The following is a 57671-nucleotide window of genomic DNA, read 5'->3' on the forward strand; positions in this document are numbered from 1 at the left end:
GTACGTCAACTTACCTCCCATGTTTTCGTAGGCTATTTTATTTGAAAATTTTTGGAAAGATTCCTCAAATAACTTTAGTAATGAGTGGTAATTATCCGGGTTGATCTCTTTTGGAGTAAAATCGGCATAGTGTTTATGCCAAGGGAAATTCTGTTCCATTTGCACTATCGGTTGTTATTAAAAAGGTAAATACCTCTTTATGTGTATAGTATTAGATAATTAAATCTAAGTAGTCAAATCCTTCAACAAGATTAAAGGCGATGACTGCTCAAAAATATAAAAAAAATGTTTGAGTGTGTACTTTTGAAGAGAGCTAATTAACACATCTTCAGTAATTGTCAAATATACACCTAATGACGAATTTCCCAAAAAAATAAATGAAAAATCATTCACAAATAACTTTTTATGCATTAAAGTATCTTTTTTAGTAACTTTTCGTCTTATATAATAAGACGTTTATTTAAATTTATTAAGCCAGTAAGATTTATACAATGTTAGTCGACAGATTTAAGAATATATTAAGAGCAACAATCAACGATCAGATTGAAAACAATCCCGTTCTTCAAAACCTTTTTGATGATGATGACAAAAAGGAATGGGAAAAATATTATGAGGAGATCAAAAATGATACTTACAAATATCAGAACACTCAACAACAATATCAAAGTCAATCTGAGCAACAATATTCCTCTCAGCAAAACCAACAGATGTCGCAAGAAGATGAATATTATAAAGCTTTAGAAGTAAAAAGAGGGGATGATTTTGCTACAATAAAGAAATCTTACAGAAAATTAGTTAAATTATATCATCCAGATTTGTATACAGACGATCCTGCTAAACAAGAGATGGCTCAGAAAGTTACTTTACAGATCAATGAGGCTTACAATTACTTTGAAAAGAAATTAAAAAATTAATAATAAAATTATAGAATCGAAATGTTTGGATGGTTAAAAAGACTTTTTGGAATAGCAGAAGCAGAAGCAAATTCAGTTTTAGATAAATTAGAAAACCCTATTAAACAAACTGAACAAGGAATTAGAGATTTAAAGACTGACCTTTCGAAGTCCATGCAAGGACTTGCAGAAGTGAAAGCTCTTTCAATCCGTGAAAAAAAAGAATTTGAGTCAAATAATAGAAACGCAAAAGAGTTTGAATCAAAAGCGGTATTATTATTACAAAGAGCTCAAAGTGGACATATCAGTGCTGATGAGGCAGATCGTTTGGCAAGTCAGGCTTTAGAAAGAAAACAACAGTATGAGCAAAGAGCTGGTGCTAATCAAAAAAATATTGATAATTATTCAGGTATGCTTTCTAAAATGGAAAGTAATGTTCAAAGTCTAAAATCTCAGATATCGAACTGGGAAAATGAATTAAAGACATTGAAAGCAAGAGCTACTGTAAGTGATGCTTCTGCCAAATTAAATAAACAATTATCAAGCGTTGATTCTTCTACAACAATTGCTCGTTTGGAGAAAATGAAACAGAAAGTAGAAGAAAAAGAAGCATTAGCAGAGTCATATGGAGAAATTGCAGACCTTAGCAATAAAACAGTTGACACTGAAATTGATCAAGCATTAGGTTTATCAGGGGGTGCTTCTGCAGCTTCTTTAGGAACTTCAGATGAGCTGAAAAAATTAAAAGCTAGTTTGAATCAAAATACTGAAAATAATACAAATACTGGCTCAACTTCTTCTTCAAGCGGAGGTTCTTCTGAATTGGATAGATTGAAAGAGCAATTAAAAAATAAGCAATAATATAATATTACTTTAAAGGACAATTCACCCATACGAATTGTCCTATTTTTTTGAGCATTTTTTAATTTTAAAAGATAAGCATTGCACTTTTCGAATATTTGATGTGATTACTGTTAATACCCTGCACTTATTATGGCTGGAATATGTTGACTAATCGAAACAACCAAGCCTTTTTTATGCAACGACTCTTATCACTACTGTTTTTACTTAACATTTTCAATTTTATCAATGCTCAACATCACATCATCGTTTCAGACATACATGAAGCCTACGACTATTATCAATCCTCGCACGAAGGAGCTAACACCGCTTTACACTTTATCAGCGAATGTTTTGATTGTCATACTATTGAATGCATTAAAGAAAATGTAAACATTGCACAGCAAGAAGCAGAAGAAGCAATGAAAAATGCTCACTTTGCAAAAGGTGAGTCTCACAGTGCTCAGGCACAAGCGGAAGAAATTTGTATACATGCAAAAGACAAAGCCGGTGATGCACATGGCTCTTTTCATGATGCGAAAGTAGTCTTCGATATTGCCTCCACTACACTTACAAATGTGCATTATGCTGAAGATATGAATGAAATGCATTCACATCTTACGACCGCAGTGGATCATATTCATGATGCGATTGCACACCTCAATAATGGTGTTGACGGTCTTAATAATGCCCTTGGCCACATTGAGTACTGTAAGAATAGGTAGGTCCTATCTTTTAAAATAGAAATTCCTTTATTTATTTCTCTTTTATAAAACAAATGCCTCAGCTTTAACAACTGAGGCATTACTTATTTCAAGGCAATTATTTTTATACTTTTTTCTTTCTAACACTTACCGTGCTCTGATTATATACCGTTGAGTTAGGTTCTACACTTTCGGTCAGCCAAACATTACCTCCGATGATAGAGTTTTCACCAATAACGGTCTCTCCTCCAAGAATTGTCGTACCCGAATAGATAATGACATTATCCTCAATGGTAGGGTGCCTTTTCATGGTTGCCAGGTTTTTACTCACGCTCAAGGCACCTAAAGTTACTCCTTGATAGATTTTCACATAATTACCAATATTGGTTGTTTCACCGACCACTATTCCAGTACCATGATCTATGCAAAAGTACTCTCCTATTTTAGCTCCTGGATGGATATCTATACCTGTTTTGCTATGTGCATATTCAGAAAACAATCGAGGTACAATAGGCACTTCGCATTGATAAAGCTGATGTGACAATCGGTAAACAAACACAGCAAAAAAGCCAGGATAAGCCAATATCACTTCTTCTATATGATTAGCGGCAGGATCTCCTTCATAAATAGCCTGAGCATCTTTCAACAGCTTGGCATGTACTTCAGGTAAACACTCGAAGAAACGCTCCGCGGCACTACTACATCCTACTTCAAATTGATCACGAATAGGAAGGAAAAGCTCTTGTAATTTTCCTTTAAGCCTGATCAATGCCAACTCTGCTGCATAGTATCCCTGTTCTACTCCTGAAACTACAGGAAACAAGAATTCAAACATATCATCAATAAATTCCTCTGCCTTCTGTTTTGAAGGCATCTGAAACATACATTTATTTGAATTTATTTGTGCGATTATATCTTTTTCCACGTTTTTTACTTTACTATCCATAACCTAGTAGTAGTTTTTTATACTTTAAAAGTAATGAGTGTATTTCTGGAATAATAATTTACAAACGAAAAAAAATCATTTTTAGTTGTTACAACTATAATTCGTTAAACATCCTGAATTGCATTTTCTCTGGCTTAACCTCATCTTTTTCAATCCATTGTCTACTATTCAGGCACAAAAAAAGTAGAAACTTTCATTTCTACTTTGTTATATCTTATTTATTCTGACTAGTCAAATCTTTTGTCATAAGTAAACAATTCAGGAAATTTTGGTCCTGGATTATGCTTCTTGTAAACTGAAATGATGTATTTCATATCCTCTTCATAATTTCCTGTGGGATGAAAAACTTCATAAACCCCTGCCGTTTTCTTATCATAATCTAAATATGCCAATGCTATAGGCACTTTAGCAGTAGTTGCTACATAATAAAAACCTGACTTCCATTCTTCTCTAAGAGATCTTGATCCTTCTGGCGGAATAACCAATGAAAGTTCTTGTCTTTGCTGAAATAAATTTGCCATGGCTTCCACCATGCTCAACTTGGTTTTTCTTTCTCCTTGTGGTCTTCTGTCAATGCCAATTGCACCCATAGGTTTAAGAGCAATACTAAGTGGAAATCTGATCCATTCTCTTTTGATGGCAAACCTCAATTTCACACCAATTTTCAACATGGCCGCCACCATATAAACAGCGTCCCAATTAGAAGTATGCGGAGTAGCTAGAAAAACACTTTTTTTTAAATCATTTTGATCGATATGATCGATGCTCAATGACCATTTATTTAAATTAAATAATAAACGAAAAATTAATCGTATCATGCTTTGTTCCTTCCCTTAAAAGGGTATATAGGTTTGATTTTAAATGAAAGACATTAAAAATTTCTTATTTCATAAGACTGAATCAACTGATGATTTGTGACAAAAAAAGAGGCTTTTTTTCTAAATCAATGTTAAGAGTAGATGAAAAGTACTTTTTGAAGTCACATCCTTGTTTGCAAAAAGCACTTAACATAAAAATGCTCAGTCTCTAAACTTCTTTTCATCATATTTAAAAACTGAGCAATTTGTAGCTTCTAATCGCTTATTATTTTAATAAATCTCTAATGGCAACAGAAGCGACCGTCAAGCCAAATACTGCAGGCATATAAGAAATTGTTCCAATCGTTGATGCTTTATGTTTTACACCTTCCACTGTCACTACTTTATTTTTATCAATCAATTCAGGAGAATAAACACATTTGATTTTTCTTCTGTATGATTTCTGAGGAATGCGCTTTCTCACTTGTTTTGCTAGAAGGCAGTTGTACGTATCTTTCAATCTACCCACTTTTGTTTGAGTTGGGTCCATTCTTCCGCCAGCACCCATTGAGCTAATTACCTTGATTTTTTTCTCCATACAAGCTGACAATAAAGTAACCTTTGGAGTAAGTGTATCAATGCATTCTACTACATAGTCGTAATCGTATTCTTCCAATAATTGACGAATAGCCATTTCATCTTCAAGATAAGTTTCTTTGATATCCAACACCACGTCCGGGTTGATATCCTTGATTCTATCACCGATTACAGACGCCTTTGGTTTTGCAGTTGTGCTTATTAAAGCTGCAATCTGACGGTTTCTATTGCTTTCATCTACAACATCTCCATCTACAATAGTAATTTTTCCAACGCCTGCTCTTGCAATCGCTTCTGCTGCAAATCCACCTACTCCACCTACTCCAACTATCAATACGTGTTTACTTCCTAATGTTTGAATGCCATCTTGACCAATTAGCAACTCCGTTCTTTCTTGCCAGTGTCCCATCTTCTTTGAATGTAAATTTTAAAAATCGACTGCAAATCTAAAGAAGATCATTTAGTTTGGGAAATAAGTTTTTGGCTATTTGTAATTTTTCTTCAATTACGTCCTTCAAATCACATTGATAAAGCAAAGCTCCTTTTTGATATACTTCCTCAATTTTCAAATCTGGATCATCATCTGTCTCAAATAAGTGGCAACGTGAATCCGTTTCTTGTATCACTTTATGAAGTTTAGGTCTTTGCTGTAGAATTGCTTTTCCAAAAGATAAAAAGCATCCTTTAGTAATAAGCTGATTTGCAATTTGAACATTTCCCATAAAACCATGAAAAACCCAAGGCATTTTACACTTCATCTCTTTTCTGACTTGGAGCACATCAGAATAAGCCCTCACACAATGAATAATCATAGGTTTTTGATGCCTTTCTGCAATTTCTATATGATGTTTGAAAACTTCTTTTTGCTTTTCGAATGGAAACTGAATCACTCTATCCAACCCCGTTTCTCCGATGGCAGTGAGGCTTTTGACTTTCTGCTCAAGTTTAGAAAGACTTTCTTCGATAACAACATTTTCTAAATGCCAAGGATGAATCCCTGCACTTATAAGCTTCTTGCCTGATGGTATAAATTCATCTTGAACAAAAGCATTGATGATCTCCAATGCATTATCAGAAAGGTGATGTGTGTGTGAATTGAAATATTGATACATAAAAAAACTTCTCTACTTAATTCAAAAATAAGCAGAGAAGTTTAGTTTCAACAAATGTATGCTTTCAAATTAGAAAGACATATCAAATGAAGTTAATTTATGGAATTCCTGAACACGCTCTTCTAGGTCTTTTTCCGTGATCTCTAATAAACGCTCAGTACCGAATTTCTCAACACAGAAAGAAGCCATTGCTGATCCGTAGATTACTGCTTTTTTCATGTTTTCGAATGAAATATCATCTGTTTTTGCTAAATAACCGATGAAGCCACCTGCAAAAGTATCACCTGCTCCTGTTGGATCAAATACTTCTTCCAATGGTAAAGCTGGTGCAGAGAAAATTTGATCTTCGTGGAATAATAAAGCACCGTGCTCACCTTTTTTGATGATCAAGTACTTTGGCCCCATTGCCATGATTTTCTTCGCAGCTTTTCTTAGAGAATACTCTCCTGACAACTGACGAGCTTCCTCATCATTCACAGAAAGAACATCTACCATAGAAATAGTTTTAGCAAGATCTTCCATTGCAATGTCCATCCAGAAGTTCATAGTATCCATCACTACCAACTTTGGACGATCATTCATACGCTCAATAACTGTACTTTGAACTTGTGGTGAAAGGTTGCCCAACATCACGTATTCTGTCCCTTGGTAACTGTCTGGCACGATTGGATCAAAATGCTCTAAAACATTCAATTCTGTCACTAAAGTGTCTCTAGAGTTCATATCATTGTGATATTTACCCGCCCAGAAGAATGTTTTCTCTCCTTCTTTGATTTGAAGACCTTCTGTGTCTACACCTTGATCTTGTAAAGTCTTGATGTATTCTTGTGGGAAATCGTCTCCAACTACTGCTACAACTCTAACAGGTTTTACGAAGAATGAAGATGAGATAGAGATATATGTTCCAGCTCCTCCAATAATTTTATCAGTTTTGCCAAAAGGTGTTTCAATTGCATCAAAAGCAACTGAACCTACAGTTAATAAACTCATAAGTTTTATATTATTACTTTGTAATTTCTAGATAAGTGGGTACATGAATAAGCATTCAAATACTCATTTGGATCACAAATGTAAAAAAATAAGAATGGAAAAACCTCATCCTGTATATTATCATTAAGATAATTGCAAAATTAAGTGGGGGTATTAGGTTTAATTCGCACAAAAAGCAGTCGTATCGAGATCGTTAAGCAGTACAATAAGATTAATCAAAAAAAGGAGCCTCTTCAATTTCACATAAATAACTGAAGCCTTCCATTAATTCCTTCACATCTTCAAGATGTTGTTCTGCATCTCTGTCGGTTTCAATTGTATCATCTGTCAAAACATAATAGATGATAAGACAATTGTAGTTCTCATCAATAAAATCTGTGATTTCTGCTGTAACAGATAAAATTGTTTCACAGTCTGCATTGTCTATTGCCCTCAAAAACAATTCATCATATTGCTCTACCATATTTGCCACATTTTCATTGTCACAGGCGGTCACTGTGGACTCTTCCTCCTGACTACATGCAACAAATAAAAAGCAAAGGCAAAGTGATGCTAGTAAATTGATAATATACCTAGTCATAATACTTTGATTCATTCTGTATAACGACAATTAAAAAAATAGATTGAACAAAAAAATGTCCTCAAATATTTTCCAATTATGGGTCGATCGTTATTTCTTTTAACTATTTTTAATCTTAAATAACTAACTGGTTTACAGTTTATTTAAAAAGTAATGTTTCAATTTAAAGCTTGAAAAAAAACTTAATCGTTTTTGAACCGTTAAGTTCCATTCAACATAACTACTTAAATAATATGACAAAAATACTAAAATTCGCCTTATTTATTATAAGCATCGGTTCATTATTAAGTTGTGCTGCAACAAAACAACCTAGTTTATCAACAAAAACCTTAATCATTGGCAGTAAACAAGTGGACTGCACTGGAGTAGGACCACAAAAATGCTATTTAGTAAAAGAAGATGGAGCTCAAGAATGGAGTAATTTCTATGGAGCTATTGAAGGATTTGATTACAAAGAAGGATATGAATACCAAATTGAAGTAGCTGTGACAGAAGTTGATAATCCGCCAGCAGATGCTTCTTCTCTTAACTATAAACTTGTAAAGATTTTGAAAGAAACACAAGATCCATATATGGCACTTTCAGCGACTTGGGTAATTGAAAGTCTAGATGGAAAAGCTACTGATCCATTAAAAACATATATTTTATTTGACCCTACTAATGACCGAATTTCAGGCTATGCAGGCTGTAACGGTTTAGGTGGATCCATGAAATATGATGCTGAAGCTGATACATTAAGTGCTGGTCCTTTTATGTCTACAATGATGTACTGTGAGGAGGTAGCTGAGCATGAAAGAGCTTTAGGAAAAGTCTTGGAACAGTTCAACAAGTTTAAAGTAGAAGGCGATGTTCTTACTTTATATAAAGATGGAAAAGCTTTAGTTTCTGCAAAAAAGGGAGAAAATCACAGAGAGTTATTTAGAAATTGGGAAGTAACTAAAATTGAAGGTGTTGCGGATATGGGAGAGAATATTCCAAACTTCTTCTTATCAAAAGATCTTGAGGCAAATGGAACTGGAAGCTGTAATAACTTCAAAGGGAAATTTGAATTAGATGCTTACTCAAAGGCAATTAAAATTGGTCCTTTAGCAGCTACAAGAATGATGTGTGCCGATAATGATGTTGAAGGTGCATTCTTTATGCAAATTGATAAAGTGAACCGTTATGAAGTAGACGGCAAAGAGCTTTATTTATACCAAGATGACCAATTGCTGATCAAAGCAAAAAGAAAATAATGCAATAGATAATACTTGGCCCTTAGGTACAAGTATTCGGACTAACAATCCAAACCAATACTATTTTATCATTGGAACTAAAAACCCTGATGTTTTGCATCAGGGTTTATTTTTTTCTTATCAGATAGATTTACCAGAAAACTACATTCACTGGCAATGGCACCATTACCTCGTCTTTAAATTCCAACATCCCTGTTTTCTTATTTCTTTTAAACAAAACAACGTTGCTGGACTGTTGATTAGAAACTACCACAAAATCCTGTTTTGGACTAATGCTGAAGTCTCTAGGAGCATCACCATGAACGTCTGCATAACCAAGGTTTTCTAGTTTTCCTGTTTTCTGATCAATTTTATAAATCACAATACTATTATGGCCTCTATTGGAAGCATAAAGGTACTTTCCATCTTTTGAAATCTTAATTGCAGCACATGTATTCAATTTACTTTTATCAAAATCAGCAGGCAATGTTGAAACTTCTTCTATCAACGAGAAACCTCCTTCAGACATAGTATAAGCTGAAACAACACTAGACAATTCATTCAGTACATATAGATATTTTCCACCTTTTGACCAAATCAAATGACGAGGTCCACCTCCAGCTGTTACGCCAATAGAGTTTGTTTCTTCTAATTTACCGCCCACTACTTTATATTCATGAACTTGATCACTACCTAAATCAACGGTATATACTCTTTCTTTTCCCAGTACATAGTTTGAAAAATGAGCGTGTGCCGCTTCTTGTCTGTTTTTTTTGGGTCCGTTTCCTTCGTATTGAATCAAATCCTCTTTTTCTGTCAATTGACCATCTTGAATATTGAATACACCCACATTTCCACCAGAATAATTGGCTACAAAAACATTGTTGCTCGGGTCTAATGACACATGGCAAGGGTGTGCCCCACCACTGTTAACTTGGTTTACAAAAGTAAGATCACCTGTTGTTTTATCTACTTTAAACAAACTTACTTTTCCATCTTTCCCTGGCAGTTTTGTATCAGAAATTTCATTGACAGCCACCACATATTGATGGTCTTTTGAAAATGCCAAGTAAGAAGGTTGCTCTGACTTTGCCGCTACACCATCCAAAATTAGTTTTCCATTTTTTGCATCAATATGCATCTTATAGATTCCTTCTGACGTGGTGCTAGTGTAAGTTCCTACATAAAAATGCTGCTGTGCAAAAACTGAGTTAAAAAGAAAGTATGCTAATAAAGTAATTAATAAATTTTTCATCTCTTTATTTATTTTATTTAATGCACCAAAGTACAAAAAATGTAATATTTATTTAATTTTATTTCTATTTAAGTGCTAAGTCAAAAATAGATGATAATTATTTTTTTGAGAGTACAACACTGAAAAACGAATGAATAGTAATTCTATTAGTCGTTTTTTAAAGTAGTAAACGTAAAATAAGAATTTATGATCTATAATTTTGTCTTAGAACTTAAGTGCTAAACTATAGGTAGAAAAGTAAATAGTATGGAAAAAATAAAAATCACAATAGAATATTGTACACTTTGTCAGTGGACACCAAGAGCAGTTTGGATGCAGCAAGAATTACTGTACACTTTTAACAACAAAATTGAAGAGATCAGCTTGAAGCCTACTGACGGTGGAGTCTTTAAAATCTATGTCAATGATCAGCTGATCTGGGATCGAAAAGAGCTAGGATTCCCTGAGCCTAAAAAAGTGAAACAAGCTATCAGAGACTTGATTGATCCTGAGCGTTCACTGGGTCACACAGACAAATAAATGAATGATTTCTATTGAAATATGAATTGCATTCGTTATTTTTTGGAACCAAACCAATAAATAAACACTTATGCAGCATCCTATGTCTCATAGAGGCTTTTCTGCTCCTCACTATGATGCAATCATCATTGGGGGCGGAATAACAGGTGCTTCCATTGCTTATGAATTAAGCTTGAAAGGAGCTTCTGTTGCCTTGTTGGAAAAGAGTGATTTTGGCAGTGGTACTTCCGCTGCAACTTCTAAATTAATTCATGGAGGCTTACGTTATCTCAAAAACTTTGAAGTAGGTCTTGTCAGAGAATCTTTAAGAGAGAGGCGCTATCTATCAGACATTGCCCCCAATTTTGTACGCCCCATTCCTTTTATGCTTCCTTTTTATTCACTCAAGGAACAACTAATGCTTAAAGCTGGAATGGAAGTTTACGATTACCTTTCGTATGACAAAAAAAACACAAAGTTGGAGGAAAATGCCCTTCCTAACTATCAAACATTAAGCAAAAGAAAAACAATCATAAGAGAGAAGGTCATTCATGAAGATGGGCTCTTAGGAAGCTACGTTTATTATGATTGTCAAAACGCTTATGCTGAAAGATTAACGCTAAGCTTTATCAAATCTGCCATGTTGAATGGTGCTGAAGTGAGCAATTATTGCAAAGTCACTGACTTCAAAGTGATCAATAATACTGTAAAAGGTGTTGAAGCCGTTGACCTTATTCATCATCAGAAAGTACAGCTCAATGGAACTGTAATCATTAACTGTGCTGGTGCATGGACCAACAATGTTCTTCAACTTGACAATTCTCCAAAAAGAAAACGCATACCGCTGAGATCTGAAGGCATTCATATTGTAACCCCTTCGCTGGGAAACAAATATGCAGTGGCTCTTGTCACACCAAAAGGCAGGCATATTATGTTGCTTCCATGGAGAGGTCAGACTATCATTGGTACCACAGATAAACCGTACAAAGGTAAAGTGGATGATTGGAAAGTAACGCAAGATAGTATAGATGAATTGATAGAGGAAGTGAACTCCTGCTATGGAAGTCAGATTCTTAAAAAAGAGGACATTACCTATTACTACGGAGGATTAAGACCGCTGGTAGATCAAAATACAGAAAATACGTATGAACAATCCAGAAAACATGAAATTGTTGATCATGCTTCTGAGGGATTCAAGCATTTATTTACAGTTGAAGGTGGAAAATATACTACTTCAAGACACTTGGCTGAATTGCTAGGTGAAAAGGTTTCTTCGCTGATTGTATTACATAAAAAGCATGAACAAACGGCAAAGCAACCGCTCTTTGGATGTGGAATTTTACACATTGAGAATTACAAAAAGTATTTAATGGAAGAATTTCCAAAAGCTATTCATCATCAAATTGACACCTTAGTCAATATGTACGGTGAGGAAGCGAAAGAAATTTTGGAAATCCATTTTAATAAAATCACTGAGAACCTATCAGAAGAAGGGGAAGTTTTAGCACAGATTTATTATGCTATTGAATATGAAATGGCTTTTACTTTAGAAGATATATTTCTGAGAAGAACGGGTCTTGGAACATTAAATCAACCTTCTGATGAACTCATTGAAAAAGTAAGCTTAATTTTAAAGAAGAAATTAAACTACAATGATGAACAACTAAATCAGCAAAAAGATAACTTTTTAAACCATTATCAATTGATACAGAATCAAGAGTAAAGAAATGAAAACATTGCTTAAAAACACTTACAGGCAAATACTTAAATGGGGTGATCCTAATTATCAAGAAGTGCTATCTGATGATGTCAAAAAAACTATTCAAGAACTTGTTGGCATTCCTGTTTCTGAAGTAAATTTGCCCACTTTTTTACCTGGCGAAAAAGAAGTTATTGTAGAAAGGGAAATTCAACTTCAACCAAAATATGTCAAAGAATTTACAGAAATAGTTGGAGCTGAAAATATTAAAACTTCTGATTTTGAAAGAGCAAAACACGCCGCCGGGAAGTTTTACAGTGAATTACTAGAACTGAGACAAGAAAAAGTCACAGCTCCACCTGATCTAGTGATTAGTCCGAATGATGAGTCTCAAGTAGAATTGATTATTCAGAAATGTAATGACTGGAAAATACCAATCTGCCCACAAGGGCTGAGATCTTCTGTGACAAAAGGAATTGGTCTGCCTGACGGTGGTATTGCTTTGGATTTGACCAAACACCTCAATCAAATCATCAGTCTTGATGAAGAAAGCCTTACGGTTACAGCCCAATCAGGCATCAGTGGTCCTGCTCTTGAGAAATTTTTAAACCAAAAAGGATATACCTGCGGTCACTTTCCTCAGTCGTTTGAATTCTCCACTTTAGGCGGCTGGATAGCGGCAAAAGGTGCAGGACAATGTTCTACTGGGTATGGTAAGATTGAAGACATGTTGTTGAGTTTAAAAGCCATTACTCCTATTGGGATTATTGAAAATGAAAATTATCCTAAAACTGCTCAAGGCTGGGACCTCATACCTTTGTTTATTGGTGCAGAAGGAACGTTGGGAGTAATCACTCAAGCAACGATCAAGATTAGAAAGTTTGAGATCAAAAACCGTAAAAATGCATGTATTATTTTCAAGGATTTTGAGAGTGCACAGGAAGCGATGAAAGCATGTATCCAAGGACAATTTGGTTTACCACACTTGTTCCGCATTTCAGATCACGAAGAAACTGAAGTAGCGTTTAGGATGAAAGGTTTTGAAGGCACTTTTTCGGATAAAGCACTGCAAGCCATTGGTTACAAACCAAACAGCAGATCTTTGATGTTTATTTCAGTGGAAGGTGATAAGGATTATGCTTCGTTTGTAGTGGATAAAATAAAATCCACTTCCAAAAAATTCGGAGGGCGTTCGATTGGCAGCCGTCCTACCAAAAATTGGCTCTCACAACGTTTCCACTCCGCTTATATGCGTGAACCGCTGATGGACCTTGGGTTGATGACAGATACTATTGAAACTTCTGTAATGTGGAAAGACTTAAAAAAGCTCTGGAAAAACGTTCGTACTTATGTAAAATCAAGGCCTAATACTGTTTGCATGTGCCACATTTCACATGTATATGAAAATGGAGCTAATCTGTATTTCACCTTCATTTCTCCTACTGATAAAAGTGCTCCTCTTGAAGATTATCAACAATTTCATGAGGGATTAGTCAACACGATATTATCCAATAAAGGATCGCTTTCACATCATCATGGTATTGGCAGAGCTTTGTCGCCATGGTTGAAGGAAAAGATTGGAAATAATAGCTATCATTTAATGAAAAACATAAAAGATATTATAGACCCGAATGGAATCATGAATCCAGGGAGTGTTGTGTGTTAACAGCCTTTAGGTGTATATTTATTATATAATTTATACTAAATGGAAAAGAATAAAACCTCATCCTTTAACAGGTTGAGGTTTTATTCGTAAAAGCCTTATTCAGTGACTTTTACCTTCTTGTACAATACAAAAAAGAACAAGAAGATTACAATGCATTGAAATGCAATGTAAAGTAAATTCGTTTTTAAGTCGAACGCATAACGCAACATTTGGGGCGCTATGATAAGTCCAAGCAGTAAGATTAGTTTTTTGTCGTTCATTTTTACAATTAGTCTTTATTTAAGTAATAACTTAGTTTTTGAAATGGTTTTATTTATGATGACGAATGTAAGTTTTTTACTAAATGGTAACCAAAAAATAATTCAAAATTAATATTATTATCCTATAGAAACTGATAATATTTCAATTCAAAACCCCTAACATTAAATAAAAGACAAAAAAAAACCGTTCAAAAAAACATTGAACGGCACCTTCATCCTTCTAAAAATGAGCTACTTAGAAAGATTAATATCTGCAATACTCTTTATTCTATTTCTTTCAAGGAAAGCATCAATCGTTTCAAAATGTTCAATTACTCTCTGGTCTTTAAACTCAAATACCTTCTCTGATAAGCCCTGTAAGAAATCCCTATCATGAGAAACTAAAATTAAAGTTCCATCAAAGTCTTTTAATGCTTCTTTCAGTACGTCTTTTGATTTTAAGTCCAAGTGATTGGTAGGTTCATCAAGAATCAAGAGATTGACTGGCTCCAATAATAACTTGACCATTGCCAAACGTGTCTTCTCACCACCAGAAAGAACACCTACTTTTTTATCAACATCTTCACCTCCAAACATAAACTGTCCCAAAATGTTGTTGATATGCTTTCGGATATCTCCTTTCGCCACTTCATCAACCGTTTGGAAAATAGTCAATTTCGGATCTAATAAAGACGCTTGGTTTTGTGCGAAGTAACCTACTTTTACATTGTGTCCTAAATCAGCCTCTCCAGAATCTATCCCAGTCTCTTTTAAGATCGATTTGATCATCGTAGATTTTCCTTCACCGTTTCTACCTACAAAAGCAACTTTCTCTCCCCTACGAATCGACATATTGGCATCTTTAAAGATCACTTTGTCATCATATGATTTGGATACATCAGACACCGTTACGGCAATTTCACCTGATCTTGGAGCTGGAGGAAATTTCAATTTCAATGCCGAAGTATCTACCTCATCCACCTCTATGATTTCCAGTTTCTCCAACATTCTTTCTCTAGAATTCACTTGGTTAGTTTTGGAATAAGTCCCTCTAAAACGCTCAATAAAGGCTTTCGTTTCAGCAATAAATTTCTGCTGTTCTTGATAAGCCTTCAGTTGTTGAGCTCTGCGGTCTTCTCTTAACTCCAAGTAATGAGAATAGTTGGCCTTGTAATCATAAATACGTCCCATTGTTACCTCAATAGTACGGTTTGTGATATTATCAATAAATGCTCTATCATGGGAGATGACCATTACTGCATTGGCTTTGTTGACCAAGAAATCTTCTAGCCAGATTACAGATTCAATATCAATATGGTTTGTAGGCTCATCCAATAAAATTAAATCAGGCTTTTGTAATAAAATCTTCGCTAATTCAATACGCATTCTCCAACCGCCACTAAACTCACTTGTTTGACGTTTGAAATCCTCTTGTTTGAAACCTAAACCTTTTAATGCCTTTTCTACTTCAGCATCATAGTTTATCTCTTCAATTGCATAGTATTTTTCGCTCAAATCCGTTACACGCTCGATGATTTTCATGTACTCATCGCTTTCATAATCTGTACGTGTTTCCAGTTGCTTATTCAGTCCTTCCATCTCATCACGCATCTCAAAAATATGCTGATATGCCTTGGAAGCCTCTTCAAATACTGTACAATCATCCTCAGTCAATAAATGTTGGGGCAAATAAGCAATTACCGCATCCTTAGGAGCTGTCACTTGTCCTTTTGTAGCTTTTTGTACACCTGCTACTATTTTCATCATTGTAGATTTTCCTGCACCGTTCTTACCCATCAAGGCAATTTTATCAGTGGGGTTAATCACAAAGTTTACATCACTAAAAAGTGTTTGACCGCTAAATTCAACGGCTAAATTATCAACTGAAATCATAGTCTTTTATTTAATGACGCAAAGATAAGGTTTCAATCGTATAGAAATCAGAAGTTGTCAAATAATTTTGTCAAACGAGAAACCGTAATTGTCATAAGACTAAAGTAAACTCAAATTAAATCATGACTAAAAAACTCTATTTTGCAATCTTTCTTCTTATTACACTTCTAACAGGATCATGTGACATTTTCAATAAATGTGAGGGTGTTGCTTGTTTTACGCCTCCACAACCGTTCTATTTTCAATTAATCGATGCCAACAGTAATGAGGACCTATTTATAAATGGTACTTATGACCCACAACTTTTCTCTGTAGAAACGAATGACGACTTAGAATTCAATGGAGAAAACCTCACTGATCAATACATCATTACAACAGGCGGCATAGGATGGAAAACTCAGAAAGTGTCCTTCAAATTTTTGTATGACGGTGAGACGTTATGCACAATAACAGTAGATGCTGAACGTAAAAGTGGTGATTGCTGCTCCTATACAGAAATCAATGATTTTAATGTAGAAAGACTTAATTATGAATTAATAAGTAATAAGGGTATTTACCAATTAAAAATCCCAATTGTTCAATAACTGAATTCATAAGATTTCACAAAGGCTTTATTGATGCAAATTAATCGAGTCTTTTTTATTTCTTTTAAAGAAATAATGAGGTTTAGCCACTGACTAAATAAAAGTCAGCAACTAAACCTCATTATTCAATAGGTAAAAATCAAACTTCGTTTATCACATTTACTATAAAGCTTATAATCATCCTAAGAATGACTGCCTATCTTACAAAAGGATTATTTTCTTATTTCAATACGTTTCATGTAATCCTTTTCTTTATTAAAAATACGAATATAGTAGAATCCATTCCTTAACCCATTAAGGTTTAAAGATAGATTATTGTCTAATTCAACATTTTCAAGCCTTTTCACTTCCTCACCCTGTTCGTTGATAATTAAAATACTATACAATTCTAATCTATTACTATTTTTTATAACTCCGACATCATTTGTTTCTAAAGATGAATTCATTGTCATTAATTGTAGAGGCTGAATATTTTCTTCAGCTTGAAGTGGTGCAATGTTTAATTCTGTTGAACTTGGAACTGGGTATAATGAGAATGGGAATCCTCCTCCACCGCCTCCTGAACAACTAGAGACATTAATAAAGAAAAACATATAATTAGATCCTCCGCAGTCATTAATTACATTAACTCTAAATCTCATCTTACCAATTCTATTTGGAATTAAATAAATTTTAGTTCCTGATATATAATATGCAAAATCAACACTAGTAGGTTCTTTCGTTAATACAATGTTTGGACTAGAGGTCCCCTGTAAACCTGTCAATTCAATCACATTTTCAAAATTACCTGAACTAGTACGACACATATTGAAGGGAGGCATTTCTTGTACACTTATATTATGAGTGTTCGTTGTTACTCTTTTATCAACAACAAATGTCCAATTGAAATTTCCAGTATGATATGGTCCTGAGATTGTACATCTAATTATTGCAAATACATCATCATCTTTAACATTTGAAACACTTGCAGACTTTAGATTTGAATTACTTACAGTCGCAGATTCTACATTCAAAACTTCCCACTTATAAGATAATTGCAGACCTGCAGGAGACGGTTTAGATAAAGATAAACTTGTTCCATCAGCGATGCAACTTGAAGAATTAATTGATAATCCAGATGTAAAACTAGCAAATTTTGAATAGTCAGCTGACTCCTGTTGATTACTTATTTCTGTCCATATAAAATCACCAGCTGCTTGAGTAAAACGAGTATGCATCTGATTACCTAACGGTTCAGTATAAATATTATCAAAATCTATAAATGCTAAATCATTCTGAACATTATATGTTTTCTTCAATTGAGCTTCAGTATATTTCCCATTATTTGCTGGAGTAATATTTAATGCACTCACTTGTGGTATAAAACAGAAATTATTAAGATTTTCATTAACGTTTATACATCCAAAATCAAGCTCATCAACTTTTTCATTTAAGTTAGGAACACCTCCAAATCCCTCTCCGATTAAACCTCCATGTGCACTATCCCATGGCAATTCTCCATTTTCAGAAGTATATTCAATATCTTGATTATAAATGGTCTTTTCCCAAATAAGTAAAACCTTTACTTTAAAATTGATATTGAAGTCAGTAATTTGTTTAGATTGGGAAGACAAGGCTTTCAAGTTTAAACTAATCGATCCTTTTGAGCTTATGAATACTCCAAGAACCTTTAAAAAGAAAGACGCAACAGCATTATCTACCAAATCACTTGCCTTACAAGATGCTGAAATATCAATTAAGTCAGAACCAGGATAAATTCCATTCCAACCATTTCCTAAAGAGCGGTTTGCACTATTACTAAGTGCAACAACCCTACAATTTTGAGGTCTGCCAGCACCATGATACTCATTCATAAATGCCTCATGCATGCTATTATCCTTCGTAACTATAACTGATTCTGCATTCACATAATTAATAAGCATCTGTCTTGCTGAATTACTAAAAAGCATTTCTTGATATTGCCTTAAACTATGGAATGGATTATCACCATAAACTTCAAAAGCTCTCTGAGTTAAAGCAATCAGTGACAAAGGAACATTTGCTCCGCGATGCGGAGAGTCCATTGTCATGAATAATCTTGTATCATGATTTACACCAGCTAGTTCCATAGATCTCAAAGCAAAATTAGCAACTAAACCTCCCATACTTATTCCCATTACAACGTTGGGTTCATTACCTACTTTCTGATCATTGACCCATTCAATCACCCTTTGAGCTAATAATGCATTATTCTGAATAAAGTCACCTGCATTAAGGTAATCCACAAAAATAATATCATACCCATCATCAAATAAATTATCATTTAAGCTAGTTGGTAAAGTTCCTACTTGCATTGGTCCTTCAGGATTATTATCATCTAACCATGTTTCAACAAAATCATCACCATATTCCATACCTTCTAAACCATACCCTCCAAATACAATAAAAGGCTTATCTATTTGATCCCCATCTCGAAAAACACGAATTCGGCCTTGTGCTCGTGCATTAGAAAGTCCAAATGTTGTTCTAGCAGTAAGAATAGTTTCTAAATCTACATTTCCAATTGTATACCTACAATTAGAACAAGTTTTACTTACAACGTATGTTTTCCCCTGCGTTTCATAGGTTTTAATCTGGCCTGAAACATTGTATTTCACTCTTAACTTCCATGTTTTTGAACCTGTAGTAGCATAAGAGAATGTTTTTGTACTTCCCAAAGTTACTCTTTGGTAACCTAAACCATTTCCCGCATCAAATTCTATTGAAGAGAGGGTTCCTGCATGATTAGAGAAAAAATAATCATTAGTAATTTTAATTTTCAACTCTCCTCGATATACCTTTTGTTGAGGTAAATAAGCAGAAAAGAAATACTTTTCTTCAAAAGGATTGAGGTTTGAAGAATAATTATCCACCAACTGTTCATTTTGATAGAGATAGTAATTATTACTTGCCGCAGTAGATGAAATTTGATTATATCTCACTAAACTGATCGGCAAATGAGCAACTTTTTCATCTATTAATTGATTCTGAATATCTCTTAAGACATTTGTTGCATCATAATAGTTATTATGTTTATTCGTTAACCTAGCTGAAAGCCATCCTCTATTAAGGACTTCCCATGTATATTCGTCCATAAAGGTCGAACTTGATAACTTTCCATTATAAGGTTCTGGATCTATCAAGAACAAACCTTGATTCTTTAGAAAACCTGTTGTGGCTTTCGTTTTATTAATGTTTGCATAAATTTCCTTGACTTCTTTCTCCAAGTCTACAGATTGTCCAAAAATGTTTGTAGATAGAAAGAATAAAAAAAATAAAGGAATGAGATTTAAAAATTTCATAATTAGTTTAAATTAATATCGTGTCTATTTGTCAAATCGAATCTACCCTCTGTAACGGACAAGAGGGTATCTTTAATAGTCGCTTCATATAGCTTCATAGAGAATTCTCCTGCTACTACTTTATCATCAAATCGATGAAAAATCATTTCAACTTCTTTAGCGAAGTACATATAATCTTTCCGGTTATCATTGCCATATACACTGCCATCTGAAGAATAAAAAGAATATTTCCTAAAGTCATCTCCAAATTCCAAAACATCTGTTTTGACTGTAAAATAAGATCCAACAATAACCTCATCTTTAGGGATAAAAAGGTGAATATTTTCACTGTCATTTCCATAACACCATATTACAATGACAGAATCTCCTTGTTCATAAAAATAAAACCCAGATGATGAAAAAAAGCCACGATCGTTTGCTCTTAAAAAAAGTTCTTTACCAACCATACACCCAAATGTATTTTTACCTGTTTGAGTTAAAGGTGGCAATTTTGTTCGGTCTGCTTCATTGAATTGATTATAATTTGAGCAGCTAATTAATTGAATGATACACAAATAATTGAGTAACCAAGATTTAATCTTCATAGTAACAAAAAAAATGAGATAACGAAGTTTGTATACATTAGTCTCTGTGTGTTATGTTTTGTAACCACCTCAAGCCGTTAATGTATCCTAATGAGATGCATTTATTTTAATACATATAATTTTGGAGGAATACGACTAGATTTTTCTCACGTAATTAATTATAAGGAGTGGTTATTAATACTTTCAACTAAGTAGTACATATCTATAGTTATTTTCGTATTAAAAGTGTAGTATATAAACTAACTTATTAAAATGAATAATTAAAAATGTTCATAAATTCTCTCAATTATTATATAAACTTATTAAACAAAAATATGGTAATTTAATTTCAAATTCAGCTCAAAATTAATTAATATTACTGTATACTATTTATTAAAATATCAACCCTATTCCCTTATTAAAATATGAATGAAATTGAACAAATTGTTCTAAATGCAATCAAAAAAGATAAAGACTATTTAAATGCTTTAAGAAAGCAATTGAAAGACACTAACCCCTTCACTGTAGCTGTAAAAATGCAAGATGATTTAAAAGATGTAGACAAACATAGAATGCTCTATGATACCATTTTAGATCAAGTAGATCTTTATAAAATCGCCAATTCATTAAACCAGAAAAGACCTTACAACAAGAAAGGTGTAAAGGAATAAATACTGAAGATTATACTTGCTGTTTTATTTATTAATTCCTTTTCCTTAAATGAAAATGATCAAAAAAATTACTGTTATAGGAGCACTTCTATCACTACTCATCGCAGGTTGCTCCACATCACACGACAAAGAAGAAAAGAAAGTGAAAAAATTATTGGCGGAGTCACAATCCACTGAAAAAATAGAAGACCACAAAATCATCATCTATCAAATGATGACCCGCCTTTTTGGTAATACAAATAATACGAATAAACCTTGGGGTACTCTTACCGAAAATGGTGTTGGTAAATTTAATGATATCAATGATGCTGCTTTACAAGGAATCAAAGATCTAGGCACAACTCACGTTTGGTACACAGGGGTGATCGAACATGCTGTGATCACAGACTACAGAAAATTCGGTATTCCTTTAGATGATGCTGACGTGGTTAAAGGCCGTGCTGGCTCTCCGTATGCCATCAAGGATTATTATGATGTCAACCCTGATTTGGCGGTCAATGTAGATCAAAGAGTGGAAGAATTTGAAGCTTTGATTAAGAGAACCCACGACAATGGGCTGAAAGTGATCATTGACTTTGTACCGAATCACGTGGCTAGAAAATACCATTCTGATAAAAAACCGAAAGGAGTGGAAGATTTTGGTGCTTCAGACAATGTAAAACAAGGTTTTGATGCTAATAATAACTTCTATTATATCCCTGGTAAACCATTTGAGGTTCCTGAAGGATACAACCCTTTGGGAGGTGATAAATTCCCCACTTCTGATGGAAAATTCAAGGAAATTCCTGCTAAGGTATCTGGAAATGGCGCTGTGACCTATGCCCCAACTGTCAATGACTGGTTTGAAACTGTTCGTTTAAATTATGGTGTGAATCATATTTCTGGAAATGGTGAAAAAGTGTTTGATATCAATGGAGATGTTCCTTCTACTTGGAAAAAAACTTTAGCTGTTTTGACCTACTGGACAAAGAAAGGCGTAGATGGATTTAGATGTGACATGGCTGAAATGGTCCCTGTAGAATACTGGAATTGGATGATTCCTCAGATCAAAAAAATCAATCCTAATATCCGCTTTATTGCTGAAGTCTATAACCCGACTGAATACAAAAATTATATCTTCAATGGTAAGTTTGATTATTTGTATGACAAAGTGGGGGTATATGATTCATTGAGAGCTGTGATGGAAGATAGACCTGGTTCTTCATTGTCTCATCTTACTAAGGTATGGAAAGACATGGACGGATTCAATAACCATATGCTTCGTTTCTTGGAAAATCATGATGAGCAGAGAATTGCTTCTAAAGAATTTGCCAATGACCCTGCATTGGGTGTTCCTGGCATGGCTGTGAGTGCTGCATTAGGCAGTGGTCCAGTAATGGTTTATTTCGGTCAGGAAGTGGGTGAGCCTGCTATTGGCGAATCAGGTTTCAGTGGCGATGATGGTAGATCGACTATTTTTGATTATTGGGGAATTCCTGAACATCAGAAATGGGTGAATGGTCATAAATATGATGGTGAACTTCTAAGCGATCAACAGAAAACGTTGAGAAATGATTATAAAAATCTCCTAAAAGCGGCAAAGGGTTCTGAAGCTATCCGTAAGGGTCATTTAATAGATTTACAACAGTTTAACCGCACAAATTCACAGTACAATGTCGACAAGACTTATAGTTTTATCCGCTATACAAATACCGACAAAGTGCTCATTGTAGCCAATTTCGAAAACAAAGACATTACAACTGAGGTGATTATTCCAAATGAAGTATTGACTTTAATTGGCATCAAAGAAAGTAAAATCAGTGCTAAGGATTTGATTTCTGGTGATACAATTGACATTGATTTTGACAAGGCAAATGAAAGAGGATTAAGTATTCCAATTAAAAAATATGGTGCTTTGTATCTTTCATTTTAATATCAAATGATATTGTGACCTAAATACCTTATCAAGGTAACCACTGATGATATAGGTTAAGTACAATATCATCTTGACATAAGATAAATTCAAAAAAAAGGAGTGATTTCTACTTATTTGGTAGATTTCACTCCTTTTTGTATGAAAAATAGTAATGTTTTTTTCATTCTATAGAAAGAGTTTTAATTTTGATTTTCAATTATCACATCGCGTAACTGCGTAACAATAAAACTATCTGTTAGATGAAAGTTGCCATTTTAAAATACAATGCGGGGAATGTACAATCTGTGCGTTATGCATTGCAACGTTTAGGGATTGATCCCATCTTGACAGACAATGCTGAAGAGTTGAAAAGCGCCGACAAGGTGATTTTTCCTGGAGTTGGAGAAGCAAAATCAGCAATGGACTATCTTAAGGCACGTCAATTAGATCAATTGATCAAAGATTTAAAACAACCTACACTAGGGGTTTGCCTTGGTCTACAGTTAATGTGTAAGCATTCAGAAGAAAGAGACACGGATTGTCTTGGAATTTTTGATGTAAATGTCAAAAAATTTGAAAGTGAAGCACTGAAAGTTCCTCACATGGGATGGAATAATATCCATGATTTGAAAACACCATTGTATGACGGAATCAGCAATGAGGATTATGTGTATTATGTGCATAGTTACTTTGCTGAATTGTGTGAAAATACAATTGCAGTAACTGACTATGTAAATCCTTACAGTGCGTCATTACATAAAGACAACTTCTACGCCGCACAGTTTCACCCTGAAAAAAGTGGTGATGTTGGGCAAAAAATTATAGAAAACTTTCTAACAAAAATCTAATATGTCTACAAAAATAGATATCATTCCAGCTATCGACCTGATTGATGGTAAATGCGTACGTTTATCACAGGGAGATTACAATCAAAAGAAAATTTATGCTGATGATCCATTGGTAATCGCAAAACAATTTGAAGATGCGGGAATCAAAAGATTGCACTTGGTAGACTTAGATGGCGCTAAAGCGAAGCAAGTTGTCAACTATGGTGTTTTGGAAAGAATCACTAAAAATACTTCTTTGATTGTTGATTTCGGTGGAGGAATTCAGTCAGACGAAGATTTGGTGAAAGTATTTGACCATGGTGCTGAAATGGTAACTTGTGGTAGTATTGCAGTAAAAGAGGTAGAGAAATTTACTTCATGGATTACAAAATTCGGAAACGATAGAATCATTTTAGCGGCAGATGCTAAAAATAAAATGATTGCTGTAAGTGGATGGCAAGAAGATTCTAAACTACCTTTGTTTGAATACTTGAAAGACTATACGGCTAAAGGTATTACAAAAGTGCTTTGTACTGACATTTCTAAAGATGGAATGATGCAAGGTCCTAACACTGAGTTGTATGGCGAAATCATGAAAGACTTCCCATATATCGAATTAATTGCGAGTGGCGGTGTAAGTAAATTTGAAGATTTGATTGCTTTGGAAGAAGCAGGTATTCCTTCTGTAGTAGTTGGAAAAGCCATTTATGAGAATACGATCTCAATTGAGGATATATATCAACACATGTCTAAATAGATTGGTAAGAAATGAGCATTGAAACCTTAGTTTTTAAGCAGTTTAGTGAATACAAAGGTCAGATTGATCATTTCATCACCACAAGAAATGGAGGGGTTAGTGCCCCTCCTTTTGCTTCTTTGAACCTTGGCAATATGCTTCATGATGACCATGAGGCCGTTCTAAAAAACAGAGCAATTGTCAAAGACGCTTTAGGCTGTCAACGCCTTTTTATTGCCGACCAAAAACACACTAACAAAGTCTACTCCATCACTGAAAATAATGTGGAGAAATACCTGAAAATGGAAAACCCATTTCCTGATTCTGATGGTATGTTGACCAATGTAAAAAATATTGGTCTGCTGACTTTAGCAGCTGATTGTACTCCTATCCTATTATTTGATCCTATAAAAAAAGTGATAGGTGCGGTGCATTCTGGATGGAAAGGAACGGTACTAAAAATTCTGACAAAAGCGGTAGAGCAGATGGTTTCTGATTTTGATTCTGAGGTAAAAGATATCAAAATCTCTTTCGGTCCATTTATCAAAGAAGCCAACTATGAAATTGGAAAGGATGTAATCGTTCAATATGAAGACGCTTTTCCAAACGATATAGATAAAATTCTATTACCCCACCCCAACCCTGAAAAAGCCTACCTTAATATCACAGAAGCTCAAAAATCACAATGCAGAACTTTAGGCATTCTTGAGGAAAACATTGAATTCCTTCCTTTCGACACCTATACAGATGAACGGTTCTTCTCTGCAAGAAAAGCATCTCCTGGGCAAACGGGAAGGTTTGGTGGAGCGATTGTACTTCGATAAGTTTGTAATAAAAAAAAACAACTCAGTAATAGCGCCCAAATTTATATTCTAATCCCCAACTGGCGCAAGTGTTAAGCCGGAGGCGTCACTTGTGTCTATATTTGGAAGGAGTCTGTTGACTCCCTACACCACAAATTAATGGTCAATATTTACTGATGAAATGGTTTGTGGAATTTGTAATTCGATTCTGAATATTTTTGACGCTATTGGTTTGGAAGTCTAGAGACTTATCCGATTTTTAGATACAAATATCGACTTAATGCCAGAGCTAGGAGGACTGATTGATTTTTTCGAGACCCGGCTTATTTCAAATCACATTTTAATGTTAATTGTAATTTAAGTTATAAACTTATTCAATTCGACAGGCCTAAGTAACGCCCTACAGCTTATTACTTGGACCTGTAGGGGATGTTGGTTCCAAAATCAACCATTCCTTTAAAAGTTTTAAGCCATCAACAACATTCAATACTTTCTCCTCAGGTGGAATATATAATAGACTAGAATCATAACTATATTTTCTTTCAATAGATAGCAAAACAACCCACTTAGAAGTGTCTTCGTAATGAGTAACGGCCTCCTTTTTAAAAGGGTAAAACAACTGCAACACATGACACACATTATCCGACACAGGTTTAATTGCTATATCACTTTCATATATAGGTTCTTTTTTCTCGAATTGAATAAACTTTAAATAATAATATGGAGGACCAATTTCATAGTCTTCTGAATTAAACAAATCAATTACGTTATTTGGATTGTGCTTTTTAGAAAAAGTCATTATTTCGTAATCATCTTCATAACTACCCACCCAAATTGAAGGGATTTCTAGAATGTTTTTTTTGGCCCTATTGCCATTGTTTGACATACTAAGCTTTTCAAATTTATTATCACTATTATTCGCACTACAGGATAATAATAACATTAATAATAAATTAATCACTCTATTTCTTATTAAGAGAATCAACGTAATCCGTGCTTCCATGATAGGCCTTAAACTCTTCTTGTGAAAATTTATAAACTTTGCTCCCAACTGGCGACAAATGTTAAGCAGGAGGCGTTACTTGTATCTATATTTGGAAGGAATCTGTTGACTCCCTGCACCACAAATTAATGGTCAATTTTTACTGATGAAAGGATTAATGGAATTTGTAATTCTATTCTGAATATTTTTGACACTGTCGGTTCGGAAGTCTAGAGACATATTCGATTGTTAAACACAAATATCGACTTAACCTCTTTCCCCTCTATATGGGAAAGGGTTTCCCATATAGAGGGGACACCTTTTCCCATTACTATGAGCCTCTCTTTCCCATGAGTATGGGACAACAACGCCTTCCAATAGATCCACACCAGTACATCCCGGCACATACACACTGTATATGCCGGGACGTACAGGTTGCGAGTGCTAGGACTTACATGATGTACATGCTACTATGTACACTATGTAAGTCCTAGCACTTGCACCGTTTTAATGTATACATACCACAATTTCATTCAGGATCCACCTTATTTCAAATCACAGCTATAAAGCTAATTGTAATATAAAACAAGCCAATCTACATGCGGATAGATTGGCTTGCTTTGTTGTTATAAGTTACAAACTTATTCAATTGGATCGTTCGAAGTAACGCCTACGGCTTAATACTTCAAACAGTGTAAGACTTAGAGCAGTTGGGGGAGGTATAAATATCTATTCTTAAACCATGAACATGTTCAACAGACAAGCAAGCACCATCAAATCCCACCTGGCGCAAGTGTTAAGCCGCAGGCGTCACTTGTGTCTATATTTGTAAGGAGTCTGTTGACTCCCTACACCACAAGTTAATGGTCAATTTTTACAGATAAAAAGGTTCATGGAATTTGTCTAGTTGGTTCGGAAGTCTGGAGACTTTTCCGATTGTTAGACACAAGTGACGCCTATCGGCTTAACACTTGCGCCAGAGGGAGGACTGATAGCCAACCTACATGCGGATAGACTGACTCGTTTTTTGTTATAAGTTACAAACTTATTCAATTGGATAGTTCGAGGTAACGCCTACGGCTTAATACATCGAACAGTGTGAGGGGGGAATAGATGGAAATTAAATTTTAAAATAAATTTCATATTGTAATGGTATATGTTTTCCATCACTATTTTTAGCTGGAATAGATTTAGGCATTTCTAATAAAATCTTTCTTATTTTTAATTCCAAAGAATTGTGTTGATCAATATTACATATGTTCCTAAAAGATATGTCTTTGATGGTACCATCGGATTCAATAATAAATAATATTCTAGTATTATCTATTCCTTGAATTAATTCATCCTTAGTTATTTTCAACCTTTTAGTTATGAAACTTAATATATTGACAACATTATTATTATATGTAACACTATCAGTTTCAGTTGGAATATATACAAACCTATTAAAACAATAATCATAGGTCAAACTATGATTAGTATCGATAAATCTACATTTTAAATAAACCAAACAAAACAAGAGTAATATTGAAATTAAGACTTTTTTTTTCATAAATGTTTTCATTTAACTCATGCTCCCTACTGACGCCTTTGTTAAGCCATAGGAGTCACTTGATACATGAATTTATAAAATAAAAAAACACCAACTCAGGAATAGCTCCCAAATTGGTGTTCTCATTTATTTTTAAGGCTGATGATTAGCTTTGGCTTTTTGCTAAAGCTTGTTTGATATCAGCTAAAATATCATCTACATGTTCCAAACCAACTGAAATACGGATTAGACCTGGCGTGATCCCTACGGCTAATCTTTCTTCCTCTGTCAATTTAGAGTGCGTTGTTGATGCAGGGTGAGTTGCAATTGTTCTTGTATCACCTAAGTTCGATGACTTAGAAATTAACGCTAAGCTGTTCCAGAATTTTTTTCCAGCTTCCACACCACCTTTTATTTCAAAAGAAACTAAAGCACCACCTAATCTCATTTGCTTTTTCGCTAATTCATGACCAGGATGTGACTCCAAGAATGGGTACTTTACTAACTCCACTTCAGAAAGACCTTCTAAAGCAGTAGCAACAGCGTGAGCACTTTCACAGTGCTTCTCCATTCTAATTGATAAAGTTTCTAGCGATTTCGAAAGAATCCAACCATGGAAAGGTGATAATGCAGGACCTGTATGTCTTGACATAAATTTCACTTTCTCCATCAATTCTTTTGAACCTAGAATAGCACCTGCTAACACTCTACCCTGCCCATCAATGAACTTAGTAGCGGAGTGTGTAACAATATGAGCACCTAATTTCAAAGGATTCTGTAAATAAGGAGTAGCGAAACAGTTATCTACATTCAAAATGACATCATGCTTATCAGCGATAGCCGCTAAAGCTTCAATATCAATAATGTCTAATGCTGGATTGGAAGGTGTTTCGATAAAGATCATCTTCGTGTTTGGAGTGATCGCTTTATCAAATCCTTCTAAATCATGAATATCAACATATGTATGAGTGACTCCCCATTTTGGTAATAACTGCGTTAGAATTTGGTGTGTAGAACCAAATAAAGAACGAGAAGCTACAATATGATCTCCTTGACTTACAAAAGAAGCAATACTCAAAAACATGGCCGCCATACCTGATGATGTGGCAATACCTGCTTCCGCACCTTCCAATTGTACTAGCTTATCAATAAACTCGTCATTGTTAGGGTTAGAATATCTTGAATAAATATTACCTTCTACCTCATCTGAAAATAGAGCATTCGCATGGTCAGCATCTTCAAATGTAAAACTTGAAGTGGCATAAATGGGCACAGAGTGCTCTCTGTTTTGCGAACGGGGTGTTTGCGCTCTTACCGCAATAGTTTCAAATTTCTTCTCTTCTTGACTCATACAGTTTGTTAGTTAGATACTTGATTATCAATCAAGTTTCAATATTACTAATTAATAATGAAAATAAAGTCTTCCATTGTGATTTTTTAAGAGCAATTAAAGCCAGTTATCGCACACAATAGACTTTCTAGGACTGCTTTATTCTGCAATAATTTCAAAAGAATGCGTAATTGTTGCAGTTGATTTTACCATCTCAGCTACAGAACAATATTTCTCTACGGCTAACTCTACCGCACGCTTTGCTTTTGCTTCGTTGATTTCTCCGAATAGCTTAAAATGAACATGTACCTTTTCGAAAGGAGCAGGAACAGCATCTACACGGTCACCTTCTACTGAAATTTTCACATCGTTGATTACTTGACGTTGTTTTTTCAGAATATGAATCAGGTCAAAACATGCACAGCCAGCCACACCTGTTAGAACTAATTGCATTGGACTAAAAGCACTTCCTTCGCCCATGCCATCCATTTTGCCCTTACCAGCATCAATGAATAAAGAGTTCCCTTCTTCTGAGGTAGCTTCGAATTTTACGCCTTCGTTTACTCGATTTAGTTCAATTTTCATGACTGAATGTAATTTTTATACTTGATTATTTGTTCAATACACAAAGGTTTGATAAAATTACGAGAATACAAACTAAATTAGGGAACTATGAAAAGTATTACTGTAGAAGAATTCAAAGAATTACAGGATAGCGGTGCTGACTTCCAGCTTATAGATGTACGTGAAGACTACGAGTATGAGGAGGCTAACTTAGGTGGAATCTTGATTCCATTGGCTACTGTTGTTGAAGAAGTAGAACAATTCAGCAAAGACAAAAGAGTGATCGTTCATTGCCGTAGCGGTAAGAGATCTGCAAACGCTATTCAAGCTCTTGAAAGCATGTTTGGCTTCACCAACCTTGAAAACTTAGAAGGTGGTATCTTAGCTTACATCGACGAATACGGATTAGACGACTAATTCTATTCTTGAAAAATACACCTTTTTTAAGCCTTCTTGATTTAGACTTTCTAATTTTAAGAAGGCTTTTTTGTGTTTTAATTTTTTAACTGATTATCTATTCCTAAGATCTTTTCCGATATTTGCACCATTAAGAATCTTAATTTAATTATCAATGTCTGATACATTATCCATTGTCATTTTTCAAGGTGTTGACTCTGATTGGTGGCCTGCAGTAATGCAAATCCGTAAAGAAGTTTTTGTTGATGAACAAGAAATCGACATTGCTTTAGAGTTTGATGAAAACGAGCCCAATGCTTTTCACTTATTAGTTTTGGATGACGGGCATCCGGCAGGTGTTTGCCGATTCTTCCCAACTGAAGAAGGATACAAACTAGGACGTTTTGCAGTATCAAAACCTTACAGAGGACAAGGAATAGGCAATGCTTTACTTCAAGCCAGCCTTTCTGAAATTGAAGATGTGGCTGAAGAAGGCACTAGAATGTATCTTCACGCTCAAACGTATGCAACTCAGTTTTACGAAGATGAAGGTTTTGCTGTAAAAGGTGATGAATTTACAGAAGATGGGATTCCACATGTTTTAATGGAACAATTCGTCTAAAACAATATATAGAGGCTGTTAATGATACAGTCTCTTTTTTTTATGATAGATATTGGTTATTATGTATATGAACTAGGACATAAATACTCATTTTATCCTTGACACTTTCATTTAACCCTTTTTGAATAACCCAACACATAAATAACTACTGAAATGAATAACAAAGTTTATATCGCCACTAGTATTGATGGTTTTATTGCTGACAAAAATGAAGGACTGGACTGGCTCCAAACCGTCCCTAATCCCAAAAATGATGATATGGGATTTGCAGACTTCATGAAATCAATTGATGCTCTGATTATGGGGAGGAAAACATATGAAATGGTAAAAAGCTTTGGAGGAGAGTGGCCTTACAGCAAACCTGTATTCGTTTTGAGCAACTCCATTCAAGAAGTTCCCGACCACCTCTCAGAAAAAGTGTCTATCATAAATGGTCCATTAAATGAGGTACTGGAAAAGCTCTACGCTCAAAACTACCTTGATTTATATATTGATGGAGGCTCTGTCATACAAAGTTTCTTAAAGCAAGATTTGATAGATGATTTAATCATTTCTACTATTCCAGTAATACTTGGCGGGGGATCTCCATTATTTGGTGAAACTGACAAGCTGTTAGAATTCGAGTTCGTTAGCTCTAAGTTACTTTTAGGTCAAATTGTTCAAACCCATTATTCAAGAAAAAAATAAAACAAAAAAGGCTAGGTAATTCTAAAATCACCTAGCCTTTTTAATATTCAGAGAATTACTGATTAGTAATCACCTAAAGTCTCTTCTAATTGCGCTAAAGCTGCTTCAGTTTGCTCTGCGTTTGGAGCAACACCGTGCCACTTGTGCGTACCTACCATATAATCGATTGGGAAGCCCATCTCAGTCTTCATTACGATCATGATTGGCTTACCGTTTCCTGAAAGCTCTTTTGCTTGCGTCAATGCAGCATCTAATTTTTCCATGTCGTTACCTTCAGCAACGATAGTCTCCCAACCAAATGCTTTATACTTCGCTTCAATATCGATCAAGCTTAATACGTCAGATACATCACCATCAATTTGACGGTTGTTGTAATCGATGATACCTACTAAGTTGTCAATTTTGTTGTGAGCGGCATACATTGCTGCTTCCCAAATTTGACCTTCTTGTTGCTCACCATCACCCATTAAACAATAGACCATTTTGTCGTCATTGTTTAATTTCTTCGTCAATGCAGTACCTGCAGCAACTGATAAACCTTGTCCTAATGAACCAGAAGCCATACGTACACCTTCTAAGTGCTCATAAGGAGTTGGGTGACCTTGTAATCTTGAGTCGATTTTTCTGTGAGTAGCCAATTCAGATACTGGGAAGTAACCAGCTCTAGCCAGCGTGCTATAAAAAACAGCTGAAATATGACCGTTTGAAAGATAGAAAACATCTTCACCTACAGCATCCATTTTGAACTCCTTGTTGTGTTCCATGTGCTTAAAGTAAAGTGCTACAAATAAGTCAGCACATCCTAGGGCTCCGCCTGGGTGACCGTTTCCTGCACCGTTTACCATTCTAACGATGTCACGTCTTACTTGAGACGCTATTCTTTTCAATTCTGCTATCTCTGCCATCTTTCTTTGATGTAAGCTATTTATTATATGTTTATTGGGTTTTTACACCCAACTATTATTTTCCGACTGCAAACTTAACCAATTATCTGTTTAGTATGCTCTTTCGTCTTCACCTTTTTAATAATGTCCGTTAAAATTCCCTCTTCATCGATGATAAAAGTGGTTCTGACCGTTCCCATGTACTCTTTTCCGAACGTTTTTTTCAATTGCCAAGTACCATAAAGGTCATGAACTTTGTGATCTACGTCTGCCAAAAGTGGAAATGGCAACTCATGTTTGGCAATAAATTTTTGGTGACGCTCTTCTGAATCAGTACTTACACCCAATACCACATAACCTTCAGACATTAGTTTTTCATAGTTGTCTCTCAGGTCACAAGCTTGAGCTGTACAGCCAGGCGTCATGTCTTTCGGATAAAAATAAAGTACTACTTTCTTTCCTTTAAAATCAGAAAGCTTTACTGTATTACCATTTTGATCTAAGCTCTCGAATTCTGGAGCTGCCTGTCCGATTTCTAATGACATAATTGTATTGTTTTAGTGTAATTTGTTGTGTGTTGACAAATGTAGAATTTTCATAGGGAGTTACAAAAAATGAGATCTCCTTAAATCATAAAAAACACATTATTGAAACAAGTAACGATTGAGAATTCGTTTTGTTTATCACAAGAGAATTATTTTTGTAGTAATTTTGAATGAAAACATATCAAAACCATCATTAAGATTAAACACAGAAGTATACATTGGAATATTGTTTTTTAGTACTGGGTATTCTCTATTTTTTTTACTTATTAAGATTAATACACCTTTGGAACAGCTCTATTTCTATTCCAACTAACAAGGAGTTGACTACTGCTGTAACGGTTGTTGTTGCTTTGCGAAATGAGGAAAAGAATATCGAAACATTATTTCAATCATTAAAACAACAGTCTTATCAGCATTTCAATTGTTGCTTTATCAATGATCATTCTGACGACAATACTGCATTGCTACTAGAAGAAAAAGTAAAGTCAGCCTCTGATCAGTTTAAAGTAATTTCTCTGAATAAAAATGAAGAAGGGAAAAAAATGGCTATAAGGAAAGGGGTAGAAAACGCACAGGGTGATCTCATCATTACAACAGATGCAGATTGCGTGCATGATCCTGATTGGATTAAGACGATTGTTGCATACTATCATCAATACAAAAAACCAAAACTACTATCAGGCCCTGTTCAATTTTCTCCTTCCAATACTTTTTTACAACAACTCATGACCATTGAGTTTGGAAGTCTGATACTCACTGGCGCCACTTCTATCATGAATAAACAGCCAAATATGTGCAATGCGGCAAACTTAGCATTTCAACGAGAGGCTTTTCTTCATCAAAATAATTATGAAAAACACATTCATATCCCAACCGGTGATGATGAATTTCTGATGCATCAAATCGCCGCTGAAGATCCGTCTAAAATCAGGTTTATTAAAAACTCCAAAGCTATTGTGCAAACTCCTCCACCAGAGGGATTTAGTTCGTTTATACAACAAAGAATACGCTGGGCTAGTAAATGGAGGCATTATGATAACAAATCACCCCAGCTGAGTGCTATTTTTATTTTCTTATTACATTTTAGTTTTATAGGTTCATTGGCCTCTGTTACTTTCTTTTCTGGAAATTGGTTAATATTGCTCTCAGGTTTGGCAGTAAGATTGTTGATAGAGTTGTACTTTAATAAGATTATGCTCAAATGGCAAGGTGATCACAGGCTTGTAAAATGGATTCCACTTGTTTCCCTTCTCTATCCATTTTATGCATTTAGCATTGGTTTGCTCGCCACTTTTAGCAAGTATTCGTGGAAGAATAGAAAATATAATGTTTAGAACAGCTATGAAAGCTTCCTTTTCATGAAAAATATTTTCCAAACATGCTCTTAATCTTCCAAATTTATTATTTTTGAAATAAGATTTTTTTTTATGACTGATATTGAATACGACATTCTTGATGAACTCTATTTTGTTGTGAGTTTCAAAGATTTACTTTCTGAGGTTTCACTACAGGAAGAAACCTTAAAAACAACACTAAAGAGTTTAATAGAAAAAGGTTGGGTACGTTCTTTTTCTTCTCCATCGGAAGAAATTGAAATTGAACTTTCAGATTTTGAGAATTTATACTCATCATTGTATTATCTTGCCTCGAAGAAAGGCTTGTTAGCTCATAATTCTCAATAAAGACACTAACTCTTATTCTTTTACATAGCATAGATGACAGCGTACGAAGTACATAAACCACCATCACACTTTGTCAAAAAGAGACTAAAGCGGAACACTCCTGCCATGATCTCTATTGTCTATATTTTCATATTGGCATGTATGGCTATTGCCGGCTATTTGATCATGCCTGATGGTACCCACTTTGCCAATGATGGTCTTTTGGAAGCTTCTAAAAAACCTCCAATGTTTACTGTGGATGTACTGAAACAGAAAAAGGATATAGTGGTACACACTCCTTCTGTCATTGACATTTTATTGAATGGTGAAGAGAATAAGTTTTTTGAGATTCCAATTGTCGGGACTCCCAAAATTGTTGGAGATTCTGTCTTTTTTGTAGTCTATCCGGGCTTAGAAAAAAAATCACTTCATACTACCAAAAGGTTGGAAATGGGACTTCCCCTGGTCGAAGTGGTAAAATCAATTTACTCTTCCCCTTCCGAAATTCTTGGTAAGAATCTCCCTCACAACTACATCACAAGAGGCGACTCAACCATTTACTTGAACGAAAGACAAAATGTTCAAAAGGCCTATAGAAATGACCTGATCAAGGAATTTGAAAGCAAGCACATAGAAAAGAAAACTTTTATACTCGGTACTGATAAAATAGGACGTGATGTATTAAGCCGTCTGATATTTGGTACAAGAGTATCATTAACCATCGGATTTATTTCACTGATCATTTCATTAACCATCGGAATTTTAATTGGATCGATGAGTGGTTATTTTGGCGGTTACATTGACAAAATAGCATTATGGCTAATGACCATAACTTGGTCGATTCCTGCCATTATGTTGGTAGTAGCTGTTCGTCTGGCACTTCAAAGTGAAGGTGTATGGGTAACTTTTGTAGCTGTTGGTCTGACGATGTGGGTTGAAGTAGCTCGTGTGATCAGAGGACAGATTCTATCCATCAAACAAAAGGATTATGTTGAAGCAGCAAGAGCTTTAGGATATTCTAATACAAGAATCATTTGGCATCACATACTACCTAATGTCTTGAGTCCTCTTGCTGTAATTTGTGCTTCTAATTTTGCTTCGGCAATACTCATTGAAGCAGGTTTAAGTTTCCTAGGATTAGGTGGACCACCATCTATGCCATCATGGGGAACGATGATTAAAGAAGGTTTAACAGAATTAACACCTAGTGGACATTGGCATCTAATCATTTTCCCTTGTCTTGCTATTAGCCTTACTGTTTTGGCCTTTAATTTAATTGGGAACGGGCTTAGAGATGCCTTTGACCCACATTCTAATTCAAAATAAAATATATTGTATTCATATACCTATGGCGAATCCTATTGATAAACGATTAATGCTGAAAGAAATGCAGTTAGAATCTCTTTTTGAGACGATAAGTGCTATCAACGCAAATAAATCGGAAGAAGATCTTTATACTATCTACAAACTAACGCTTTCATCAAACCCTAGTATTTCAAATCTTCTTCTATTTGTTTTTGATGAGGATTTGCAAGAACATGTTCGTTATGTTAATTATGGCAACCATGACCATGATCTAACAGAGCGTTTTCCAAAAGCCTTTGAAGATTATACAAAAACTTCTAAGCTAAATTCAAAACCTGAAGGATTTCAAAATTTTGATACGATCATTCCAATCAAGCATAAAAATGATGTTTTAGCTTACGCATTGGTTGGAGTTGCATCAGAAAAACATATTGATTTTCATGACTCCGGCTTTACAGAGGCTTTGAGTAATATCATTTTGGTAGCTATTGAAAATAAAAAGCTAGCAAGAAAAGAAGAGAAACAGAAGGAAACGAAAAAGCAGTTGAAAATTGCCTCTCAGGTGCAGACAATGCTTTTCCCTAGAAACTTGCCTTACGGCGATGATGTTCCTGTTTCGATTCATGCAAGCTACATGCCCCACCACTCGATCGGCGGTGATTATTATGACTTTATCCAAATGACGGATACAAAGTTCTTAATTTCTATTGCTGATGTATCCGGGAAAGGGGTTCCAGCGGCTATTTTAATGTCCAATTTCCAAGGAACAATTCGAGCTTTAGCAAGAAGAAATATGGATATTGAGAGTATTGTTCATGAAGCCAATACTCAAATTTTAGAAAGTGCTCAAGGTGAAAATTTCATCACTGCTTTCTTCATGGTGTTCGATACCGATACACAATGCATTCACTACATCAATGCAGGACACAACCCTCCATTCCTCTATAATGAAAATAAATTCTCTCGTTTAGAAGAAGGTACAACAATTTTGGGGTCTTTTACAAAATTACCTTTCATTGAAGTTGGAGAAATTAATAACTTGCGAAAGTTCTTCATTTTTGGATTCACAGATGGATTCACAGAAACCTATAATGACGAAGATGAAGAGCTAGGAGATGACAAGTTATTAGAGTTCTTGGATGCAAATATTCAATACGACCAGAAAAAAATGCATAAGAATCTTATTGCACTCCTTAATACTTTCAAGGGACATCAAGCCTATGCCGATGACATCACATTACTGTCGTGCAAGGTGGACCTTGACAAGCAATAAACACATATTTTATTACTTATATTAATTACTAACCTATATTTAAATGCAAAAGCTCGAGTTAAATAGCTTCATGCAGGGTTTAATCAGAAGAAATCCTGGACAACCAGAATTCCACCAAGCTGTGGAGGAAGTGGCAGAGAAATTAATTCCATTCATCAACGAAAACCCCAAATACTTAGACGCTTCAATTTTGGAGCGTATGACAGAGCCTGATAGAGTAATCAGTTTCCGTGTAACATGGATGGACGACGAAGGCAACATTCGTGTAAATAGAGGTCACCGTGTACAATTCAACGGTGCTATTGGTCCTTATAAGGGTGGTCTTCGTTTCGATAAATCAGTATCATTAGGTACTTTAAAATTCTTAGGTTTTGAGCAAGTTTTAAAGAACTCTCTAACTACATTACCGATGGGTGGTGCAAAAGGTGGTTCTGACTTCAACCCTAAAGGAAAATCAGAAGCAGAAATTATGAGATTCTGTCAAGCTTTTATGACAGAACTTTACAGATATATTGGTAAGGATACGGACGTTCCTGCCGGCGATATTGGTGTTGGCGGTAGAGAAGTAAGTTATATGTTTGGTCAGTACCGTCGTATTGCCAACGAATATACAGGTGTTCTTACAGGTAAAAACTTAGCATTTGGTGGATCAAATGCTAGAACTGAAGCCACAGGTTATGGTTCAGTTTACTTCGCTAAAGAAATGCTTGCTGTTAGAAATGATGACTTCAACGGTAAAGTAGCTGTAGTATCAGGATCTGGCAACGTAGCACAATATACTGTTGAAAAATTAATTCAATTAGGAGCAAAAGTAGTAACAGTATCAGACCGTGGTGGTTTCTTACATGATCCTGATGGAATCGATGCAGAAAAATTAGCTCATATTCAACAACTAAAAAATGTTGATAGAGTCTCTTTAGAAGAATATACTAAAAAATACACTGGTGCAAAATACACTGAAGGTGCAAGACCTTGGGGTATTAAAGCTGATTTAGCATTCCCATCTGCAACTCAAAATGAGTTGGATGAAAAAGATGCTGAAACTCTTATCTCAAATGGATGTATTTTAGTTTGTGAAGGAGCAAACATGCCTTCAACAATTGGTGCGATTAAAGTATTTGAGAAAAATAAAATCATGTACGGTCCTGGTAAAGCAGCCAACGCAGGTGGTGTAGCGATCTCAGGTCTTGAAATGACTCAAAACTCAATGCGTTTACAGTGGAGCTTTGAAGAAGTTGATGAAAAACTTCAAGGTATCATGAAGAAAATCCACGCTAAATGTGTGAAATATGGTCAAGAAGACGGATGGGTTGATTATGTGAAAGGAGCAAATATTGGTGGCTTCGTAAAAGTTGCTGATGCTTTATTAGCATACGGTGTAATCTAATCCCGTCTCTTTTATAGATGAAACAGGCTAAGTTGTTTGATAATGACTTAGCCTGTTTTTTTATGTCCTATTAGTGGTGATCTTTTGCCCACCATAAATCACTCATAAAATCATTACTTCCATTTTCCAAGGCTTGAATTCCCGAATTATACCCTTTACTGTTGGCTCCTTGTTCACGGCTAGGATATAATACTCTTCCTGGAATTTTCCCATTGGATCTATTATCTGGATGATTGATTTGTTTTTTGGTAACAATAGAAGGATAATGTGTACGTCTCCATTCTGCATAAGATTCATATCCATTGAGCAATAAAGAAACCCATTTTTGAGTATGAATTTCATCCAAAGCCCCCTCTAAACCCATTGCCGGATTACTCCCTAATGTAGGAATTGAAGCTAAATAATCATCTACCTGATCAGACTTTAACGCCTGCTCAGCATTATACATTTCCATTAATTCCATTCCTGCTTTGATACCGCTTTTATATAAAGCATTAGCATCACCTGCTCCATTTATCAATCCTTTTAATTGAGCTTCCGCTAATAAAAACTGAACTTCTGCGTAATGCAGGATAACTGTAGGCGCATTAAGGTGAACTAAATTTTGACGATGTGGCTGAGCAAATCCATAAACACCAATCCCATTCTCAAATTGACTATCAAACTGATTCTCATTTGCAAGGTCTATCATTTCACTCACTTCTAAACCATTCGGTAACCCTTTATAATCTTCACTATTTGAAAAATACTTTTCATCTGAATTATAAACGCCTGCTAGAAAACCCAACCTGGGATCTACCTGATCAGAGTAGTTTCTCAACACATCAATAAAGGTATCTGAGTATCGGAATAGATGAGCTCCTACTCCGCCATAATTAAAAAATACTCTGGAAGTGGGATTCATATAACGGCTATTATCACTGAAATGATTTAAAAAAATATTATCAGCATTAGATTGTAAAACGCCATTATCATACGCTTTTTGAGCATATTTACGAGCAACCTCTGGCGCCTTGTCAGATACTCTTAATGCTAGCCTCAACATTAAAGAATTACAAAATAAATTCCACTTATCGATATCCCCACTAAAGAATAAATCACCATCAATAAAAGCCTCAGCTTGGGAAGGTGGATTACTTAAAACTTGCTGAACACCTTCCAATCGTTCTAATAATCCTTTTATATTTTTTGTCTCATTCCCTAAATAAATATCTTTTTCATTATCGTACCTTGGTTCAAAAATCCCTTCCGTTGCTCCTTTTCCTGCTTCAGAATAAGGAATTGGTCCATAAAAATCTGATAAGCGGTGAAAATTCCAAACCTGTAACACTTCAATCACAGCCAATTTCAATGCATTCTTCTCTTCATTCTCATTTTTTAATTCATAAGCTATCATCTCCAAATTATTAGTGCATTCTCTAAAAATTCTCTCCCAGAAAGCAGACATATACTCTTCATTATAAGTATAATAATTACCTGACCACGATTTTGAGGTCGCTGACAAATGCTGTACAAATTCCTCTGCATAAATCAGGTTTCCTCTCCAAACATCATAATCATCTCCCACTCCATGCAAAATAGCATATGCTAAAATGTTATCATGTGTCATGTTCGTTGACTTATTTGGGTCAACGTTGATATCTGTGTTTACACATGCGGAAAATGAAAACCAAAGTGTGATAATTAAAGCTGTTTTATATATAATTTGCATGATTGTTTTAGTATTTAGAATGAGACATTTAGATTAAAACCGTAGCTTCTTACAGAGGGAAGAGCTATCATTTCAACAGCTCTACCTGTACTTGAAGCGTTTAGAATGGCTGTCGGATCTACATTTTCGGTTGCTTTCCAAATAAAAAATGGATTACTAAACACTGCCGATATTCTTGCAGAAGACAAGTGTATTTTTTCTAATAATGATTTAGAAAAACCATAACCTAAACTGATTTCTTTCACTCTGATGTAAGAAGCATCTCGGATAAACTCTGAATTGATTTCTGAAATTCTGTTGTAGTAGATTTCAGGATTTGGACCAATACCTTGAGTATAATAAAGATCTCTTCCTTCTAAAGTATTGATATGTGTTCCAGATTGATACATATCAGCATTTGTTCCAGAATAAAACTGTCCACCAATCTGCTGATCCAATACAACATTCAATGAAAATTTCTTATAATTGAAGCTTGATGTATAACCTAAAATTGCTGTGGGATTCATACTTCCAATTGACACCAACTCTGATGTATAATTAGGAATTCCATTCTCATCGTATTCAATTTCACCATTCTCATTTCTTGAATAATCTCTACCCATGATCACTCCATATTCTTCACCAACGATGGCATCTACTCTCACATCACCATAATCACTGATGGTAATTTTCTGCATATCACCAATCAAACTGTTCACTTTGTTTTTATTTTGAGTATAATGGATTCCAACATTCCAATGGAAATTTCTATTCACAACAGGCACAAGATTTAACGACACTTCATAACCAGTATTGCTCATACTTCCGGCATTCACCATTCTGCTTGTAAAACCTGAAGCATCTGAAATATCCATATTGATAATCTGATCTTCTGTCACCTGATCATAGTAAGTGAAATTGAAATTGATTCTATCATGAAAGAAACCAAGGTCTGCTCCGAACTCTATAGAAGAAGTCATTTCTGGTAATAAATCTGCATTATTCATTGCTCCAGAATACCCTGCTGGCAAAATTCTATTTCCATTTTTATTGTTGAAACCATTGCCAGCTGTTCTGAAAGTCTGATACAATTTATAAGGATCAGTATCTGAACCTACTTGTGCCCATGATCCTCTAACCTTTGCCAATGTGAACCAAACTGGTAAGTTTATTTTTTCAGAGAATACAATACTTGAACTGAAAGAAGGATAGAAATACGAATTATTTCCGGCAGGTAATGTTGAGGTCCAATCATTTCTTCCTGTCACAGTCAAATACAACCAGCTATCATAACCAAAATCCAAAGATCCGTAAATCGAATTCATTTCTTTTTCAGAATGATTTTGTGTTCCTGACACCAAACCTGCATTACTTACATGATACCAATCTGAATAAAATTGCGTCATCTCTATCCCAACATTATTCTGAGAAAATCGCATCATATTAGCCCCCATAATTCCTGAGATATTAAACTTTCCGAAGTCTTTATTCAAACTTAAATACAAATCATGATTCATTTCATAACGTTCTTTCATACTTTCTTTACTTTCTCCATTACTGATGTAAGGCGTACCCACAGGTGTAATACTCAAATCTCTCCCTGAAGTAAAGTCAAGGCCATTTCTATAATTAATTTTAACCCCTTTGAATAACTCAAAACCAACATTTGCTGATAATAGCACCTTATTTTCAATATCTGTAATGTTCAGATTGTCCATTACCCAATAAGGATTCAATGTATAAACGTCATTAATAAAGCTTGGCTGAGCTCGATTTCTTTTCAGGATTTCTGAAGATTGAGTAGCAGGCATTTTGTGATAAGCATTCGATGGATTAAAAGTCGACTCTCCACCTGAGGACCTGCTTGCATCTTGATGAATATAAGTCAGTTTTGTATCTATAAATAACCGTTTCGATTGATCTGTATTAACTCTTGCTGATATTGAATTTCTTTTAATTGTAGAATTAGGTTGTATGTCTTGGACCTGTTGGTTGGCATAAGAGACCCTTGTTTGTACAGCTTCATTTCCTGCCGAAACCGCAATACTATTATTAAAAACATGACCTGTACTGAATAATGACATTGGGTCCCATCGGTCACTATAACGATAAGTGTTACCATCAAAACCCGTATAATCTTGATCGTTCATCTTAGCTCCCCAGCTTGACAGTCCTGTATCTCTAACTTCAGCTTCTGATGAAGGTATTCTCCCCTGCACACCTTGTCCATAAATATTTTGTCGGGAAGTCAACATATCATTGGGTACACTCCATATCATAGAAGAGTTAAAGTCTACCCCTATTCCATCTTTCTTTTTACCTGTTTTTGTCGTAATCAACAAAACTCCATTTGAAGCTCTAGATCCATACAATGCCGTTGCAGCCGCACCTTTCAATACACTTGTTGAAGCAATATCATCTGGATTAATCATAGATAGGGCATCTCCTTTGTCAGTACCACCCCATTTACCAACACCTCCTTTGGTTCCTCCATCCATCGGCACACCATCAATGACAATCAGCGGATAATTATTTCCCTTCAGGGATGCATTACCTCGAATTGAAATAGATGATGCCTGTCCAGGCCTGTTTCCTGAAATCTGAACTCCTGTCACTCTACCCCCCAAACTATTGGCTACAGAACCTGTATTGACTTGAGTTAAATCATCTCCTCCCACTTCAGAAACAGCATATCCCAAAGCCTGTTTTTCTTTAGAAATACCGAGAGCCGTCACTACTACCTCTTTCAGTTCTTCTACTTCTTCCTCCAATACTACAGTAATATTTTCTAGGTTTACCACCTCTACTTCTTTTTGCTGATATCCCACAAAAGTGAAAATCATTATCTGGCCTAACTCTACATCCAATGTAAACTTCCCATCCATATCTGTGATCACTCCATTTGAAGTACCTTGAATGGAAATATTTACACCAGGGAGCGTGGCTTGGTCTTTTGCATCGAGCACTTGACCATTGATATTATTTTGAGCGTAAGAAGTCAGGTTCGTTATTATAAAAATGACGAACGCAAACAGTTTTAGTTTATACATTTTTATCTGAATTGAAACGTTATGAACAAATCCTTTTTAATAGAGCAAGTCTGAAACCTCTTGTTAGTTTTATACTTTCTTCTTAAAAAGCTTATCACAATGTTACAGGGTATAGGAGGCATTTATCACTTACAAATGGGAGTACAAATGGGATAAAATTATTAATAAATCTAAAATTAGACACTCAACACAATACACATCAACAATCCTAAGTAACGAGTTTGCTTTAATAAAATATGTTTAAGAAATCGCAGGTAAGTACTACATCCAAAAGCTATCACTATTTCAATTCACCAACAGATCCACTTCATCAACTAGAACCAACTAATATGAACAGACTTTTTATCTATTTCATACTTATACAATCATTCATTTTCAACAAAGCTTATGCACAAGGAGGTTTACTATTCAAGGGTTCTTCCATTGAAAAAGAACGACCAACTTCTTTGAAACTACCTAAAGAAAATGGAATAAATACTGATTCATATTTTGAATTAAGTTTTGATTTTTCTCTTGAAAAAGGGAATGAAATCGGTCGTATTCTAAGAGTTATTACTGAACAGGAACACACCATTGATGTCATCTACAATCCAAGTATTAATGGTATCAATCAGAGTTTATTAATTGTACTTGACAAGAAAAATCACATTCTTAGTATTCCACTTAAAAAGTATTCAAAATATATTGACTGGACATTTTTTAAATTTATTGTAGATCAAAATTCACAGCAGTTCACTGTAGTTTTAGATGGAAATGAATTTAAAGCTGAATATCCTCCACTTCCCACTTTCAAATCATTACAGTTAGAATTTGGAGCTTCAAATCAGCAAGGTTTTGAAATCACCGATATTCCTTCTTTCACAATTCAGTCTGTGAAATTTTCATCTTTGAGTGATGTTTATGAATGGCCATTAAATGAATATCAGGGTAACATTGCTAGAGAAATTCATCATGGATTAGATGGTAAAGTGAGCTATCCTCACTGGATATTAAAGGATCACCATCATTGGAGAAAAATTACGGAATTAGAATGTGGTTTTCATCCTGCCATTATGTTTGATTCCTTAAAGCAGGAAATCGTAACCGCTGACCAGAAGTTCCTTCATCGGTATGACGTCCGATCTGGAAATATTACTACTACGCACGTACCTCTTAGAGCTGTGGACAATGGCATTTTTGAAGGGCTTCATCTTCCTAATGAGAAGCGTTTCTTACTTTTTGACATACGAGGAAATACCGTTTCCTCCTTAGCTCATGGTGACACTCTGGCCACTCGAAAAATTTACAACAACAAGGTGATCAACTATTGGTACCCGAATATTTTTTATAATGAGCACAGTCGTCAATTCAAAGAGATCAATGGATATGGACGATTTAAATATAAAACGGATTACCGAAAATACAACCGATACTGGGCACGTTGGGAAGCTTGTGAATTAAAAGGGGACAGCATAGCTCCACGCTACAGAATGGGACAATATAAACTCAATTCGAAAGAATATCTACTTTACGGTGGTGTCGGAAATGAAAATGGCTATCAAGTTCTAGGCACTCAATTTTTTCATGATTTATATAAGATCGACACCAAAACAGATTCAATCCATAAGTTATGGAGCTTTGATCCTCCAATCAAAAACATGAGCAATGCAGGGAATATCTATTTGGATAAACAAGGTGAAAATTTTTACAGCATACTACTGCTCAATCGTCAATACAACACTACAATTCAACTGGCTAAAATCAATATCAAAGATGGAAATGTAGAAACAGTCAGTGATACTTTAGTGGTAAAATATAGAGATACTGAATCACAAATAAAGCTATTCAAGAATTCTAAAAACAACTCTTTCTACCTCTGTCACTTGAACGGCAATTATGACCAGAATAAATCAAAGTTGACTATATATGAATTAAAAGGCCCTCCAATTAGTGCTTCGGAAATGGTGGAGTTAAGCAAAAATAAAAAATACACACCTTCCAATTTTCAATACAGCTATATCATTCTGATTGTTGGTCTCGTCATTTTTTTCTTTGTCATCAGTCATAATTTCAAGGGTTCTTCTCCTTCCAAAAAAGAAAAAGTAGAGGAAAAGGTTTCTAGACATCATACTGAAGAAATTCCGAATATCAGTACACCAGTTCAAGGCAAAAATGCATTCTTGATTTTTGGAAAACTGGAGCTTATTGACCGTGATGGAAATAAAATAACAGATCAAATTACAGAGAAGTTACGACAACTGTTCTTAATTGTACTTTTTTATCCTTATACACACAAACGACCTGTCAGCACATCTGAGTTGACACAACTTTTGTGGCCTAATGCACCAAAACCAAAATCAAAAAACAATAGATCAGTCACTGTTAGAAGATTAAGAATTATTCTAGAACAATGTGATGGAATTCAACTTGTGTACAACAATAAAGGTTGGTCATTTGAATATGCCCCTGACTTTTACAACGAATTTGAGGTATTTACGCAATTAAAAACACAATTAGAGAGTGATAATTTTGAAAGTAGCGACTGTTTTATTGCCTTCTTTCATATTGTTGCAAAGGGAAATTTATTACGACCAATGGCCTTTGAATATTTAGATGATACAATCTCTAATCTCAAAACAGATCTAATCAATACACTTTTAAAGTTTGCCAAAACCAAAAAACATATTCCATGGATAGAACAAATTACAGATTGTATTTTCCAATATGACAAGTTAGATGAAGATGCTCTAATATTGAAAATAAACACGCTTCTTTTGATGGATAAGAAAATTCAAGCACATCAAGAATATTCAAAATTCACTAAGAATCACCTTAGCTTTTTTGGAGAAGCATATCATAAATCTTTTGAAGAATTGATTAAATAAAAAAGCCCATACCTTAAGGTTAAGATATGGGCTTCAATATATTCTTATTTGATTTTGGATTAGAAACCAAAACCACTTGTACTCATTTTAGTATATCCTGCCGTTGATAAAGTGTACTTCTTGTTGATAATTTGAGTTGCCTCAACATCCATTCTTTGATTTTTTGCTTCATCAATAAAGCTAAAACCTAATAACATTTCACCATCAGAAAGATCTATACCAACCTCTTTCGTCATTACTTTTGTCAAGTTTTCGATACCTTTTGCAGGCACTGACAACTTGCCAATATAGATATAAACTCTTTGGCCGTCTTTTTCGCCTTCATAAACACGGCATTTAGTACCTAAGATTTCTTTTTTGATCTTCTTATTTTCAACTGCTTTTACAGAATTAATTCCATAAACGTCAACTGTAGAAGGATCAACTGGAGATTCAATGGCAATCTTTTGGCCGAATTGACGCATTAAAATCAAGTATTTATTATTTTCAAAGTCACATAGCATATATTGTGTTCCTCCATCTTCTTCCATTACTACTCTAGCACCCAAGTAATCATTTTCTCCAATCATTAGAGATACTTTTGGATATTCTAAAGCACGTCCGTTATGCATCTGACTAAACACCAATTGATTGTCAAAAGGATAAGATTGTGCAAAAGCTGAAAGTGATAATGAGCTTAATAATGCTATAAAGGCGATTTTTATAAGTTTCATTCCGGTAAAATTTGTGTTATTTAATTCCTTAAAATAAGACGTAAATTCTTATGATAGGTTTTCCAAAAATAATCAATTCCAAAAGAAAATTACCTCATAATGTATTTATAGGTAATTAAAGGAAGTTAAATAAAGAAAAAATAAGGCTACTTTTCTGTGTTTGAAGCGATAGAATGGAAAATCACCTTACCTCCATAAGCCATATCAATGAGTAAATCTCCCTCTTTGATCAATTTGATATCAGGTCGATTTGGAGCTAAATGATCCATTTTAATACCTGCTGAATTTTCACCGTGCCCCTCTTCAAGAGATACGTTGATCTTTCCTTCAGAAGTTGTATATGTACCTTCAAACTCGTAAAAACTCCCATCAGAATAATCTAAAACATATTGTACTTTTCCATTGGGCTGAAAGGAAAAGGCTACGGTTCCATAAGCTCTTTTATTAATATAGGTAGCCCCATCATCTACATCTGCGGCTATTCCATTAAAAGATATAAAAGCTAAGAATGTTGTGGCCAGCAGTTTTGAAATGTTCATTAGATTATCCATAGTCATCGGTAACGGTTTGTTCAACTTTTACAAACGACGGATAACAATGTATTGACTACATTCAGAAACACTCATTTAATCAATAAAACCTATTTTAACGAAAAAAGCCCCCTGATCACTCAGGAGGCTTCAAAAATTTATCTTTTAAAAGAACTAAGCTTTGATAGCTTCAGGATCTTTTTTGATTTCTTTTTTCGAAGTATCAAATACTACTGGAGCCGCGATAAATACTGAAGAGTATGTACCAACCATGATACCAATAAATAATGAGAATGAGAATCCTCTTAATGCCTCACCACCGAAGATTAATAATACTAAGATTACTAATAAAGTTGTGAATGAAGTGATAATCGTACGGTTTAATGTACCATTGATCGCAGAGTTCATTACATCAATTGTTTTAGAACCTGATGTTGCATTTGAAGTTTCTTCACGAACACGGTCAAATACTACCACGGTATCGTTAATTGAGTAACCAATTACTGTTAATACCGCTGCGATGAATACTTGGTCTAATTCGAAACCTGCACCTAAAAGGTTAGCAATACCGAACGCACCAAATACAACTAATGTATCGTGGAATAAGGCAACAACTGCACCTGCACCGAAGTTCCACTTACCGAAACGTAATAAGATATATAAGAAGATACCCGCTAAAGAGAATAATACTGCCTCTTCTGCACCTTCAGTGATGTCATCTGCAATCGTAGCACCTACTTTTGAAGTTGAAGGAATAACGAATGTACCTGCATCTACTTTTTGCTTATCTGAGTATTTCAAGCCAGTGAATGACTCAATACCTTTAACGATAGCAGCTTGTACTTTATCATCAGCTGCAGTAGACTCATCATCTACTAAGTAAGCTGTAGTGATTTTTAAAGTATTGTCGTTTCCGTAAGTTTTTACTTCAACTGACTTACCTTCTACTTCTTTTACTAATGAACCTTGTAATTTTGAAGGAACAACAGCTTCTTCGAAGTTTACAATATATGTACGACCACCTGTAAAGTCTACACCTAAGTTAAGACCGTTTTCGCTTAGAGCGATAGAACCGATACCTAATGTGATAATGATTGCTGAGAAAATGTAAGCGATTTTACGTTTACCCATGAAATCGTAGTTCGACTGACCCGCTAATTTCTTTGATAAACCAGTTTCGAAGTTTAAGCTTACGTTCTCACCGTGCTTCTTAGTGAAGTAAGAAACAATCAAACGAGAAATGAATACTGCTGAGAAGAATGAACAAACGATACCGATCATTAATGTTACCGCGAAACCTTTGATTGGTCCCATACCGAATGTGTAAAGGAAAGCACCAGTCAATAATGTTGTTAAGTTGGCATCAAAGATTGTCCAGAATGCACGGTCGAAACCATTATTGATTGCTTCTAAAATACCTCTACCTGCTCTTTGCTCTTCACGGATACGTTCGAAGATTAGTACGTTGGCGTCAATCGACATACCGATTGTCAATACGATACCTGCAATACCTGGTAAAGTTAATGCAGCACCAAGCTCTGCTAAGATACCGAAGATAAAGAAGATGTTTGCACCCAATGCAACGTTGGCAATCACACCACCTTTAGCGTAGTAAGCAATCATAAATACGATTACTAAACCTAAACCGATAAGGATTGAAGTCATACCTTCTGATTGAGCAACTTTACCTAATGAAGGACCAACAACAACTTCCTCGATGATACGAGTAGGAGCTGGTAATTTACCTGCTTTTAATACGTTTGCTAAATCTTTTGCTTCGTTGATGTCAAAAGAACCTGTGATTTCTGAACGACCACCGTCGATTTCTGAGTTTACAGTTGGAGCAGTATATACTTCGTTATCTAAAGAGATAGCGATACGACGACCTAAGTTTTGGCCTGTCATTTTCTTCCATTTCTTAGCACCTTCTACGTTCATTGACATAGATACTGCAGGTTGAGCTCTTTGGTCGAAAGACTGGATAGCGTCTGTAATTACGTCACCTGAGATTTTAGCCTCACGGTCTTTCTTTACTACGAATAACTCGAAGTAGCTAACACCTTCTTGAGTTGCCACTGCTTTGTGACCCCATAAGAATTTCATATCTGAAGGAACAACTGAAGTTACGTTTTCATCACGTAACATTTTGTTTACTGCTGAAGTATCGTTCTCAGAGTAAACTAAACCACCTTGCATTTTTGATAAAAGTGGAGAGATTACTGTCTCATCAACTTGAGTTGAATCAGCTGCTGTACTAGTTGAATCACCTTCGAATAAAGAGTTGTTGTCTGAAGCAACAGCTTTTTCTTCTTTTTGAGCAGGAACGTCACCTGCTAATTTCTTACGAGCTTCTTCTTGTTTCACCCACTCTTGGTTCATTTGGAAAATGAATGGCTGAGCTTCTTGGTTAGTCCAAACTTCTAAGAACTCTAACTTTGCAACACCTTGTAATAAGTTACGTACACGCTCAGGGTTATCTACACCTGGTAATTCGATTGAAATACGGTTAGTACCTTGTAAACGTTGGATGTTTGGTTGAGTAACACCAAACTTGTCAATACGAGTACGGATAATTTCGAATGCTCTATCTACAGCACCATCTACTTCGCTTTCTACTAAATCAACTACTTGCTTGTTTGGTGAGTTGAAAGAAATACGACCACGGTTTGCTGATGAAGCAAAGTAAGTTGCGAAAGGAACATTTGGAGCTGCACCTTCTAATGCATCGAAGAAGTTAGTAGTGAATGACTCTCTGTTTTCTTTTTGTGCCTTTGCCGCTTCTGCTAATGCTGTTTCAAATGCTGCATCAACATTTGCACCTGCCATTGCTTTGATTACCTCTACTGGAGATACTTCAAGCGTAACGTGCATACCACCTTGTAAGTCAAGACCTAAAGCTAATTCTTTGTTCTTTACTTCTTCATAAGTGTATGAAGTGAATCCTAAATCGTAAACTGGAGTTTTCCAAAGTGAGTCGATGTAAGATTGTTTTTTGAAATAGTCAACGTGACCATCTGAATCCATTGCATACTCATCCGCGTCGCTTTGAATTGAGCGAGATACGAAAGAGAATGACAAGTCAAATAAACTGAATAGGGTTACAATAACCGCTATAAACAGGATAAAACCTCTGTTTCTCATAGTTGTAATTAAAGTACTATATGATAGCTGAAATGATTAATTTAATATATATACACACGGCTTTGATATTTTGTGTATAGGGCTATACACGCCATAAAAGCGTTAAAACGGTGTCAATACGTAATAGGGGGATAAGAAATAACTAGGGTGCATTGGGCGCTGCATAATAGGTATAGATGCAGGCTACGGCTGTTGAAAGGAAAGTATCAACAACTTCTTTTGTAGGTTTAATTTTGGCAACAGGCTTTAGAATTAACCTGAAGTTTTCTAATTGAGGCAATGTCTTTACAAATACATTACACCAATTTACTGTTTCAGTGCTCTGCGGGATTGCAGTAGACTGATCTTTTAAGACATTGTAAGTAGGCTTCTGTTGTCCTTCTTCCTGATCAACGTCTTTTTCTACACTCACACTTACCTCATTTTTTTCCGACGTAACAGCATATACAGCTTCTGCACCTAGTGCTACAAGCATTAGTATCGCCATTAAAAAAGGGAATAGTTTAAATGATATGTTCGTGTTTCTTTGCATAGAAATTTGTTATCAAGGGCAAAAATAGAAATCATTTGGAAAAAATCACAGTTTAGACCTCGTTTTTTTGTGTTTAAAGGAGGAAGGCGAGATTATAATAGTGATATATACCCTTATTTCTTAATGATAAAATCAAGTTGTCCGTGAATTTCAGGGGTTTGCGTTCTATTGGATAACAATCTCGCTTGATAAGAAATTTTTTCATTAATGTAGGACGAGATTTCTTTCAAAGTAATATTTTGATCATTATTAAGATCTGCAGCTCCTTGTATTCCCTTCAAATAATAGTAAGTAAATAATCCGTGACATTGATCAGAATAACGTGAAGCAACCTGCTCAGTTGAAGCAGCAGTTAGAATTACAGCCTGCTCATCATTCAGTACTTTATTCTCTGTTTTTATAAATACTGGGGAAATATTTTTCAACAACATACCATCATCCGTAGCACCACTGAACGACACATCCAAAACCACCTGTAAAGAACGATAAGGCACTAAACCTATATTTTCATAAAAAGTACTTAAAGAATAGCCGTTGAAGAGAATCAATGACGGATCTGTATCCACCGGAACAAAATAACCTTTCTGTGATTCCGGATCTGGTGCACCATGACCAGAGTAATAGATAAACACATCTGATTTCTCAGGCTTCACATAATTGAATAGTTTTCCTTTAGGATTATTTTTAACACCAAAAAATGCATTGAAGTCGGCCTGAGTCGCATTTTCAACATAAATGATATTACCTTCTCTAAAACCGAATGTTTTAATCAAGTATTGCTTCATGATTTGAGCATCATGTAAAGCATATTTCACTTCTGGCACACCTTCTTTTCTATAATTCTGATTGCCAATAATTACAGCTATGGCATCTTCGTTAACTTTTGATGTAATGGGAATATTTATATCTACATCACTTTCCAACTTCTCCTCTTTCACCTCCTCTTCCACTACTACTTCTTCAACTTGAACTTCCTGTTCTTCTTTTTCAACAAGTGGAATAGCAAAAAGTTGTGGCTCTTCAATGTATTTCTTCGCTCTATAATTAGCAATCGCAGTTCTCATCAATCGATCAAAAACCTTATCAAAAGCTTCTCTTACTTGACCTTTCAGATCATTTGTAAATTTCTCTTCTGACTTCGTTTTTTGTCTTACTAATAATTTTTCATTTGATGCTTTATAAACTTCAATTTCCAGTTCTACAAAACTTCCCTTGGAACCATTTTTTTTCGTTACTTTTCCTACCGTATATAAGTTCAGTTTATTTTGACTTAGCAATTTATCTTTTACCCAATCATTGCCTTTAAAACAGCCTCCATTGTTACCAAACTCTTGAATCATTTTTCTGGAATTTACAATGAAGTACTTTTTATTTCTATAAACTTCCTCCATCCCTTCAATCATCAGCTTATTATTATACACTTTATAAGCATTACAAAGCGTACCTCCTTTTGGTGTTTCAGGAAGAATCACAATTTTTTTCGATTGTGAGAATACATTGAAATTGATAAGAATAAAACCTATAAGAGGTAAAAAATATTTCATGACAATAGGATATAGTTTCTACAAATCTACATTCAATTTTGAGAATAAGACATATTGGTCACAAAGAATGACAAACAAAAGTTTACCTAAAAGTGTTATTTATAAAATTCAACACCATGAAAAATCCATTAATACTCTTACTAGGTCTGCTTCTTTGTTCTTGCAGTGATGATCCAGAAATCACTACAAATACAACACAAAACATATACAATGCCACAGCAGACACCTCTGCTTTCAAAGTTCCTGATCGTGCTCTTGATATGCTTGCTTTAGGTGATTCTTATACGATAGGTGCAAGCGTTTCTAAGGAATACCGATGGAATGAGCAACTTAAAGAGGAACTAGAATATAGGAAGTATAATATCAATGAAATCACCTATATTGCTCAGACAGGATGGACCACAAAAAATCTAATAGATGCTATTGATCGTACCTCTACCAAAGAGGAATATGATATAGTAACGCTACTTATTGGTGTCAACAATCAATATCAGAGAATTGATATTGAGGTTTTCAGAACAGAATATAATCAGCTTCTTCAAACTGCAATCAACTTTGCGGGAGGTGACCCCAGCAAAGTAATTGTTCTAAGTATTCCTGATTATGGGTATACTTATACTATACCTTCTACAGCTATTACTCAGGAAATTGATCTATATAACAGTATTAAGGAAAGTATAACGAGAAGAAATTATGTTGCTTTTCACAACATTACCTCATTTACAAGGCAAGTAAAAGAACGTCCCGAATTAGTTGCTTCAGACGGTCTTCATCCATCAGGAGCTTTATATAAACTTTGGGTAGATGATATTATCCGTGATGTATATGAGCAGTTTCTAGAACCTGTTGAAGATTAATTAGTTCAAGTTCTCAATAAAACGGACTAAATTCTCTCCAAATTTCTCCCAAGACATTTCTAATTTAAGATCTTGAATATGTTTTTGATAGATTGCTAAATCGTTGGAGAAGAGTTTTTGAAGTGCTTCATGCAACAACTGTACATTTGCTTCTGCCACAATTTCCCCTGTTTCACCTGTTTTGATCAATTCTTTTAAACCACCAACATCAGTAGCGATTAAAGGAACTTCAAAGTGAAGTGAAACTGCCGTCACACCACTTTGAGTGGCCGAGCGGTAAGGCAAAACACATGCATCTGAAGCAGAGAAAAAAGTGGCTACTTCTTGATCTGAAATGTATTGATTAAAACAATGGATTCTTTCCTTATTCTTATTTTTAGCGATAAGGTTTTCATAACTTTCAAAACTACCATAAACCTCACCAGCAATGATCAATTGATAGGAATCATCCATTAAATCAAAAGCTTCGATCAATAAATCCAACCCTTTATAATCTCTAATAAAACCAAAGAAAAGGATCGTCTTTAATTCCTCATCGACTTTCAATACTCTTCGAGAAGCTTTTTTATCAGCTATTTCCCCAAAATGATCATACAATGGATGGGGACGCAATGCCGATGGTTTCAAAGGTTCGTATTTTCTTAAATCCTTTTCCACAGCTTCACTCATGGTGATAAAAGCATCATGTGGTTTCAAGAAATATTTTGTAAAAGGTTTATCGAAAAACCTTCCCTCATGAGGAATAACATTATGAAGGATCCCCACAACTTTACAATCCTTTCCAACAAAATGAGCCACGGTACCACAAGAAGGACCGAAAAATGACATCCAGAATTGCGTCACCAACACATCCGGCTGGTAAGACCTGATTTCTTTGGCCGTTTTCAGATAAGAAAATGGATTGATAGAATCTAATAATTCTTCAGAAGGTATTTTATCAGAAGTATCATTCTCATCCACATACTGCGACTTACCAGGAAATAAAAAATCTGGATATTGTCTACTGAAAGTGAATGCTTTCACCTCATGTCCCTGTTCTTCCAATGCCTTATATAATGCTCCTCCAAATTGAGCAATTCCTCCTCTATAGGGATAAAAAGTGGATAAAAATGCTATCCTCATAAATTACTATTGATTGTATTCTACTCTAATTCTGAATTCTTGATTGACAGCACCGATTTTTTTGGCTACTTCTTCAGAAATCTTAATAATCACCCCATTCTCAATAGATTGATCGGGCAGTGCCGCCACTACTCTCACTACTGCTTCTAAATCGTTATTGGGATTAATTACTTTTATATAAGATCCCACCGTTTCCTGACGGTGGAGGGCCATTAATTTACTGGTATTGTTGGGCAATTCAACCACTTGACCGTTCCCTCTTTCTACTTTTTGCATAGGAATATCATAATCCCTTGCTTCTTCTTGTGTCAGGTCTGCAAAAGATTTGGATTGCACTTCTTTGGTTTTCTGATCCAATTGATTGACGTTTCCATTGACACTCACCACAATCTGCTGTCCATTGGATAAAAGCTGATCAGGTAAATATGCATTCCATACCGACAGACTGTCGACGGGAACTTGATAGGTATAAGCAATACCTCTTAACGTTTCACCTTCTTTTGCAGTATAGTACACTGCTTCATTATACGTTTTAGAGGCTTCCTTCACTACTTCGGTGGCTGGCTGATCCCATTGATTTTCATTTTCCTGTACGGTTCCTGTTTGAGGGATCACCAATACTTGTCCAATTTTGATGACATTGTTTTGAATCGCATTAGCCTGTACAATCTCGCTTACACTTACATTGTATTTTCTTGATATCGAAAATAATGTTTCCTGATCTTCTACAGTGTGGTTTAATGAAGTTTGTGCAAAACTGTTTTGTAAAGAGAAGCTTAAAATGCAAAGAATTATGATTAGAAGTCTCATAAGTCAATTGTTAATTATAGAGTATTTAATTGTTTAGGGATGCAAGAGATAGTCCACACCATATTTCTTTCTCCTTAATATACAAAAGCATATTATCGACCATAAAAAAACTATCCATAATTTGACCACGGATATCAGTATCAATCACCTCTTGAAATAGGACCTCTCCCTTCCTGCTACAAATTAGCAGTTTTCTTTGAAGAACACTATTTTTCCTTTCAATGAATACAAAAATTATTTGATTGGGTGTTTCATAATAATGAATATCGCTTTCTGCTATATCATGATCTAATTGCTGTAAAAACGTTCTCAACGTGGTATAATGCTCCGACTCTACAGGGTACACAATAGGCAATTCAAAAGCTTCTGCACTCAGAAGCTGAACAGGGTCTTCTTGATAATCTTCCACCAAAACAGCCTCTCTAATGTTAAGTTTCTGAAGGTTTTTGACTTTGGGAATGGCATCATTTTGATCAAATTCTGAAAAATACAAGAAACCATCTTTCACCCCAGCCATAGAAACCCACCAATTTTCTTCCAACTGAAGACCTTCCCAAAGCACCTCTCCTGTTTTCAATTCTAAAGCAGCAAAACTGACTTCCTTCTGCTCTCCATCTCTCATTTCAAGTAAAATCACACCAATAGAATGGTCGTACATTACTCTCCAAATAATACCATGGGCTTCAAATGTATATCTATTTTCCAAAGTTATCCTATTCTTTTTCCATTAAAATCTACTGCTAAGATCTACATTATACACCATTTTCAATAATGTTGGGGCAAGTTTCTTCTTTAAAACTTCAATGATTTTTAAATAAAAGAAGTATCACAGTTGCAACAACAACGCATGGTTGAAAAAGGAAGAACAAGCTCAAATATGCTCATCTATTTTGAAATACAAATCAGAGCTCACGCTTCCATCTCAATAAGATATAATTGAATTCATCTTATGTAAAGTGATTGAAAAACTGACTTTTGACATCAATACTTTAAGTGATAAAATTTTAAGATAAAACCAATTTCATATAACTTTGCAGATCATTTTTTAAACATTTATTTATGGCATTAAAAGTTGGAAGTTTATACGCAGGTGTAGGTGGAATCTGTATGGGACTGAAAAATGCAGGGTTTCAAATAGCTTGGGCAAATGAATTTGATAAAAAAGCATGCATTACCTACAGACACAATTTTGATCATACTCTAATTGAAGGGGATATCATGGAAATTGACATCCAAAATTTAGAGAAAATTGATCTACTTGCGGGTGGTTTTCCATGTCAACCTTTTTCTGTGGCTGGCTATAGAAAAGGATTTAACGACAATAGAGGCAATCACTTCTTCAGAATGCTAGAATTTGTGGATGAAATGAAACCAAAAATCCTATTTTTCGAGAATGTCAAAAACCTGGTAGGTCATGATGACGGCAACACTTTCAAGGTCATCAAAGAGGAAATTGAAAAGCGTGATTATTCTTTTCATTCTATGGTTTTGAATACAAAAGATTATGGAAATGTTCCCCATAATAGAGAACGTATTTTTATCATCTGCTTTGATAAAAACTATTACTCTGATGGTGAATATGAAGGTTTCACTTTCCCCGATAAAGAACCATTGACCAAAACAGTCACAGACATTGTAGAAGACCAAAAAGTAGACGAGAAGTTTTACTACAGAGAGGACAAGTATATGTACAATATGCTTAAAGAAGCCATGATTAATAAAAATACAGTCTATCAGTTCAGAAGAAAATACGTTAGAGAGAACAAATCAAGTGTCTGTCCTACTCTAACTGCCAATATGGGTACTGGAGGGCATAATGTACCACTCGTAATTACTTCTGATGGCTTTAGAAAATTAACACCAAGAGAATGTTTTCTTTTCCAGGGGTTTCCTGATGATTATAAATTACCTCCAATTGCTAACTCGCATTTATACAAACAAGCCGGCAACTCAGTAAGCGTTCCTGTGATTCAATCTATTGCAAATAATATTATGAAAGTGGTAGGAAGTAAAGAAGTTCTAGCCTAAAAACTAGGATAACACCTTTTTATCATCCTAAGTCAATTTACGCCAGAAATTATTGCTCTCTATTTTCAATACTATTTGATCTTTCTCAGGTCTCCAGCCTGTATATAATAATTTGATGCGTCTATCTTGGTCTTTGCTGAATTCAAAAAAGATCCCTTGTAAATGATTTGCTTCCTCTTTATACATTCAACTAGATCTTGATGAGTTACAAAACCAGGAATATCTGAGTACCATTGCTTTGAAAAAATTAAACCATGCAAATCCCTTTTATTTAAATAGTTTTTATACAACCATCGTTTATT

51 protein-coding genes (1 of these 51 running past the window's edge) are annotated in these 57671 nt (G+C 35.0%); 24 read left to right on the forward strand and 27 right to left on the reverse strand.

Features of this window, described 5'->3' with window-relative positions; translation table 11 throughout:
- Positions 1–491 precede the first annotated feature (491 nt).
- The 3 genes from AVL50_RS03775 to AVL50_RS03785 all read left to right on the forward strand — a co-directional run bounded on the left by AVL50_RS03775 (position 492) and on the right by AVL50_RS03785 (position 2458).
- A complete protein-coding gene (locus tag AVL50_RS03775) occupies positions 492–914 on the forward strand; it encodes a DnaJ domain-containing protein (protein ID WP_062615153.1) in 423 nt (140 codons plus the stop codon).
- Between the two features lie 21 nt (positions 915–935).
- Positions 936–1754, forward strand: coding sequence for a PspA/IM30 family protein (locus AVL50_RS03780; protein ID WP_062615154.1), 819 nt, complete (start codon positions 936–938; stop codon positions 1752–1754).
- A 176-nt stretch (positions 1755–1930) separates the two neighbouring features.
- Positions 1931–2458 carry a hypothetical protein gene (locus tag AVL50_RS03785; protein ID WP_062615155.1) on the forward strand — a complete coding sequence of 176 codons (528 nt, stop codon included), beginning with the start codon at positions 1931–1933 and terminating at the stop codon, positions 2456–2458.
- Between the two features lie 103 nt (positions 2459–2561).
- Here the strand turns inward: AVL50_RS03785 and epsC are convergent, their stop codons facing one another.
- The 6 genes from epsC to AVL50_RS03815 form a co-directional block, all read right to left on the reverse strand.
- The gene (epsC, locus tag AVL50_RS03790) at positions 2562–3383 is read right to left on the reverse strand and encodes a serine O-acetyltransferase EpsC (protein ID WP_062615156.1); all 822 of its coding nucleotides are present in this window, start codon (positions 3381–3383) and stop codon (positions 2562–2564) included.
- Positions 3384–3610: 227 nt separating this feature from the next.
- Positions 3611–4201 carry a 1-acyl-sn-glycerol-3-phosphate acyltransferase gene (locus AVL50_RS03795; protein ID WP_063850531.1) on the reverse strand — a complete coding sequence of 197 codons (591 nt, stop codon included), beginning with the start codon at positions 4199–4201 and terminating at the stop codon, positions 3611–3613.
- Between the two features lie 265 nt (positions 4202–4466).
- Positions 4467–5186 carry a ThiF family adenylyltransferase gene (locus AVL50_RS03800; RefSeq protein ID WP_062615157.1) on the reverse strand — a complete coding sequence of 240 codons (720 nt, stop codon included), beginning with the start codon at positions 5184–5186 and terminating at the stop codon, positions 4467–4469.
- 37 nt (positions 5187–5223) lie between these two features.
- Positions 5224–5889, reverse strand: coding sequence for a TatD family hydrolase (locus AVL50_RS03805; protein WP_062615158.1), 666 nt, complete (start codon positions 5887–5889; stop codon positions 5224–5226).
- 69 nt (positions 5890–5958) lie between these two features.
- Positions 5959–6879 carry a PfkB family carbohydrate kinase gene (locus tag AVL50_RS03810; protein WP_062615159.1) on the reverse strand — a complete coding sequence of 307 codons (921 nt, stop codon included), beginning with the start codon at positions 6877–6879 and terminating at the stop codon, positions 5959–5961.
- Between the two features lie 211 nt (positions 6880–7090).
- Positions 7091–7459 carry a hypothetical protein gene (locus AVL50_RS03815; RefSeq protein WP_157491131.1) on the reverse strand — a complete coding sequence of 123 codons (369 nt, stop codon included), beginning with the start codon at positions 7457–7459 and terminating at the stop codon, positions 7091–7093.
- 233 nt (positions 7460–7692) lie between these two features.
- Between AVL50_RS03815 and AVL50_RS03820 the strand changes: the two genes are divergently transcribed.
- On the forward strand, positions 7693–8694 hold the full coding sequence (locus tag AVL50_RS03820) for an META domain-containing protein (protein WP_062615161.1): 1002 nt from the start codon (positions 7693–7695) through the stop codon (positions 8692–8694).
- A gap of 130 nt (positions 8695–8824) precedes the next feature.
- Here AVL50_RS03820 and AVL50_RS03825 read toward each other — a convergent pair whose 3' ends face one another.
- Positions 8825–9928 (reverse strand): lactonase family protein, encoded by a 1104-nt coding sequence (locus AVL50_RS03825; RefSeq protein WP_063850544.1) that lies wholly within the window; start codon positions 9926–9928, stop codon positions 8825–8827.
- 246 nt (positions 9929–10174) lie between these two features.
- Here AVL50_RS03825 and AVL50_RS03830 point away from each other — a divergent pair, with 246 nt between their 5' ends.
- The 3 genes from AVL50_RS03830 (at position 10175) to AVL50_RS03840 (ending at position 13791) form a co-directional block, all read left to right on the forward strand.
- Positions 10175–10447: a SelT/SelW/SelH family protein gene (locus tag AVL50_RS03830; protein ID WP_062615163.1), complete on the forward strand. Its 273-nt coding sequence runs from the start codon at positions 10175–10177 to the stop codon at positions 10445–10447.
- 70 nt (positions 10448–10517) lie between these two features.
- On the forward strand, positions 10518–12149 hold the full coding sequence (locus AVL50_RS03835) for a glycerol-3-phosphate dehydrogenase/oxidase (protein WP_063850532.1): 1632 nt from the start codon (positions 10518–10520) through the stop codon (positions 12147–12149).
- Between the two features lie 4 nt (positions 12150–12153).
- A complete protein-coding gene (locus AVL50_RS03840; RefSeq protein ID WP_062615165.1) occupies positions 12154–13791 on the forward strand; it encodes an FAD-binding oxidoreductase in 1638 nt (545 codons plus the stop codon).
- A 491-nt stretch (positions 13792–14282) separates the two neighbouring features.
- On the opposite strand, the gene AVL50_RS03845 is transcribed toward AVL50_RS03840, so the two are convergent.
- A complete protein-coding gene (locus AVL50_RS03845) occupies positions 14283–15923 on the reverse strand; it encodes an ABC-F family ATP-binding cassette domain-containing protein (RefSeq protein ID WP_062615166.1) in 1641 nt (546 codons plus the stop codon).
- A gap of 122 nt (positions 15924–16045) precedes the next feature.
- On the opposite strand from AVL50_RS03845, the gene AVL50_RS03850 reads away from it, so the two are divergent.
- Entirely contained in the window at positions 16046–16507 is a 462-nt protein-coding gene (locus AVL50_RS03850) for a hypothetical protein (protein ID WP_062615167.1), read from the forward strand.
- Between the two features lie 212 nt (positions 16508–16719).
- Here AVL50_RS03850 and AVL50_RS03855 read toward each other — a convergent pair whose 3' ends face one another.
- Entirely contained in the window at positions 16720–19827 is a 3108-nt protein-coding gene (locus tag AVL50_RS03855) for a T9SS type A sorting domain-containing protein (RefSeq protein ID WP_062615168.1), read from the reverse strand.
- Positions 19828–19829: 2 nt separating this feature from the next.
- Positions 19830–20411 carry a hypothetical protein gene (locus tag AVL50_RS03860; protein ID WP_062615169.1) on the reverse strand — a complete coding sequence of 194 codons (582 nt, stop codon included), beginning with the start codon at positions 20409–20411 and terminating at the stop codon, positions 19830–19832.
- Positions 20412–20815: 404 nt separating this feature from the next.
- Between AVL50_RS03860 and AVL50_RS03865 the strand changes: the two genes are divergently transcribed.
- The 5 genes from AVL50_RS03865 to pgeF all read left to right on the forward strand — a co-directional run bounded on the left by AVL50_RS03865 (position 20816) and on the right by pgeF (position 25342).
- On the forward strand, positions 20816–21061 hold the full coding sequence (locus tag AVL50_RS03865) for a hypothetical protein (RefSeq protein ID WP_062615170.1): 246 nt from the start codon (positions 20816–20818) through the stop codon (positions 21059–21061).
- A 55-nt stretch (positions 21062–21116) separates the two neighbouring features.
- A complete protein-coding gene (locus AVL50_RS03870; RefSeq protein WP_062615423.1) occupies positions 21117–22973 on the forward strand; it encodes an alpha-amylase family protein in 1857 nt (618 codons plus the stop codon).
- Positions 22974–23215: 242 nt separating this feature from the next.
- The gene (gene hisH / locus AVL50_RS03875; protein ID WP_062615171.1) at positions 23216–23803 is read left to right on the forward strand and encodes an imidazole glycerol phosphate synthase subunit HisH; all 588 of its coding nucleotides are present in this window, start codon (positions 23216–23218) and stop codon (positions 23801–23803) included.
- A gap of 1 nt (position 23804) precedes the next feature.
- On the forward strand, positions 23805–24539 hold the full coding sequence (hisA, locus tag AVL50_RS03880) for a 1-(5-phosphoribosyl)-5-[(5-phosphoribosylamino)methylideneamino]imidazole-4-carboxamide isomerase (RefSeq protein ID WP_062615172.1): 735 nt from the start codon (positions 23805–23807) through the stop codon (positions 24537–24539).
- An 11-nt stretch (positions 24540–24550) separates the two neighbouring features.
- Complete coding sequence (pgeF, locus tag AVL50_RS03885) at positions 24551–25342, forward strand: peptidoglycan editing factor PgeF (RefSeq protein WP_062615173.1); 792 nt, start codon at positions 24551–24553, stop codon at positions 25340–25342.
- A 379-nt stretch (positions 25343–25721) separates the two neighbouring features.
- On the opposite strand, the gene AVL50_RS03890 is transcribed toward pgeF, so the two are convergent.
- The 4 genes from AVL50_RS03890 to AVL50_RS03905 form a co-directional block, all read right to left on the reverse strand.
- Positions 25722–26207, reverse strand: a complete 486-nt coding sequence (locus AVL50_RS03890) for a hypothetical protein (RefSeq protein WP_172826756.1) — start codon at positions 26205–26207, stop codon at positions 25722–25724.
- Positions 26208–27423: 1216 nt separating this feature from the next.
- Positions 27424–27855: a hypothetical protein gene (locus AVL50_RS03895; RefSeq protein WP_157491132.1), complete on the reverse strand. Its 432-nt coding sequence runs from the start codon at positions 27853–27855 to the stop codon at positions 27424–27426.
- A gap of 145 nt (positions 27856–28000) precedes the next feature.
- The gene (locus AVL50_RS03900; protein WP_062615176.1) at positions 28001–29185 is read right to left on the reverse strand and encodes a PLP-dependent aspartate aminotransferase family protein; all 1185 of its coding nucleotides are present in this window, start codon (positions 29183–29185) and stop codon (positions 28001–28003) included.
- A gap of 138 nt (positions 29186–29323) precedes the next feature.
- On the reverse strand, positions 29324–29749 hold the full coding sequence (locus AVL50_RS03905; RefSeq protein WP_044204104.1) for an OsmC family protein: 426 nt from the start codon (positions 29747–29749) through the stop codon (positions 29324–29326).
- Between the two features lie 87 nt (positions 29750–29836).
- Between AVL50_RS03905 and AVL50_RS03910 the strand changes: the two genes are divergently transcribed.
- The 3 genes from AVL50_RS03910 to AVL50_RS03920 all read left to right on the forward strand — a co-directional run bounded on the left by AVL50_RS03910 (position 29837) and on the right by AVL50_RS03920 (position 31433).
- On the forward strand, positions 29837–30145 hold the full coding sequence (locus tag AVL50_RS03910) for a rhodanese-like domain-containing protein (protein ID WP_062615177.1): 309 nt from the start codon (positions 29837–29839) through the stop codon (positions 30143–30145).
- Positions 30146–30299: 154 nt separating this feature from the next.
- A complete protein-coding gene (locus AVL50_RS03915) occupies positions 30300–30746 on the forward strand; it encodes a GNAT family N-acetyltransferase (protein WP_062615178.1) in 447 nt (148 codons plus the stop codon).
- A 153-nt stretch (positions 30747–30899) separates the two neighbouring features.
- Positions 30900–31433, forward strand: a complete 534-nt coding sequence (locus AVL50_RS03920; protein WP_062615179.1) for a dihydrofolate reductase family protein — start codon at positions 30900–30902, stop codon at positions 31431–31433.
- A 62-nt stretch (positions 31434–31495) separates the two neighbouring features.
- On the opposite strand, the gene AVL50_RS03925 is transcribed toward AVL50_RS03920, so the two are convergent.
- Together AVL50_RS03925 and bcp are read right to left on the reverse strand one after the other, a co-directional pair.
- Positions 31496–32338: a transketolase gene (locus AVL50_RS03925; protein WP_062615180.1), complete on the reverse strand. Its 843-nt coding sequence runs from the start codon at positions 32336–32338 to the stop codon at positions 31496–31498.
- 74 nt (positions 32339–32412) lie between these two features.
- A complete protein-coding gene (gene bcp, locus AVL50_RS03930) occupies positions 32413–32862 on the reverse strand; it encodes a thioredoxin-dependent thiol peroxidase (protein ID WP_062615181.1) in 450 nt (149 codons plus the stop codon).
- 218 nt (positions 32863–33080) lie between these two features.
- Between bcp and AVL50_RS03935 the strand changes: the two genes are divergently transcribed.
- The 5 genes from AVL50_RS03935 (at position 33081) to gdhA (ending at position 38488) form a co-directional block, all read left to right on the forward strand.
- Positions 33081–34196 carry a glycosyltransferase gene (locus AVL50_RS03935; protein WP_082795652.1) on the forward strand — a complete coding sequence of 372 codons (1116 nt, stop codon included), beginning with the start codon at positions 33081–33083 and terminating at the stop codon, positions 34194–34196.
- A 93-nt stretch (positions 34197–34289) separates the two neighbouring features.
- Positions 34290–34544, forward strand: a complete 255-nt coding sequence (locus AVL50_RS03940; protein WP_062615183.1) for a hypothetical protein — start codon at positions 34290–34292, stop codon at positions 34542–34544.
- Positions 34545–34577: 33 nt separating this feature from the next.
- Complete coding sequence (locus AVL50_RS03945; RefSeq protein ID WP_062615184.1) at positions 34578–35849, forward strand: ABC transporter permease; 1272 nt, start codon at positions 34578–34580, stop codon at positions 35847–35849.
- 22 nt (positions 35850–35871) lie between these two features.
- Positions 35872–37101 carry a PP2C family protein-serine/threonine phosphatase gene (locus AVL50_RS03950; protein WP_062615185.1) on the forward strand — a complete coding sequence of 410 codons (1230 nt, stop codon included), beginning with the start codon at positions 35872–35874 and terminating at the stop codon, positions 37099–37101.
- A 43-nt stretch (positions 37102–37144) separates the two neighbouring features.
- A complete protein-coding gene (gene gdhA, locus AVL50_RS03955) occupies positions 37145–38488 on the forward strand; it encodes an NADP-specific glutamate dehydrogenase (protein WP_062615186.1) in 1344 nt (447 codons plus the stop codon).
- Positions 38489–38558: 70 nt separating this feature from the next.
- Here the strand turns inward: gdhA and AVL50_RS03960 are convergent, their stop codons facing one another.
- The gene (locus AVL50_RS03960) at positions 38559–40199 is read right to left on the reverse strand and encodes a SusD/RagB family nutrient-binding outer membrane lipoprotein (RefSeq protein ID WP_062615187.1); all 1641 of its coding nucleotides are present in this window, start codon (positions 40197–40199) and stop codon (positions 38559–38561) included.
- Positions 40200–40213: 14 nt separating this feature from the next.
- A complete protein-coding gene (locus AVL50_RS03965; protein ID WP_062615188.1) occupies positions 40214–43228 on the reverse strand; it encodes a SusC/RagA family TonB-linked outer membrane protein in 3015 nt (1004 codons plus the stop codon).
- Between the two features lie 236 nt (positions 43229–43464).
- Between AVL50_RS03965 and AVL50_RS03970 the strand changes: the two genes are divergently transcribed.
- Positions 43465–46092: a hypothetical protein gene (locus tag AVL50_RS03970; RefSeq protein WP_062615189.1), complete on the forward strand. Its 2628-nt coding sequence runs from the start codon at positions 43465–43467 to the stop codon at positions 46090–46092.
- Positions 46093–46151: 59 nt separating this feature from the next.
- Here the strand turns inward: AVL50_RS03970 and AVL50_RS03975 are convergent, their stop codons facing one another.
- From AVL50_RS03975 to AVL50_RS03995, 5 genes are all read right to left on the reverse strand, one after another.
- On the reverse strand, positions 46152–46805 hold the full coding sequence (locus AVL50_RS03975) for a hypothetical protein (protein ID WP_062615190.1): 654 nt from the start codon (positions 46803–46805) through the stop codon (positions 46152–46154).
- 146 nt (positions 46806–46951) lie between these two features.
- Positions 46952–47356 carry a lipocalin family protein gene (locus AVL50_RS03980; protein ID WP_157491133.1) on the reverse strand — a complete coding sequence of 135 codons (405 nt, stop codon included), beginning with the start codon at positions 47354–47356 and terminating at the stop codon, positions 46952–46954.
- A 153-nt stretch (positions 47357–47509) separates the two neighbouring features.
- Complete coding sequence (secDF, locus tag AVL50_RS03985; RefSeq protein ID WP_062615192.1) at positions 47510–50476, reverse strand: protein translocase subunit SecDF; 2967 nt, start codon at positions 50474–50476, stop codon at positions 47510–47512.
- Positions 50477–50618: 142 nt separating this feature from the next.
- A complete protein-coding gene (locus AVL50_RS03990; RefSeq protein ID WP_062615193.1) occupies positions 50619–50951 on the reverse strand; it encodes a hypothetical protein in 333 nt (110 codons plus the stop codon).
- A gap of 170 nt (positions 50952–51121) precedes the next feature.
- Positions 51122–52552, reverse strand: a complete 1431-nt coding sequence (locus AVL50_RS03995) for a caspase family protein (RefSeq protein WP_062615194.1) — start codon at positions 52550–52552, stop codon at positions 51122–51124.
- A gap of 116 nt (positions 52553–52668) precedes the next feature.
- Here AVL50_RS03995 and AVL50_RS04000 point away from each other — a divergent pair, with 116 nt between their 5' ends.
- Positions 52669–53409: a GDSL-type esterase/lipase family protein gene (locus AVL50_RS04000; RefSeq protein ID WP_062615195.1), complete on the forward strand. Its 741-nt coding sequence runs from the start codon at positions 52669–52671 to the stop codon at positions 53407–53409.
- Here AVL50_RS04000 and AVL50_RS04005 read toward each other — a convergent pair whose 3' ends face one another.
- The 3 genes from AVL50_RS04005 to AVL50_RS04015 are packed head-to-tail and all read right to left on the reverse strand — an operon-like array spanning position 53410 to position 56047.
- The gene (locus AVL50_RS04005) at positions 53410–54531 is read right to left on the reverse strand and encodes a glycosyltransferase (protein ID WP_062615196.1); all 1122 of its coding nucleotides are present in this window, start codon (positions 54529–54531) and stop codon (positions 53410–53412) included. It abuts the gene before it with no gap.
- A 6-nt stretch (positions 54532–54537) separates the two neighbouring features.
- Positions 54538–55341 carry a LysM peptidoglycan-binding domain-containing protein gene (locus tag AVL50_RS04010; RefSeq protein ID WP_062615197.1) on the reverse strand — a complete coding sequence of 268 codons (804 nt, stop codon included), beginning with the start codon at positions 55339–55341 and terminating at the stop codon, positions 54538–54540.
- Between the two features lie 25 nt (positions 55342–55366).
- Entirely contained in the window at positions 55367–56047 is a 681-nt protein-coding gene (locus AVL50_RS04015; RefSeq protein ID WP_157491134.1) for a DUF4905 domain-containing protein, read from the reverse strand.
- A gap of 353 nt (positions 56048–56400) precedes the next feature.
- Here AVL50_RS04015 and dcm point away from each other — a divergent pair, with 353 nt between their 5' ends.
- Complete coding sequence (gene dcm / locus AVL50_RS04020) at positions 56401–57369, forward strand: DNA (cytosine-5-)-methyltransferase (protein WP_062615199.1); 969 nt, start codon at positions 56401–56403, stop codon at positions 57367–57369.
- 71 nt (positions 57370–57440) lie between these two features.
- Here the strand turns inward: dcm and AVL50_RS04025 are convergent, their stop codons facing one another.
- Positions 57441–57671: the 3' end of a hypothetical protein gene (locus AVL50_RS04025; RefSeq protein WP_062615200.1), read on the reverse strand. 504 nt of this gene lie beyond the right edge of the window; 231 of the gene's 735 nt are visible here — the last part of the coding sequence; the start codon falls outside the window, past its right edge; the stop codon is at positions 57441–57443.

This window comes from Flammeovirga sp. SJP92 (assembly GCF_001583495.1).
Classification (GTDB): domain Bacteria; phylum Bacteroidota; class Bacteroidia; order Cytophagales; family Flammeovirgaceae; genus Flammeovirga.

What these genes read in the sequence shown, in the direction of transcription:
- AVL50_RS03775 (WP_062615153.1), top strand. Translation starts at nt 492, where the DNA reads ATGTTAGTCGACAGATTTAAGAATATATTAAGAGCAACAATCAACGAT.
- AVL50_RS03780 (WP_062615154.1), top strand. Translation starts at nt 936, where the DNA reads ATGTTTGGATGGTTAAAAAGACTTTTTGGAATAGCAGAAGCAGAAGCA.
- AVL50_RS03785 (WP_062615155.1), top strand. Translation starts at nt 1,931, where the DNA reads ATGCAACGACTCTTATCACTACTGTTTTTACTTAACATTTTCAATTTT.
- epsC (WP_062615156.1), bottom strand. Translation starts at nt 3,383, where the DNA reads ATGGATAGTAAAGTAAAAAACGTGGAAAAAGATATAATCGCACAAATA.
- AVL50_RS03795 (WP_063850531.1), bottom strand. Translation starts at nt 4,201, where the DNA reads ATGATACGATTAATTTTTCGTTTATTATTTAATTTAAATAAATGGTCA.
- AVL50_RS03800 (WP_062615157.1), bottom strand. Translation starts at nt 5,186, where the DNA reads ATGGGACACTGGCAAGAAAGAACGGAGTTGCTAATTGGTCAAGATGGC.
- AVL50_RS03805 (WP_062615158.1), bottom strand. Translation starts at nt 5,889, where the DNA reads ATGTATCAATATTTCAATTCACACACACATCACCTTTCTGATAATGCA.
- AVL50_RS03810 (WP_062615159.1), bottom strand. Translation starts at nt 6,879, where the DNA reads ATGAGTTTATTAACTGTAGGTTCAGTTGCTTTTGATGCAATTGAAACA.
- AVL50_RS03815 (WP_157491131.1), bottom strand. Translation starts at nt 7,459, where the DNA reads ATGACTAGGTATATTATCAATTTACTAGCATCACTTTGCCTTTGCTTT.
- AVL50_RS03820 (WP_062615161.1), top strand. Translation starts at nt 7,693, where the DNA reads ATGACAAAAATACTAAAATTCGCCTTATTTATTATAAGCATCGGTTCA.
- AVL50_RS03825 (WP_063850544.1), bottom strand. Translation starts at nt 9,928, where the DNA reads ATGAAAAATTTATTAATTACTTTATTAGCATACTTTCTTTTTAACTCA.
- AVL50_RS03830 (WP_062615163.1), top strand. Translation starts at nt 10,175, where the DNA reads ATGGAAAAAATAAAAATCACAATAGAATATTGTACACTTTGTCAGTGG.
- AVL50_RS03835 (WP_063850532.1), top strand. Translation starts at nt 10,518, where the DNA reads ATGCAGCATCCTATGTCTCATAGAGGCTTTTCTGCTCCTCACTATGAT.
- AVL50_RS03840 (WP_062615165.1), top strand. Translation starts at nt 12,154, where the DNA reads ATGAAAACATTGCTTAAAAACACTTACAGGCAAATACTTAAATGGGGT.
- AVL50_RS03845 (WP_062615166.1), bottom strand. Translation starts at nt 15,923, where the DNA reads ATGATTTCAGTTGATAATTTAGCCGTTGAATTTAGCGGTCAAACACTT.
- AVL50_RS03850 (WP_062615167.1), top strand. Translation starts at nt 16,046, where the DNA reads ATGACTAAAAAACTCTATTTTGCAATCTTTCTTCTTATTACACTTCTA.
- AVL50_RS03855 (WP_062615168.1), bottom strand. Translation starts at nt 19,827, where the DNA reads ATGAAATTTTTAAATCTCATTCCTTTATTTTTTTTATTCTTTCTATCT.
- AVL50_RS03860 (WP_062615169.1), bottom strand. Translation starts at nt 20,411, where the DNA reads ATGAAGATTAAATCTTGGTTACTCAATTATTTGTGTATCATTCAATTA.
- AVL50_RS03865 (WP_062615170.1), top strand. Translation starts at nt 20,816, where the DNA reads ATGAATGAAATTGAACAAATTGTTCTAAATGCAATCAAAAAAGATAAA.
- AVL50_RS03870 (WP_062615423.1), top strand. Translation starts at nt 21,117, where the DNA reads ATGATCAAAAAAATTACTGTTATAGGAGCACTTCTATCACTACTCATC.
- hisH (WP_062615171.1), top strand. Translation starts at nt 23,216, where the DNA reads ATGAAAGTTGCCATTTTAAAATACAATGCGGGGAATGTACAATCTGTG.
- hisA (WP_062615172.1), top strand. Translation starts at nt 23,805, where the DNA reads ATGTCTACAAAAATAGATATCATTCCAGCTATCGACCTGATTGATGGT.
- pgeF (WP_062615173.1), top strand. Translation starts at nt 24,551, where the DNA reads ATGAGCATTGAAACCTTAGTTTTTAAGCAGTTTAGTGAATACAAAGGT.
- AVL50_RS03890 (WP_172826756.1), bottom strand. Translation starts at nt 26,207, where the DNA reads ATGTCAAACAATGGCAATAGGGCCAAAAAAAACATTCTAGAAATCCCT.
- AVL50_RS03895 (WP_157491132.1), bottom strand. Translation starts at nt 27,855, where the DNA reads ATGAAAAAAAAAGTCTTAATTTCAATATTACTCTTGTTTTGTTTGGTT.
- AVL50_RS03900 (WP_062615176.1), bottom strand. Translation starts at nt 29,185, where the DNA reads ATGAGTCAAGAAGAGAAGAAATTTGAAACTATTGCGGTAAGAGCGCAA.
- AVL50_RS03905 (WP_044204104.1), bottom strand. Translation starts at nt 29,749, where the DNA reads ATGAAAATTGAACTAAATCGAGTAAACGAAGGCGTAAAATTCGAAGCT.
- AVL50_RS03910 (WP_062615177.1), top strand. Translation starts at nt 29,837, where the DNA reads ATGAAAAGTATTACTGTAGAAGAATTCAAAGAATTACAGGATAGCGGT.
- AVL50_RS03915 (WP_062615178.1), top strand. Translation starts at nt 30,300, where the DNA reads ATGTCTGATACATTATCCATTGTCATTTTTCAAGGTGTTGACTCTGAT.
- AVL50_RS03920 (WP_062615179.1), top strand. Translation starts at nt 30,900, where the DNA reads ATGAATAACAAAGTTTATATCGCCACTAGTATTGATGGTTTTATTGCT.
- AVL50_RS03925 (WP_062615180.1), bottom strand. Translation starts at nt 32,338, where the DNA reads ATGGCAGAGATAGCAGAATTGAAAAGAATAGCGTCTCAAGTAAGACGT.
- bcp (WP_062615181.1), bottom strand. Translation starts at nt 32,862, where the DNA reads ATGTCATTAGAAATCGGACAGGCAGCTCCAGAATTCGAGAGCTTAGAT.
- AVL50_RS03940 (WP_062615183.1), top strand. Translation starts at nt 34,290, where the DNA reads ATGACTGATATTGAATACGACATTCTTGATGAACTCTATTTTGTTGTG.
- AVL50_RS03945 (WP_062615184.1), top strand. Translation starts at nt 34,578, where the DNA reads ATGACAGCGTACGAAGTACATAAACCACCATCACACTTTGTCAAAAAG.
- AVL50_RS03950 (WP_062615185.1), top strand. Translation starts at nt 35,872, where the DNA reads ATGGCGAATCCTATTGATAAACGATTAATGCTGAAAGAAATGCAGTTA.
- gdhA (WP_062615186.1), top strand. Translation starts at nt 37,145, where the DNA reads ATGCAAAAGCTCGAGTTAAATAGCTTCATGCAGGGTTTAATCAGAAGA.
- AVL50_RS03960 (WP_062615187.1), bottom strand. Translation starts at nt 40,199, where the DNA reads ATGCAAATTATATATAAAACAGCTTTAATTATCACACTTTGGTTTTCA.
- AVL50_RS03965 (WP_062615188.1), bottom strand. Translation starts at nt 43,228, where the DNA reads ATGTATAAACTAAAACTGTTTGCGTTCGTCATTTTTATAATAACGAAC.
- AVL50_RS03970 (WP_062615189.1), top strand. Translation starts at nt 43,465, where the DNA reads ATGTTTAAGAAATCGCAGGTAAGTACTACATCCAAAAGCTATCACTAT.
- AVL50_RS03975 (WP_062615190.1), bottom strand. Translation starts at nt 46,805, where the DNA reads ATGAAACTTATAAAAATCGCCTTTATAGCATTATTAAGCTCATTATCA.
- AVL50_RS03980 (WP_157491133.1), bottom strand. Translation starts at nt 47,356, where the DNA reads ATGGATAATCTAATGAACATTTCAAAACTGCTGGCCACAACATTCTTA.
- secDF (WP_062615192.1), bottom strand. Translation starts at nt 50,476, where the DNA reads ATGAGAAACAGAGGTTTTATCCTGTTTATAGCGGTTATTGTAACCCTA.
- AVL50_RS03990 (WP_062615193.1), bottom strand. Translation starts at nt 50,951, where the DNA reads ATGCTTGTAGCACTAGGTGCAGAAGCTGTATATGCTGTTACGTCGGAA.
- AVL50_RS03995 (WP_062615194.1), bottom strand. Translation starts at nt 52,552, where the DNA reads ATGAAATATTTTTTACCTCTTATAGGTTTTATTCTTATCAATTTCAAT.
- AVL50_RS04000 (WP_062615195.1), top strand. Translation starts at nt 52,669, where the DNA reads ATGAAAAATCCATTAATACTCTTACTAGGTCTGCTTCTTTGTTCTTGC.
- AVL50_RS04005 (WP_062615196.1), bottom strand. Translation starts at nt 54,531, where the DNA reads ATGAGGATAGCATTTTTATCCACTTTTTATCCCTATAGAGGAGGAATT.
- AVL50_RS04010 (WP_062615197.1), bottom strand. Translation starts at nt 55,341, where the DNA reads ATGAGACTTCTAATCATAATTCTTTGCATTTTAAGCTTCTCTTTACAA.
- dcm (WP_062615199.1), top strand. Translation starts at nt 56,401, where the DNA reads ATGGCATTAAAAGTTGGAAGTTTATACGCAGGTGTAGGTGGAATCTGT.